Source organism: Pseudoalteromonas sp. SWYJZ12 (assembly GCF_015864395.1).
GTDB classification, from domain to species: Bacteria; Pseudomonadota; Gammaproteobacteria; order Enterobacterales; family Alteromonadaceae; genus Pseudoalteromonas; species Pseudoalteromonas arctica.
Genome location: NZ_JADYXH010000001.1, coordinates 1 through 57,671 on the forward strand (window position 1 = coordinate 1; position 57,671 = coordinate 57,671).

49 protein-coding genes (1 of these 49 running past the window's edge) are annotated in these 57,671 nt (G+C 39.6%); 25 read left to right on the top strand and 24 right to left on the bottom strand.

Features of this window, described 5'->3' with window-relative positions; genetic code table 11:
* Window positions 1–588: 588 nt before the first annotated feature.
* The 7 genes from I6F42_RS00005 to I6F42_RS00035 form a co-directional block, all read right to left on the bottom strand.
* Window positions 589–3,516 (bottom strand): TonB-dependent receptor, encoded by a 2,928-nt coding sequence (locus I6F42_RS00005; RefSeq protein ID WP_197149766.1) that lies wholly within the window; start codon window positions 3,514–3,516, stop codon window positions 589–591.
* 392 nt (window positions 3,517–3,908) lie between these two features.
* A complete protein-coding gene (locus I6F42_RS00010) occupies window positions 3,909–4,622 on the bottom strand; it encodes a metallophosphoesterase (protein WP_182195116.1) in 714 nt (237 codons plus the stop codon).
* 214 nt (window positions 4,623–4,836) lie between these two features.
* Window positions 4,837–5,085: a YfhL family 4Fe-4S dicluster ferredoxin gene (locus tag I6F42_RS00015; RefSeq protein ID WP_165728747.1), complete on the bottom strand. Its 249-nt coding sequence runs from the start codon at window positions 5,083–5,085 to the stop codon at window positions 4,837–4,839.
* 336 nt (window positions 5,086–5,421) lie between these two features.
* Complete coding sequence (locus I6F42_RS00020; RefSeq protein ID WP_010554959.1) at window positions 5,422–6,510, bottom strand: cell division protein FtsZ; 1,089 nt, start codon at window positions 6,508–6,510, stop codon at window positions 5,422–5,424.
* Window positions 6,511–6,584: 74 nt separating this feature from the next.
* Window positions 6,585–7,559, bottom strand: a complete 975-nt coding sequence (locus tag I6F42_RS00025; RefSeq protein ID WP_231616276.1) for a YafY family protein — start codon at window positions 7,557–7,559, stop codon at window positions 6,585–6,587.
* Window positions 7,560–7,898: 339 nt separating this feature from the next.
* Window positions 7,899–9,035: a PD-(D/E)XK nuclease family protein gene (locus I6F42_RS00030; RefSeq protein WP_024604373.1), complete on the bottom strand. Its 1,137-nt coding sequence runs from the start codon at window positions 9,033–9,035 to the stop codon at window positions 7,899–7,901.
* A 633-nt stretch (window positions 9,036–9,668) separates the two neighbouring features.
* Window positions 9,669–9,842, bottom strand: coding sequence for a hypothetical protein (locus I6F42_RS00035; protein WP_158000957.1), 174 nt, complete (start codon window positions 9,840–9,842; stop codon window positions 9,669–9,671).
* Between the two features lie 485 nt (window positions 9,843–10,327).
* Between I6F42_RS00035 and I6F42_RS00040 the strand changes: the two genes are divergently transcribed.
* The 3 genes from I6F42_RS00040 to I6F42_RS00050 all read left to right on the top strand — a co-directional run bounded on the left by I6F42_RS00040 (window position 10,328) and on the right by I6F42_RS00050 (window position 13,166).
* A complete protein-coding gene (locus I6F42_RS00040; protein WP_024604372.1) occupies window positions 10,328–10,618 on the top strand; it encodes a helix-turn-helix transcriptional regulator in 291 nt (96 codons plus the stop codon).
* Window positions 10,608–11,900 (top strand): type II toxin-antitoxin system HipA family toxin, encoded by a 1,293-nt coding sequence (locus tag I6F42_RS00045; protein ID WP_197149767.1) that lies wholly within the window; start codon window positions 10,608–10,610, stop codon window positions 11,898–11,900. The genes I6F42_RS00040 and I6F42_RS00045 overlap by 11 nt, the downstream gene beginning before the upstream one ends.
* Window positions 11,901–12,272: 372 nt before the next feature.
* Complete coding sequence (locus tag I6F42_RS00050; RefSeq protein ID WP_197149768.1) at window positions 12,273–13,166, top strand: LysR family transcriptional regulator; 894 nt, start codon at window positions 12,273–12,275, stop codon at window positions 13,164–13,166.
* A 44-nt stretch (window positions 13,167–13,210) separates the two neighbouring features.
* Here the strand turns inward: I6F42_RS00050 and I6F42_RS00055 are convergent, their stop codons facing one another.
* Entirely contained in the window at window positions 13,211–14,083 is an 873-nt protein-coding gene (locus I6F42_RS00055; protein WP_010554966.1) for a DMT family transporter, read from the bottom strand.
* A 626-nt stretch (window positions 14,084–14,709) separates the two neighbouring features.
* Between I6F42_RS00055 and I6F42_RS00060 the strand changes: the two genes are divergently transcribed.
* Window positions 14,710–15,090, top strand: a complete 381-nt coding sequence (locus I6F42_RS00060) for a GreA/GreB family elongation factor (protein WP_024604280.1) — start codon at window positions 14,710–14,712, stop codon at window positions 15,088–15,090.
* 232 nt (window positions 15,091–15,322) lie between these two features.
* On the opposite strand, the gene yegQ is transcribed toward I6F42_RS00060, so the two are convergent.
* Window positions 15,323–16,708, bottom strand: a complete 1,386-nt coding sequence (yegQ, locus tag I6F42_RS00065; protein ID WP_010554968.1) for a tRNA 5-hydroxyuridine modification protein YegQ — start codon at window positions 16,706–16,708, stop codon at window positions 15,323–15,325.
* A 279-nt stretch (window positions 16,709–16,987) separates the two neighbouring features.
* Between yegQ and ndk the strand changes: the two genes are divergently transcribed.
* The 9 genes from ndk (at window position 16,988) to der (ending at window position 27,724) form a co-directional block, all read left to right on the top strand.
* Complete coding sequence (ndk, locus tag I6F42_RS00070; protein ID WP_007377442.1) at window positions 16,988–17,419, top strand: nucleoside-diphosphate kinase; 432 nt, start codon at window positions 16,988–16,990, stop codon at window positions 17,417–17,419.
* A gap of 167 nt (window positions 17,420–17,586) precedes the next feature.
* The gene (locus tag I6F42_RS00075; RefSeq protein WP_007583420.1) at window positions 17,587–18,717 is read left to right on the top strand and encodes a bifunctional tRNA (adenosine(37)-C2)-methyltransferase TrmG/ribosomal RNA large subunit methyltransferase RlmN; all 1,131 of its coding nucleotides are present in this window, start codon (window positions 17,587–17,589) and stop codon (window positions 18,715–18,717) included.
* 126 nt (window positions 18,718–18,843) lie between these two features.
* Complete coding sequence (pilW, locus tag I6F42_RS00080; RefSeq protein WP_197149769.1) at window positions 18,844–20,685, top strand: type IV pilus biogenesis/stability protein PilW; 1,842 nt, start codon at window positions 18,844–18,846, stop codon at window positions 20,683–20,685.
* Window positions 20,682–21,551: a RodZ domain-containing protein gene (locus tag I6F42_RS00085; protein ID WP_007583424.1), complete on the top strand. Its 870-nt coding sequence runs from the start codon at window positions 20,682–20,684 to the stop codon at window positions 21,549–21,551. The genes pilW and I6F42_RS00085 overlap by 4 nt, the downstream gene beginning before the upstream one ends.
* 5 nt (window positions 21,552–21,556) lie before the next feature.
* Window positions 21,557–22,675 carry a flavodoxin-dependent (E)-4-hydroxy-3-methylbut-2-enyl-diphosphate synthase gene (gene ispG, locus I6F42_RS00090; RefSeq protein ID WP_197149772.1) on the top strand — a complete coding sequence of 373 codons (1,119 nt, stop codon included), beginning with the start codon at window positions 21,557–21,559 and terminating at the stop codon, window positions 22,673–22,675.
* A gap of 398 nt (window positions 22,676–23,073) precedes the next feature.
* Window positions 23,074–24,354, top strand: coding sequence for a histidine--tRNA ligase (gene hisS, locus I6F42_RS00095; RefSeq protein WP_197149775.1), 1,281 nt, complete (start codon window positions 23,074–23,076; stop codon window positions 24,352–24,354).
* A gap of 19 nt (window positions 24,355–24,373) precedes the next feature.
* The gene (locus I6F42_RS00100; protein ID WP_007583431.1) at window positions 24,374–24,994 is read left to right on the top strand and encodes a tetratricopeptide repeat protein; all 621 of its coding nucleotides are present in this window, start codon (window positions 24,374–24,376) and stop codon (window positions 24,992–24,994) included.
* Between the two features lie 10 nt (window positions 24,995–25,004).
* Window positions 25,005–26,183: an outer membrane protein assembly factor BamB gene (gene bamB / locus I6F42_RS00105; RefSeq protein WP_007583433.1), complete on the top strand. Its 1,179-nt coding sequence runs from the start codon at window positions 25,005–25,007 to the stop codon at window positions 26,181–26,183.
* Window positions 26,184–26,257: 74 nt separating this feature from the next.
* Complete coding sequence (gene der / locus I6F42_RS00110; RefSeq protein ID WP_024592997.1) at window positions 26,258–27,724, top strand: ribosome biogenesis GTPase Der; 1,467 nt, start codon at window positions 26,258–26,260, stop codon at window positions 27,722–27,724.
* 277 nt (window positions 27,725–28,001) lie between these two features.
* Here der and I6F42_RS00115 read toward each other — a convergent pair whose 3' ends face one another.
* The 4 genes from I6F42_RS00115 to I6F42_RS00130 form a co-directional block, all read right to left on the bottom strand.
* On the bottom strand, window positions 28,002–28,760 hold the full coding sequence (locus I6F42_RS00115) for a hypothetical protein (protein WP_197149779.1): 759 nt from the start codon (window positions 28,758–28,760) through the stop codon (window positions 28,002–28,004).
* Entirely contained in the window at window positions 28,747–29,505 is a 759-nt protein-coding gene (locus tag I6F42_RS00120; protein WP_010554974.1) for a hypothetical protein, read from the bottom strand. Before I6F42_RS00120 ends, I6F42_RS00115 begins: the two co-directional genes overlap by 14 nt.
* A 100-nt stretch (window positions 29,506–29,605) precedes the next feature.
* Window positions 29,606–30,109, bottom strand: a complete 504-nt coding sequence (locus I6F42_RS00125; RefSeq protein ID WP_197149782.1) for a zf-TFIIB domain-containing protein — start codon at window positions 30,107–30,109, stop codon at window positions 29,606–29,608.
* A 41-nt stretch (window positions 30,110–30,150) separates the two neighbouring features.
* Window positions 30,151–30,738, bottom strand: coding sequence for a DUF4202 domain-containing protein (locus I6F42_RS00130; protein WP_197149785.1), 588 nt, complete (start codon window positions 30,736–30,738; stop codon window positions 30,151–30,153).
* 227 nt (window positions 30,739–30,965) lie between these two features.
* Here I6F42_RS00130 and I6F42_RS00135 point away from each other — a divergent pair, with 227 nt between their 5' ends.
* Together I6F42_RS00135 and I6F42_RS00140 are read left to right on the top strand one after the other, a co-directional pair.
* The gene (locus I6F42_RS00135; protein WP_197149788.1) at window positions 30,966–32,693 is read left to right on the top strand and encodes a DUF885 family protein; all 1,728 of its coding nucleotides are present in this window, start codon (window positions 30,966–30,968) and stop codon (window positions 32,691–32,693) included.
* A gap of 132 nt (window positions 32,694–32,825) precedes the next feature.
* Window positions 32,826–34,136, top strand: coding sequence for a DASH family cryptochrome (locus I6F42_RS00140; protein WP_197149791.1), 1,311 nt, complete (start codon window positions 32,826–32,828; stop codon window positions 34,134–34,136).
* A gap of 29 nt (window positions 34,137–34,165) precedes the next feature.
* Here I6F42_RS00140 and I6F42_RS00145 read toward each other — a convergent pair whose 3' ends face one another.
* Entirely contained in the window at window positions 34,166–35,248 is a 1,083-nt protein-coding gene (locus I6F42_RS00145; protein ID WP_197149793.1) for a YeiH family protein, read from the bottom strand.
* Window positions 35,249–35,369: 121 nt separating this feature from the next.
* Between I6F42_RS00145 and I6F42_RS00150 the strand changes: the two genes are divergently transcribed.
* The gene (locus I6F42_RS00150; RefSeq protein WP_197149795.1) at window positions 35,370–36,248 is read left to right on the top strand and encodes a LysR family transcriptional regulator; all 879 of its coding nucleotides are present in this window, start codon (window positions 35,370–35,372) and stop codon (window positions 36,246–36,248) included.
* Between the two features lie 65 nt (window positions 36,249–36,313).
* Here the strand turns inward: I6F42_RS00150 and I6F42_RS00155 are convergent, their stop codons facing one another.
* From I6F42_RS00155 to I6F42_RS00170, 4 genes are all read right to left on the bottom strand, one after another.
* Window positions 36,314–36,700 (bottom strand): hypothetical protein, encoded by a 387-nt coding sequence (locus I6F42_RS00155; protein WP_197149798.1) that lies wholly within the window; start codon window positions 36,698–36,700, stop codon window positions 36,314–36,316.
* 214 nt (window positions 36,701–36,914) lie between these two features.
* Complete coding sequence (locus tag I6F42_RS00160; RefSeq protein WP_197149800.1) at window positions 36,915–37,373, bottom strand: thioredoxin family protein; 459 nt, start codon at window positions 37,371–37,373, stop codon at window positions 36,915–36,917.
* Between the two features lie 95 nt (window positions 37,374–37,468).
* Window positions 37,469–39,436, bottom strand: a complete 1,968-nt coding sequence (locus tag I6F42_RS00165) for a hypothetical protein (protein WP_197149803.1) — start codon at window positions 39,434–39,436, stop codon at window positions 37,469–37,471.
* Between the two features lie 209 nt (window positions 39,437–39,645).
* Entirely contained in the window at window positions 39,646–40,572 is a 927-nt protein-coding gene (locus I6F42_RS00170) for a LysR family transcriptional regulator (protein WP_197149807.1), read from the bottom strand.
* 174 nt (window positions 40,573–40,746) lie between these two features.
* On the opposite strand from I6F42_RS00170, the gene I6F42_RS00175 reads away from it, so the two are divergent.
* The 3 genes from I6F42_RS00175 (at window position 40,747) to I6F42_RS00185 (ending at window position 43,824) form a co-directional block, all read left to right on the top strand.
* Complete coding sequence (locus tag I6F42_RS00175; protein ID WP_197149809.1) at window positions 40,747–41,424, top strand: glutathione S-transferase family protein; 678 nt, start codon at window positions 40,747–40,749, stop codon at window positions 41,422–41,424.
* Window positions 41,425–41,794: 370 nt separating this feature from the next.
* On the top strand, window positions 41,795–42,922 hold the full coding sequence (locus I6F42_RS00180) for a zinc-binding dehydrogenase (protein ID WP_197149812.1): 1,128 nt from the start codon (window positions 41,795–41,797) through the stop codon (window positions 42,920–42,922).
* Between the two features lie 416 nt (window positions 42,923–43,338).
* The gene (locus I6F42_RS00185) at window positions 43,339–43,824 is read left to right on the top strand and encodes a hypothetical protein (protein ID WP_010554987.1); all 486 of its coding nucleotides are present in this window, start codon (window positions 43,339–43,341) and stop codon (window positions 43,822–43,824) included.
* Window positions 43,825–44,131: 307 nt separating this feature from the next.
* On the opposite strand, the gene I6F42_RS00190 is transcribed toward I6F42_RS00185, so the two are convergent.
* A complete protein-coding gene (locus I6F42_RS00190) occupies window positions 44,132–45,337 on the bottom strand; it encodes an anhydro-N-acetylmuramic acid kinase (protein WP_197149824.1) in 1,206 nt (401 codons plus the stop codon).
* 149 nt (window positions 45,338–45,486) lie between these two features.
* On the opposite strand from I6F42_RS00190, the gene I6F42_RS00195 reads away from it, so the two are divergent.
* The 4 genes from I6F42_RS00195 to I6F42_RS00210 all read left to right on the top strand — a co-directional run bounded on the left by I6F42_RS00195 (window position 45,487) and on the right by I6F42_RS00210 (window position 49,709).
* Window positions 45,487–45,987 carry a GNAT family N-acetyltransferase gene (locus I6F42_RS00195; RefSeq protein ID WP_197149826.1) on the top strand — a complete coding sequence of 167 codons (501 nt, stop codon included), beginning with the start codon at window positions 45,487–45,489 and terminating at the stop codon, window positions 45,985–45,987.
* Between the two features lie 181 nt (window positions 45,988–46,168).
* Complete coding sequence (locus I6F42_RS00200; protein WP_169060441.1) at window positions 46,169–47,197, top strand: NADP-dependent oxidoreductase; 1,029 nt, start codon at window positions 46,169–46,171, stop codon at window positions 47,195–47,197.
* 50 nt (window positions 47,198–47,247) lie between these two features.
* Window positions 47,248–47,865 carry a glutathione S-transferase family protein gene (locus I6F42_RS00205; RefSeq protein ID WP_010554991.1) on the top strand — a complete coding sequence of 206 codons (618 nt, stop codon included), beginning with the start codon at window positions 47,248–47,250 and terminating at the stop codon, window positions 47,863–47,865.
* Window positions 47,866–48,089: 224 nt separating this feature from the next.
* Entirely contained in the window at window positions 48,090–49,709 is a 1,620-nt protein-coding gene (locus I6F42_RS00210; RefSeq protein ID WP_197149831.1) for a methyl-accepting chemotaxis protein, read from the top strand.
* Window positions 49,710–49,780: 71 nt separating this feature from the next.
* Here I6F42_RS00210 and I6F42_RS00215 read toward each other — a convergent pair whose 3' ends face one another.
* Complete coding sequence (locus I6F42_RS00215; RefSeq protein ID WP_010554993.1) at window positions 49,781–50,089, bottom strand: YkgJ family cysteine cluster protein; 309 nt, start codon at window positions 50,087–50,089, stop codon at window positions 49,781–49,783.
* A 45-nt stretch (window positions 50,090–50,134) separates the two neighbouring features.
* Window positions 50,135–52,063 carry an ATP-dependent DNA helicase RecQ gene (locus tag I6F42_RS00220; RefSeq protein WP_197149833.1) on the bottom strand — a complete coding sequence of 643 codons (1,929 nt, stop codon included), beginning with the start codon at window positions 52,061–52,063 and terminating at the stop codon, window positions 50,135–50,137.
* Between the two features lie 247 nt (window positions 52,064–52,310).
* Between I6F42_RS00220 and I6F42_RS00225 the strand changes: the two genes are divergently transcribed.
* Entirely contained in the window at window positions 52,311–53,615 is a 1,305-nt protein-coding gene (locus tag I6F42_RS00225; RefSeq protein WP_197149838.1) for an NAD(P)/FAD-dependent oxidoreductase, read from the top strand.
* A gap of 98 nt (window positions 53,616–53,713) precedes the next feature.
* Window positions 53,714–55,213, top strand: a complete 1,500-nt coding sequence (locus tag I6F42_RS00230) for a DUF2235 domain-containing protein (RefSeq protein WP_197149842.1) — start codon at window positions 53,714–53,716, stop codon at window positions 55,211–55,213.
* 335 nt (window positions 55,214–55,548) lie between these two features.
* On the opposite strand, the gene I6F42_RS00235 is transcribed toward I6F42_RS00230, so the two are convergent.
* The 3 genes from I6F42_RS00235 to I6F42_RS00245 all read right to left on the bottom strand — a co-directional run.
* Window positions 55,549–56,643: a Fic family protein gene (locus tag I6F42_RS00235; RefSeq protein WP_197149845.1), complete on the bottom strand. Its 1,095-nt coding sequence runs from the start codon at window positions 56,641–56,643 to the stop codon at window positions 55,549–55,551.
* Window positions 56,644–57,058: 415 nt separating this feature from the next.
* The gene (locus tag I6F42_RS20125; RefSeq protein WP_024608473.1) at window positions 57,059–57,370 is read right to left on the bottom strand and encodes a hypothetical protein; all 312 of its coding nucleotides are present in this window, start codon (window positions 57,368–57,370) and stop codon (window positions 57,059–57,061) included.
* Window positions 57,354–57,671 carry the 3' portion of a helix-turn-helix domain-containing protein gene (locus I6F42_RS00245; RefSeq protein ID WP_029753647.1) on the bottom strand. 9 nt of this gene lie beyond the right edge of the window, so the window shows 318 of its 327 coding nt (coding positions 10–327); its start codon lies beyond the right edge, outside the window — the gene reads right to left on this strand; the stop codon is at window positions 57,354–57,356. Before I6F42_RS00245 ends, I6F42_RS20125 begins: the two co-directional genes overlap by 17 nt.

A 57,671-nucleotide genomic window follows, 5' to 3' on the forward strand; every position in this document is an offset into this window, starting at 1 on the left:
TTTTAATATCTTTCGATATTGAATTGACTGTGCCGAATAATTACCAAATAACTATTCTGTTGGTCACTCAGTTTTCAATTGAGACTCTAATTTGTTTGCCTCGCTACCTAAGTAGTTTGGCTGTTAGAACTCAATCTGTACGAGTGCCCACACAGATGATTGCTTTATATTTTTAAAGAACGTTTTGAGTCGCTTTAGCGTCTCAAGGGATGCGAATAATACACCCTTTATTTTTCGAGTCAACACTTAGTTTTAAACTTTCTTTTAGAAGATTTAAAACCGAAGTTTTATTTAACTCTCTGAGTAGTTCGCTTCTCGCTATGCGTTGGCGTTTCCCGTCTCAGTGGGGTCGCATTATAGGGAGATTCGAGCGGGGGTCAATGTTTTATTTCAGCTTTTTGACAATTAAATGAATTTAGTATGAAAGCTATACAAATAAAGGGCTGCGGGGCTTTTTTTGCCTATTAAACCACCAATATATGAGCAGTTAAACTATGTGCATACATAAAACTACAATATTAGGTGCGTTAGGCTAAGCCAACTACAGTTTTTAGTTGGCGTTTAATAAAGTCTTACGTATACCGTTAATTAAAAACTATAATTAAAGCCTGCGTAATAGCGTCGCCCTGAATAGCTTGTATTAAGTAACCGTGCATCTGTATCATCACCTAAACGCGTTACCGATTCCGACTTAGTTAAATTAATAACAGCAGCTGTTAAGCTTAGCCCTTCATACAAATTAACCGATGCATTAACATCAACCTGTTCGTACGGATCTTGATATACATTTAAACCACTATTAAGGCCTAATACTCTCTCCCCTCGTTTGTTATATGAAGCGCGCACATTAAAAGCGTCACCTTCATAATAAACAGAGGTGTTGTACTGATACTTTGCACTGCCTATTAATGCCGATTGACCAAACTCTTTACCATTTACGGTTACATCTGCTTTGTTAGTTTTGTTATAAGTGTAGTTTGCGTAAAAACCAAAACCATTATCAAACGCATGCTGAATAAATACTTCCGCGCCTTTAGATATTGCATCGGTACCATTACCTACAGTGCTATACGGAGCTATATTAATGGTTCCTGCATCTACTATATTATTTTTACCGGCAAAGTTTTGCTCTACATCAATTACCAGTGGCACAACAAAGTTATCTACTTTCTTATGAAAAAGTGCCAATCCAACCGCAGAACCCTTTGCATAATAATACTCAATAGATAAATCAGCTTGCACCGATTCAAATGGCTTCAAGTTTTTATTACCACCACTGCCGCTAAAACCTGGCTGTTCATTAAATGCAGCTCTATCATTTGCCCATTCATCCGATACGAACGTAATACGCTGCTGCGCACCTAAATCGCTGTAATCAGGACGAGACATTACTTTTGCTATTGCCCCACGAATAACTAAATCGTCAGTTGCATCCCACGCTATATTAAAGCTTGGTAGTATTTGAGTGTCTTCGTTTTGCTGAGTGACTAATTGATAGTCTTCTACAAAGCGTGCGTCACCAGTTACTGGCTCGCCTGTTTCGTCATTTGTGTGATCTAATTGGTAGGTATATAAGTCAGTAGATGAAGTAAGTGTTTTTGTTTGCACAACACGCACGCCCAAATTACCTCTTACTTCACTAAACTCAAAATCGCCTTGAATATAAAAAGCAGATATTTTCTCTTCAATGTCGTAAACAAAGTTATCTTCAATGCGTGTATAAGGTACATAGCTAGCAGTGACCATATCGCGATATTTATCCCAGTCGATACTTGGCATTTGGTTTATATCAAAACCACCAACAATATTACTCTCACTAGTAAATACATTTTGAGCTAATGGCATTCCACCATTCCATTGGTAGCTGTCGAAACGCGTAATACCTTGCTCGCTTGCTTCGCCCGCAGCAATATCAAAATTAGGATCTAAAAAGAAGGTATTGCCAGTTTCACGATGAAGCGTGGAGTTACGATATTTGACACCGGTTCTAATTGTTTTTAAAAAGCCCCAATCAACATAAAGATCCACATCAGCTTGGTAATAATCTTCTTCTAACTCACTGCGTACAAAACTTGAGTTTGAAGAGCCCGCATCACGACCGCCTCCAATTCCACTTTGCAAGTTAGCTAGTGTATTAGGGTCAATATTAAGTGATACATTATTTTGGTTGAGTGACCAGCCTGCCATTTGAGCAGCATTTTGAATAGCAGTGGCGTTTTCGCCCGCGTTTGAACTTTTATATGCAGCTTCCCAGCTTTCTTCCGGCCCCCCTTCTGATTTTGTATTACCCACAACAAAACGCGCTTTAAAATTATCGCCTTCATAAGTTAAATTAAAATCAAAGGTATCGGAGGTGGATTCTTCACGTACATAACTGCCGCGCATCCACGGAAACTGCATATCACTTTCAATACCGCTTGCCATCGCATCGTATTGCATACCAGTAACAATACTTCCCGACTCATCAAGATTTACATCAGTTAAAAAATCAGAATTTAAAGACCACTCAGGTATATCAATCACAGATTCAGTCCTGTCTTGGCCGAGTGTAAAGCCAAAGTAATTAAATCCAAGCTCTAAACGATTTGTTGGTCGCCACTGTGTACTAACTTGAATTCCTTCGCGCTCACGTTTTTCGTTAAGAACTGAGCCTCGCACAACTTGTGGAAACCAAACACCATCGTAACTGTTGCCGTTTGCATCATTAATAGTATCCCAACCATTATTGTTATTAACTGCGTTAGCGTTTATATCTGTAGGTTGTCCACCGCCAGTGTAGCGCCATACATTTGCATCAGTTCCTCCCGAAAGTGTCCTGTTTGTTCGTTCCTGATAGGTATAGCCAACTAATACACCAAAGTTTTCGTTGTCGTTTTTCCATGAATATAAACCCGTAAACTGCGGTTCGTACTCTTTTGTAACATCAGCGTAAGTACTCTCTACATTAAATACACCTGAGTTTGCATCCATACTCAAAGGCTTTCGACTATGCATTAATACAGTACCACCAACCCCTCCTTCATCTAAGCGTGCCTCTGGCGATTTATAAACCTCTACACTTTCAATCATCGAAGACGGTAACAAAGCATAATCAAACGAACGCGAAGGCTCTCCCGGAGAAGACGCAATAAAATTACCATTAAGCTGTGTAAAAGTTAGCGCCGACGACAAACCACGAATACTGACTGATGAACCTTCTCCGCCGTCACGCTCAATTACCACACCAGGTACACGCTGAAGAGAGTCCGCAACGTTTTTATCAGGGAACTTCCCAATGTCTTCCGCTGTAATTGCATCAACCACTGAGCCAGACATGCGTTTTACATCTAAGTTTTCGGCCATACTTGAACGGATGCCACGTACCTCTATTACTTCCATATCTTTTGTGTGCTGCGAGTTTTCGTTTTCTTGCGCTGCAAAAGCACACGTAGAACCCAAAGCAGAAAAAATTGATACATAAAGTGATGACTTACAAAACGTTGAAAAAGGGAAAGGGTATATACTTGCTACTATCATGTGAGAGGCTGTTCCATTTAAATCTGCTCATAAAACTAAAGCGAGAAGTTAGTCCTTTTACGCAAATTATTCACGTAATGGCAAAAATTGTTCCCAATTCTACACAGCCAAACTTAACCGTTTGTTAACCAACAATATTAAATTAAATAAACGTCTCTTTTAACTGTATTTATACCTATTAAATGAAAGTTAAAACCCAGCCCACACATCAAAGCCGCTCTCAATTAATAAACTAAGAGCGGCTTTGTTGTATTTAATAGCTTAATAAAATAATTACGGTGCATAAATCATAGAGTGTATAGAAAAAACAAAGGGGATAATTAGGTGTGGTAGTCAGCAGCTTACATTTTAAAAAGCAAAGCTGCCGAATAATATTTAAAAAGTAGAAAACCCTAAAGATCAGATGACTTTTCAAATGTAGCAATAACCTCTGAAAGCTCGAGTAATGTCGGCTTTCCACCATAATAATTGGTATCTATATGATAACTATTACCCACCCAAAAAGGTGCTTTAGTTGAGTTATGTCCATGTATTGAAAAGTCGACTCCATGACTTTTAACTACCTTATTTTGTTTAACTACTTCGCGATCCCACAATAAAGATTGCACAATCACCGATTTATCATCAGGGTAATTTTCCCAATCCCACGATTGGGCAAATGTATGAGACAACCCAATTTTATAACCACGATATTCAAGTACTATTGAAAGAGGCTTAGTTAGTAACTCATCGCACATAACATTGAGCTTTTCACTCGATACCGACTTGTGCCAATTGCCACCATTGTCAGTCCATAATTTAAAAGCCGCTTCATCATTACTTAATAATGATTCCAACATTAAATGCTCATGATTACCTAATATCATACATGCCCTAATGGCTTGTAAGTATGTAAATAAGTCATATGTTTTATCCCCGCGATCAACAAAATCGCCTAGGCAAAACAAAGTATCTCTTTCAGGGTTAAAATTTACGTTATTAAGTGCGCTTTTTAAGGCCGGTAAATCACCATCAAGATCGCCAATTACAAATACTCGGCACTCATCATTAATAAATATTGCTTGTTTTGAAGATACAGCCTGAATAGCGTTAATACCTATATGCAAAATAGACTCCTATAGAATGCAATCTAAAACTTAGATTAATACTTGAGTTTATAAAGCCTTAAGGTAACACAATATAATTGATAATTAATGAAGGTAATAAAATTTGATTGAAACTAAAAATGCATGACAGCGGACTTTAACTACAAGCTAAATAAGTAATGTAGATAGTTTTTAGCCAATAGTAAAAAGCGGCTTAGCAAAATACCTAAACAAGTTATAAGTTAGTTAACAGCACAAATTTATCAGCCAGCTCATCTAAACTTTCACGCTTATTAGGATCGGGCTTTATACAGTCAATAGGGCAAACACTTACACAAGTAGGTTTATCATAATGCCCTACACACTCAGTACATTTACTAGCATCTATCTGGTATATTTTAGCGCCCATATAAATAGCCTCATTAGGGCATTCTGGGTCACACATATCGCAGTTAATGCATTTACTATTTATGAGTAGAGCCACTTTTTAGCCTTTTCAATTAATATCATTATAAAACAAAAAGATAGAGTTAAACTAAATGTTTTTTGACTACTTTTGATACAAGTCCAGTTCAATAATAAACCTTTATTTTTCTTTAAATCGTAGCACACATTCGTAACACACCATTTTATTTTTAGGTGTAAATTGCAGCCACGAATTATGCCTATTTTTCTCTGTGGCTTTGTTGATCTTAATCAATATAAATATCCGCAAAGCCTTTATTTATATAGGTTATGACAAAGCTAATAAATTTCTATCTAAATCGTCCTGTAGTTGTGCTTACACATAGCTATATACCGCTATCTTTGCTTGCAAACCCTATAAAGCGCTTTTACTAGGTGGTGCAGATTGATTTCTTATAAAAGCAGGGATATCAAAAATATCAGATGGCTTTGGTTTACTAGTCGCGATGTCAGGACTTGAATCACTTTGAGTTTTATCAACGACCATTTTTGAACTCGCGCCCGTAGCAATAACTAATAGCTCATAATTGGTTGCTAAGTTTTCAATTTTTGAAACACCACAAATAACCAAAGCATTAGGACTTACCTGCTGGCGCACAGTATCTGTAATTAGATTATAACTTCCTAAAGAAATCTCATCTTTGCAATTTACTTGTATAATTACCCCCGTACTTGATGACATATCGACCTGGTTAACTAACGGGTTATTAAGTGCCCCATTGAGCGCAGTAGTAAGCTCACTTTCTTCATTGCATTTACCAACACCTAATACCGCATCGCCTTGGCAGTCCATAATTTTGGCAAAATCATTTAAATCAACGTTGATCAAACCTTGAAAACAAAGCATGTCTATTAATGATTTTATCAGTGAATGAAGTATTTGGTTGCTATGCTTAAAGGCGTCAAATAAACCAATATCATTACCTAGCACTTCAATCAGTTGATCGTTTGGGAGAGTAATAACAGCATTAGCATGCTCTTTAAGCTCATTTAAACCTGCTTGCGCTATATTACTCCTAAATTGCCCTTCACTACTAAATGGCAATGTAGCAACAAATATAATGGGTTTACCTTGCTCACTAGCAAGTTGAGCAATATACGGACTTGCGCCAGTCCCAGTACCACCACCCAATCCTGTTGCACAGAGTATTATATCGCAGCCATTAATTAACGTTAAAAGCTGATCTTTACTCTCTTCCGCAGCCTGTAAACCAACTTTAGGGTCGGCGCCGGCACCATAACCATGAGTTAGCTCAGCACCTATAAGCACAGCTTCATCACTTTGCGTATGCTTAAGCACCACTTTGTCGGTATTAACACTGTACAAGTGCGCCTGTTCAGACTCGCGTTGCTCAAAAATACTGTTAAGCGTATTACAGCCGCACCCACCAATACCAAATACACCGATTGATAAACCATCATTTTGCTGAATTAATTGGAACATAACTACTCCTTAACTTTTAAAGGAGCATAACAAATAGGTGCGTCAACTTTTGACGCACCTAAGTTTGAAATCAATTAAAGATAGTTTGTAGTGGCCGCTTTAAGCTTAGAAATAATTCTTTGTCTCAGCTTTTCCGGCTTAATCACTTCAAGCCAATGTGCACATTTAAGCAACTCATCGGTTAATTGCTCGGTATCAATAGTTTGGTAGGTAAGTAATACGTTTTTTTCATCAATACTTTGCTTGTCAGTCAGCTCACCAAGCTCAATAAATCCTTGATTAACAGCAGAGTGTTTGGGAGCTTTTACAATAAGCTCAATACACTCTTGGTTCATGCCTTTATTAATAGCACTGCGCAACGTTTTTAGTTGTTCAGCACTCGGTTCTCTACGATTTTTTTGTAGTACATGTACATTACGAATGCGATAAACCGGCATTTGATAGCATTTATCGTGAAGCGACCCAACCATAAACTGCGCCATTAAAACGCCGCCTTGTTCAACTAAGTTGTAAAAACTCAACTCAGCAAACTTCAACCAATGTGCTTCATCGTAAAGTACCCTATAAAGCTCAGCACTCACAGCACGCTTATGCATAATCGCATGCTCAATTTGCTCAACTAACTGAGTATCAACATTCACTTTTAACGACGGTTTTGGCAGGGTTGAAAGCCACTCAGGCATATGGCCATTAAAACGTTTGAGCGCCTGCTCTGCTTTAATGTGAACTGAGCGTTTAACATCACTGGGGACTGATTGCGGTAATAACTGCTCCAGCAGCAAGTAATGTTCAGCCACTTCAAAGCTCATTATCTTTAAGTTACCACCCCGCCACTGCGAATTAATAGACCATCCATACGGTTTACTCCGCGTATCTTTTTCAAGCCCAAAGCAACCTTGCTCGTAGAGTGATTGCAAGTCACGCTGGAGCATGCGGGTTGATAATTCAACACCTCGCTGTGATAAATCATCTTGTAGCTGTTTGACTGAAATACTTAAAGGGCTGATAGGTATATATTCTAAAAGAGTTAGGTATCGAAAAGGTTTCATTTTTATTAGTCTTACCAGCTAGGACAAAATTATCTAATTTTCATAATGTGTTATTAATATCAATCAATTCAAATATCTAATTAAATTAATACATATCAAATAAACCTCTAATATAAATTTAAAATACTAGTACTTTAGTACATCTCAGATGTCGATTTTAGCTATTATTAAGGGAAATAATATGGGTATTATAATAAAGAAGAGGAAGATCTTCGGCTTTTAGTAATAAAATTTCCCGCATGTCATTTATTTAGAAAGCTAGGTTATTTTAGCTTAATGAATAACCTGCTTCTTTACCTTTTGCTAACTTTACATGTTGCAAAATGGGGTTGTTAAATCCTACTTAGTAACACTTGATTTTGTCACTGTAAGCTCTTCTACTAATTTTATAAATTCGGGTCTCTCAATAAGGTTTTTCTGTAATTCGCTAAACACCCCAAGCACTATATTTACTTGTTCTTGGTGAGTATTGGTACTCTCAAACAGAGGGAGCATTGGCTTTAAAATAATAATTGGGTGCCATTTATTGTGTTTTGCGTTTGGCTCTACAGCCGTATCTATATACTCCCAATCATTAACAAACGATTTAAGTCCCTCTTTAAATTTTTTATAATTCTCTGAATGTTTAATCGTTTCTTGGCCTGTTCGATTAAAGTCAAAAACTAAACATAATTTTAGTTCATTGTTTGTAAAGTTTTTAACCCCGTGATCCGCACCATCGAGTAACACACCACAAAATATTCCAGGAAGCCATTGCCTGCCTTTATCTTTAATCGTAGGGCAAAATTCTAGCCCAACTCTTGACTCAGTTCCTTGGCGCTTAAATACAGGCTCCATTCCTATGCTTTGTAGCGGCCATACTAGTTTTTGAGCCTCTTTGAAGATAGAGTCAACTTGTTCACTAAACTTCACGGCCTCTAAATAATTAGCAATTGAGAAGCGATTCATTGGCGTTTTTGGCCCTAATCCCTCTGATTTTAGTAATGATAAGAAATCTTCGATTGCCCAACTCGCGTGCTCATCATTTATTTTATCAGCCAAAACTATTAAGCATTTATAAATTTCCTCCCAACATAATGCGGCATCAGGCTTTTGAGCGTGCTGAAAAGAAGTAGCGGTTATTAATATTATTTTGTGGTTGTCATAAGTTTTGAGTGCATATTCTCGATAGTTTTGAAGTTGATTTAAATGCAATGGAGAATTAACCTTGTGCTCAAATACAAGCGTGCAATCATGCCAACTAATGACTAGATCAGGGAATTTATTATTAAAATTTTCCTGCGTTGAAATAAAAACATCACCATCGGGCACATTAATTGGTGGTTGCAGTTTGTTATTTATACACTCCAGTACTGCTTGTAAAACTTCTCGGTTACTTCTTAACAGCCAAGCAAACGCTTCTGTTAAAAAGTTTTCTAGTGGATCATTATTTTCTCTAGGGCGGTATTTTCTTAAATTGACTAAAAGGCTTTCCATAATTACTACCTGTAAAATTGCTCCGCTAACTAACTTAGCAAGTTAGCCTCATTTTCGTATTAAACTAGATTAGAGTTTATTTAACTAATTTGCATGTCGACCAGCAAAGTTAGAGGAAAAGACCCACATAGATGCTTAAAAATCTGTAAGTGCATAATAATTTAAAAGTAATAACGCAATTTAGCATAGAATGCGTCACTTTCAATATTATCAATTAACCTATCAGCTCTAATTACCCTAAGTTTCTGGGGGTCTGAGTATTTAATTTCCATTGAGTGAATATAAGCATTGAAATGTTTTGGGTCAGTAGCATGCAAAATTTCTTTTTTTTCATAATCTAAAAAGTACACAAAGCATCCTAATTTGAATGCGGTGCTAATTCTTGAGCTCCAAAAACGCCCATCGCTACCTCCTTTATGGAGATCTGTAATTAACACCTCCGTGCTCGCGAGTATGTGTTTGACATTACATGATCAGCTACATCTCTAGGGGTATATACCGAATCAAAGCGCGTCATAATACATTTTGTAACTTTTAAGCCTGACTTTTTAGTTATTTTGGTATTTGTTACAGCGATTAAATGAACATTTTGGGTATCATGTTTTAACAATGCGATTTTATTGTCTGATTTTACTAAATCAAAATGCCAAGCTTTTCTAATAGAACTCGCTTTTCATTAGTTGAAATACTGAGGTAGTGAGCCGAATTAACCTCTTTTAAGTTGAGGTTATAATCACTATCAGCTACGTTGCTATTAGGCTCATTTAACGCTAATACCGTTTCAAAAATATCATCATAAGAGTTCATAGCAAGAGCCTAATTTAAGCCTATATTTACTGCAACAGACTTTAAGATATTATAATATGATTTTTGGCATTATAAAAATGACGACACTAAAAAAGCGCGCAGGAATTGGGCGCTTTGCTTTTAAGACAAATACACAAGCTAAGAAAGTAAATTAAGTAAAAAAAATACAAAACTTTTGGGTATAACCGTCGCCAGTTAAAGTGACCTATAAGTCACTTTAAGGCCTTAAATGCAGCTTAATGATCCCTAAAAGGCACTTTATTATGAAAAGTAAAAAACACTAAAATGCGTTTTAATTTTTTACGCTTTTAATTTGATTTACACTCTATTGTATAGGGAGCCTGAATGAGATTAGCCAGTATCTACTTTGCTTGGCATTAACACATCTCAAACGCTTTACTCGCAACAAAATAGACACTATAGTACCCATTAACCCTATTTAAAATAGACTTTGGATACACAAGTGTCTTTTTGGAGGCTCTATTATTAATTATTTATTATTAAGCGAAGGTGATGTGCAGCTAGCTTTTGCTGAGCACCTAAAAGAACGTCGCAAAAAAGCAAAAATGTCACGCGAGGCGTTAGCTAAAAAAAGCACAGTACCTGCTTCTACAATAAAAAAGTTTGAGGTTACAGGGCTTATTTCGTTTAGGCAGCTATTGCTTTTATGGCAATCTCTCGACGATTTGACTCGTTTATATGAATTAACAAAAGCGCCAACTCAAGGTAATAATGCGCCAACGTCTATTGCTCAGGTATTAAACAATGGCCTTTAAACCCATAGAAAAGCTAGAAGTAAAACGTACACTGTCAGACTCAACAGAGTTAATGGTGGGTGTACTTGCTCAAAATAGACAAGGTGTTTACTTTCAATTCGCTCAAAGCTATTTAGACACATATGGTAATCTTTCGCCATTCTCACTCGCCTTCAATAGAGATGTTCAGTTAGCACCCAAAAGCCCACATAATGGATTGCATGGGGTCTTTTCTGATTGTTTACCTGATGGGTGGGGGCTACTACTACAGGACCGTGTATTCAGACAAAATAATATAATGCCTAACTTTGTTACCGCAATGGACCGCTTATCTTTTGTTGGCCATTCGGCTATGGGAGCATTATCGTTTACACCTGAAACTCATTATGATGGCACAAATAACGATGAAGCTGGTCTTGCTACATTGGGTCAACAAGCCCAAGCAATATTTGACGGACAAACAGAAGAAGTACTTTCTGCGTTAGTGGCTGCTGGTAGCTCCGGCGGTGCACGCCCTAAAGCCCAAATTTATTTTCCTGACAATAATATACAAGAATGTAGAACAAAACCTAAAACAGGTGATGATGCTTGGTTAATCAAATTCACATCCAAAAACCTCGCTTTAGGACATGAGGAAGGGTTATGTGAAGCTGTGTATTTGAATTTAGCTGAACAAGCGGGATTAAACCCTCCTCAGAGGTTACTGGTACCCGCCCCAGAAGGGACCGGTGCAAAGCAATGGCTTGCCTTAAAACGATTCGATAGGTTTAAATTAATGGGTGATAAAATGGGCTGCAAACATATGCATAGTGCATGTGGCTTGCTAGATGCTGATTTTCGCACACCTACATTAGATTATGAGGATTTAATTAAAGCGAGCCGTGTTTTATGCAAATCACCTGCTGCAGGGCAATTACAATTTCGTCGGGCTATGTTTAATTTATTTAGCTGTAACCAAGATGACCACAGTAAAAACTGGGCTTTTTTACAAGGTGATTCTGGTGAGTGGGATTTAGCGCCTTTTTATGATGTAACTTTTAGTCCTCACCCTTTTAATGAGCATGCTACTTCGTTTGCTGGATTTGGAAAAAACCCGCCACTAAAAGCGATTCAAAAGCTGGCCTCTGCAGCAGGTTATGCAAACTGGAAACAAGTACAAGTTATAATATCTGAAATAGCAGAGATTATTTTAAACTTTAAAGACACAGCTAAAGCATTAGACGTAAATAAACAAACGATTAGTTTAATAGAGCAACAGCTTGATAACACGTACGCCATGAATAAGCATTTAACGGGTCGTTAATTGTATTAAGCTTAATAGTATTGAGCTATTTATAAAGCCTCGCTGCTTACTTTACTTGTGCCGAGGTTTTAATTTTTAAAAGTATCGTTTTATTTATACCTCTAAAAAGGCAGCGGCAACTTTATTTCTAATTAACATTTCTAAATCTATTTCAATGACTCTAACAAGCACAACTTCAAACTACTTTTAATTCATTTAGCTGATCAGATTGAGTTACATTATTTACCAGTGCTCTTATTGAGAGTTATTAAATTAAAATCACATAAAATTTGGTTGCCTAATTTCAGTTCTTCCCTCCCCCCTTAATCTCTAATGAAATTTTAAAGCGTCGCTGTTAATATTGTCTACATCCTAAACAATAAAGTAGTTCTGATGGCAGCTAGTTATTCTCTCGATGATTTACGTTACTTTTGCACCATAGTAAAATTAGGTAGCTTTAAAAAAGCATCAACAAGCCTTGATATGTCACTATCAACTTTAAGCCGTAGAATACGTTTATTAGAGCAAGCACTTCAATTAACGTTACTAAATCGAGATGCCCATCGAGTTACACTTACGCATACTGGCGAGTTATATTACGATCGCTATCGTAAACTGTTCGATGAAGTAGAGTGTATAGAGCAAGCACTTTGTGATGAGAAAGACCAACCTAAAGGGAAAATTAGGATCTGTGCCCCCATTTACATGGGTAAACACTTTTTAAGTGCTATTTTTTGTCATTTTTTACTGCAATACCCCGATATTCAACTAGATTTACGCTTTTCAAATAACCTTATTGATCTTGAAAAAGAAGGGATTGATATAGCGTTTAGAGTAAGAAACCCTGCCATTGATAATTGGGTTATTAGAGAACTAAAGCTTACCCATAATATATTATGTGCTCACCTAAATCATGATTATCAATCCATCACTCATCCTGAGCAATTAGAAAAGCAACCAAAAGTTACGTGCGTTGGGTTGGTACCGTGGCAATTAAAAAATCAGCAAACGGGCGAAGAATACTGTTTTAATCCAAACACACATGTTCGATTAGAAGTTGATGAAATTCAAATGATGAAACAAGCAGTTGAGTCTGGTGTGGGTATTAGCTACATCCCTGATTATATAGCATTACCACTTATTAAAGCCGGAAAGCTTAAACACATTCTTCCTGATTGGCAAAGCAAAGGGCAGCCATTTTCTATGCTTTATCGCGACAGAAAACAAATCCCTTATCGAGTGCGATTACTTATAGAGCATACACTGCAACACTTCACTAAAATGTAGCAGTGTAGGCTTTTCACAGCAAAGTAATTAAGCTAATTCATCTTTTAAAAACTAAGCCTTAGTACAATTACACCTAAAAATGCCGTTGTTAATCCTATAACTTCTTGCCGTGTAAAAGACTCTTTTAGAATGATGCGTGAGTACAACAAAATAATTAAAATATTCATACCTGAAATCGCTGAAACTAACCCTGTATTACCAATAGCAAAAGCCGATATTATTGCAACCATGCCAGCTACATTTGTTAAACCAATCAGTAACCCGCACGAAAATGTTTTACCGGCAGACCAATACGCTTGAGAAGAGCCTTGCTCTGCTAGCATTTTTTTACGCTTTACTAACCAACTAACGGCAAAAAGAAAGCTACCAAAACCAAACATAGACGTTAAAGTTGCAAACGTATCCGCCTCAAGAAGCGTTGATTGCTTACCCATTAAATCATTAAACGCAAAGGACAGTGCCGCGAGTAATCCCCATTGCGCACCTTGTAAATTACTTAATGAGATATCGCTGGAATAGCGAATAATATAAAGACCGCCAAAAATAATAAAAAAGCCGATTAATTGAATAACAGTTAAGGTTTCTTGCCATAATAAAAAGGCAAATAAAAGCACAAATAAAGGCGTTAACCCCGACAGGATGCTAATTAAAGACGCTTTCCCAACCGAAAACCCTTTGTGCAAAAACCCATTAGCCGCAAAAGATCCAAAACCTAAAGCGAGTCCAACAGTAATGTCAGCCCAGCCGTACCATGTGTGTTCAAATATTACAGTACCTAGCGCGCTAATTATGAACCCTACAAAAAAAACACCGAATAATAATAGATTACGATTAATCTTTTTTTGCGACGTCCATTGGTACATTATTCCTCGCGCACCAAAAAAAACAGTGGCGAGTAATGCAAAAATTATCCACATATAAATGAGACCCTTTATAATTTACTTTGATAAACCCGAATAAAAAGTGGTTATTTAACATTGTTGAATGGAGTAACTATTACATAAAGGTTCAGCTGTAAAACACGTAGCCACTACAAGAGCGTTACCCGATACCTAGCTTCTACTCTATAAAATAAGCAGCTTAGGCTTCACATAATAAAATACTAGCCACACAATTACACTTTAATAAACAACAACACCAGTATATTTAATCTATAAATATTATAAACAGGCATAAGTGGCACTATAGATCTCATAAATAGCACTTAACAATTTAGTCGATTAACTTCAATCACATAGTGAGCAACTAACACACAGAAATAACAACACTTCAGTGAAAAATAACGAATTTATAAAAACATAAAAAACAGTTTTAAACTGTCATTATATCGACAATATATTTTTAACCTAAAACTCAATTGACTTTATTTTTAAACTCAATATGATTGATTTAAACAAAGAGGATAATATGTTTATTTTAATCACATACCTGCTAAAAACAAATACCACCTTCGGAATTTAAGCCGAGTGTAACCCTTACACTCGGCAGTTACACTGTACCTTAATATATTTAAATTCGATTTAGTTTTTGTGGGGATTAGTCCGTGCTTTCTTTTCTGTTCGAGCGTAAAAAATCTTTCCTGTCTAAAAATGACTTCACAGACGCAGCGGTACTATTACAACCGCTGAAGCTTGCGTATTTACTACAAGAAGTCGAGTATTCACAGCGGCCTTGGTCAAAATTCAATCCACATGTACAAATTAATAGCACGGTGGTCATTAAAAATATAACCACCGGTTTTAAGCGCCGCATAACTTTAGTGCCTCCAAGCCAACGAAGGCACTTTATTAGTGACGTATCATTTCACTCTCCTCTTGGGGTCGCTCTTTTAGGGCATAAAATAAATCATATTATTGAATATAAAGAAGCTGGGGAATCCCACCTTTGGGAAATAATAGCCATTAATATTAAGGAGGAAATATAGAGTAAATTATTTCAATTTTTATCTATTAATTTTATATATTTAATTGGAGTTATTTGTAATGAGTAAAGAAAAACCTAAAAAACATGCAAGCAAAACATTAAAACAAAAACGTAAAGAGCGAAGAGATAAGCTAAAGCAACTTGAAAAATAATTAATATTATTTTAAATAAAGTCGCAAACTCGGGGTTTTTATAACCCCGAGTTTTTTGAAAAAAACTATATTCAGCTGTAGCTAAACAGCTTGTTTAAATGGATTACGAGTATCTTGGTGTTCCTCAAGATTACGCATTAAAATAGCATGCGCTAAGTTAATGTCTTCATCTAGCAGTATTTTTACAATGTGACCGGAGCCTTTAGCACCGCTAATACTTTCGCCCTTTTTGTTTTCCATATATTCAAGCTTAAAAGTAAAGTTACCTTGTGGTGTCATAAGCTCTAAAGAGTGGCCTGTACAAAATTTATTTTTAACGTCTATTTCAACTAATCCATTTTCGCAGCGCCCAAGTACTTCACCCACAAATTGCTGTTTAGTTGATACAGAATGACCGTACTCATAGTTTTGATAATCTTGATGAGCGTGGCGTTTTAAAAAGCCTTCGGTATAACCACGATGCGCTAAATTCTCAAGCGTTTTAAATAAGTTAGTATCAAATGGTTTACCCGCAGCTGCGTCGTCTATTGCTTTGCGATAAACTTGTGCTGTGCGCGCTACATAATAAAATGACTTAGTACGCCCTTCTATTTTTAAACTATGTACCCCCATTTTTGTTAACTGCTCTACGTATTGCACTGCGCGTAAATCTTTTGAGTTCATAATATACGTGCCGTGTTCATCCTCAAACGCAGGCATATACTCACCAGGGCGACCTTGTTCCTCTAGCATAAATACATCGTTACTTGGCGCGCCTTCACCCAGTGTAGGAATAACCTGTTTGGGGTCAATTTTATGCACCATTTCGCCAGTTTCGTTCTCAACACCAGGCTTTACATCGTAATCCCAGCGACATGCATTAGTACATGTGCCTTGATTTGGATCGCGCTTATTTATGTAACCAGAGAGCAAACAACGCCCCGAATACGCCATACACAGTGCGCCATGTACAAATACTTCAAGTTCGGTGTCTGGGCAGAGTGTGCGTATTTCGGTTATTTCTTCGAGCGACAACTCCCGTGATAAAATAACGCGTTCAATCCCCTGTTTTGCCCAAAATTGTACACTCGCGTAATTAACCGCATTTGCTTGTACCGATAAGTGGATCGGCATGGCAGGCCACTTTTCACGAACAAGCATAATCAAACCAGGGTCTGACATAATCAGCGCATCGGGCTGCATCGCAATAACAGGTTCTATATCACGTAAATACGATTTAACTTTAGCGTTGTGCGGTGCAATATTAGACACCACATAAAACTTTTTATTTTGCGCATGCGCTTCACTAATTCCTACTTGCAAAGTATCAAGGTCAAACTCATTATTGCGCACACGCAAACTATAGCGAGGCTGCCCTGCATAAACCGCATCTGCGCCATAAGCAAAAGCGTAGCGCATGTTTTTTAAACTGCCTGCGGGGCATAGTAATTCAGGAATAAAAGGCATTGAAGAAATAACGGGTGACATGTGCGCTCCATACATCAAACTGGGTTCAAGCCAGTTGCATAAGTAGTTAACCTAAACTCTGAAAAATAAATCTATCCCAAGCAGAATTCAGATTAGTCATTAACAAATAAGTAAACAGAAGCGCGGCAGTATAAATGCGGTCAATAATTTGCGTTTGATCGAGATCACAAAACGGCAACCAAACTGGTTTTTAATAAAATTAGGATTTTTCACTTAAAACGCGTATAATTCGCGCCCGTTAATATTCACACTTTTACTTAAAATTATTGGAGCATAAAGATGGCTTTAGAACGTACTTTTTCAATCGTAAAACCTGATGCAGTTGCTAAAAACCACATTGGCGCTATCTACAACCGTTTCGAATCTGCTGGCCTTAAAATCGTTGCAGCTAAAATGGTTCACCTTTCACAAGAGAAAGCTGAAGGTTTCTACGCTGAACATAGCGAACGTCCTTTCTTCGGTGCTTTAGTATCTTTCATGACATCTGGTCCAGTAATGGTTACAGTTCTTGAAGGCGAAAACGCTGTTCTTAAAAACCGTGAAATCATGGGTGCTACTAACCCTGCTGAAGCACTAGCTGGTACTTTACGTGCAGACTACGCTGATAGCATCGACGAAAATGCTGTTCACGGTTCTGACGCTGTTGAATCTGCTGCTCGCGAAATCGCGTACTTCTTCGCTGACGAAGAGCTTTGTTCACGTACTCGTTAATTCGAATTCGTTAACATATTGAAAAGGGCTTTCGGGCCCTTTTTTAGTCATTACGTAAAGTATTAATCAGAAACTCATGATGTTTTACTTAATGATTAAAGTGAGTGAATTGTGTACAATTCGTCCTCGTAAATTTTATCTCCACCGTCACCGATTGAGGTTGTTTCATGACCGAGCAAAAAAAGATTAACTTATTAGATTTAAACCGAGAAGCAATGCGCGAGCTATTTGCATCGTTCGGTGAAAAGCCGTTTCGTAGTGACCAGGTGATGAAATGGATTTATCATTTTGGCGTAGATAACTTCGACGATATGAGCAACGTAAACAAAAAGCTTAAAGAAAAACTTAAAGCTGAGTGCGAAATTGTAGCGCCAGAAATCACTGTGCGCCAACAAGCAAGCGACGGTACTATTAAGTACGCACTTATTCTGGAAGGCGGCCAAGAAGTAGAAGCCGTTTGGATCCCTGAAAAAGAGCGCGCTACGTTATGTGTATCATCACAAGTGGGTTGTGCTCTTGAGTGTACTTTTTGTTCTACCGCTCAACAAGGCTTTAACCGTAACTTAAAAGTATCTGAAATTATTGGTCAAGTTTGGCGTGTAGCTAAAGATATAGGCCTTGATGGTCATAGCGAAAAGCGCCCAGTAACTAACGTTGTAATGATGGGTATGGGCGAGCCTTTACTTAATCTTAAAAACGTAGTGCCAGCAATGGAACTAATGATGGACGATTGGGGCTTTGGTTTATCTAAGCGCCGCGTAACATTAAGTACTTCAGGCGTTGTACCTGCACTTGATTTACTAAAAGAGAAAATTGACGTAGCACTGGCTATATCACTTCACGCACCAGATAACGCACTGCGTGACATTTTAGTGCCAGTTAATAAAAAGTACCCTATTGAAGAATTTTTAGCCTCGTGTCGTCGTTATATCGATGGCTCGAAAGCAAATAAAGATGTAACGGTTGAATACGTGATGCTTAACGGTATTAACGACAGCACCGATCAGGCGCATGCATTAGTGCAAACGTTAAAAGGCACACCTTGTAAGGTAAACCTTATTCCGTTTAACCCATTCCCGGGTAATGAATACACGCGTTCAAGCAATAGCCGTATTGACCGTTTTTCAAAAGTATTACAAGCAGCAGGCGTTACCTGTATTGTTCGTCGTACTCGCGGGGACGATATTGACGCCGCTTGCGGACAGTTAGTCGGTGACGTAGTTGACCGTACTAAACGTTTAGCTAAAAAGAAAATGCGTGACGATAACGCAATTAGCGTTAATATCCACCAAGCATAATCTGTAACTGCCCTATGTGAATAAGTCATATAGGGCAGTTAAGTTGTTTATTTTTAAATAAATGATGCAAGAATAAAGGTTTTAGGTAAGATAGGCGCCATGGACTAAAAATAAAGAGATAAGGTAATGCGATCTATACTTGCTATAACACTATCAACACTTGCCTTAAGTGGCTGTGTTAGCGAAAGTAGTTATAACGGCAGTAATAAACCCGTCGTCGAAAATAAAATTAATAATACTGGCGCAGCACGAACACGAATTGCTTTAGCCCTACAGTATTTAAAAACGGGTAATAACTCTCAAGCCAAATACAATTTAGAACGTGCAGCTGCATTTGCTCCTGACCTACCTGAAGTACATTACTCTCTTGCTTATTACTATCAACAAGTAGGCGAAAACCCGCTAGCTGATAAAGCCTACCAAAAAGCACTCGAAATAAAGCCTGACGATCCTAATACCCTTAATAACTACGGCGTGTTTTTATGTGGTATTGATGAATACGATCGTGCAACTGATCAATTTTTAAAAGCCATTGAAGTACCAAGTTATATTCGCGTTGCCGAAAGTTACGAAAATTTAGCCTTGTGTGCTATTGAATTTGATGATTTTGAAAATGCAGAAAGTTACTTTCAACAGGCACTTAATCACAGCTCTCAGCGTACATCTACGTTAATTAGTTTAGCAGCGCTGTATTACGCAAAAAGTGACTTATACAAAGCCAGTGAACTTTTAAAACGCTACGAAAGCACAGGTCGAGTATCCTCTCGCGCATTAATGCTTAGCTACCTTGTAAAAAACAGAATGGGCAGAATAGAAGAGGCTGAAAAAATTTCCAGCACTATTTTACAAACTTACTCTAGCAGTAACGAAGCCTATGCATTAAAAGAGAAAAGAACACGTTTTAATGAGTTTGAAATACTGCGAGAAAAATACCGTAAAGCGCAGTTAAAAGAACTAAAAAATGACGAAAGCGGCGCGCACGTTAGTTCAAAAAAACCAAAAATAAAAGTAATCAGAAAGAAACGTGCACCACAAGACGGTTCAACAAGCTTGGTAACAAACGACGAGCAAAAAACAGATAAAAAGATCGCAATAGCAAATAACCAAGATGTAAATCCAGTTATAGTAAGAGAAAAGCAAGCTAAGGCAGTACAAAACACGGTCAGTAAGCAAGCCGATGAAGCAACCGTAATAGCAAAACAAATAACAACTCAAAAAGAAGAAGTTCCTAAAGTCGTAGCGCCAAGCAAACCTACCGATACATCGGCTGTTATGCTTGCACTTACTACTGAGCACGACTCTGCAGATTCCGCAGTAGCTGCACCTAAAAAAGCTAAGCCCGTTTACGAACCTCAAAAAGAAGCTATAGCAGCAAAGCAACCAACTAAAGCTGATGGCGAAGTTACAATAATTTCGTTTGGCGCACCTAAAACAGGCCAGTTTAATTCGCAGCAAACTAGTAACTATAGTAATTCAGTTCCTGCAGTTACCGCTCAAAAAAATAGTAGTGACGTGGTATTCTACGAAGCGACTAAAAATACAACTGTATTTGAAAATAGCAGCTATCAAAATGATGCAGATATTGAATTTAAAAGTTACGAAGCAGTACAAAAAACAGAGCTCCCAATGCTTAACCCTAAAGTATCGCCTTTACGCGTGCCATTTCACGTAATTGCTGTTGGCGAAAACCTATTTAGCATTTCGGTGCGATACAATGTTAAACTACAAAAGCTCCTGCAATGGAATGGTCTAAAAGAGTCGGATCGGGTAATGAATGGAAGTAAAATATACCTAAACGATCCAAATATTTATTACGAAATTAAAGCTGGTGATTCCCTTTACGATATAGCTACCCAGCGGCATGTATTAATTGATGAATTAATGCGATGGAATAAATTAAGTCCTGATATAGCACTAAAACCAGGGCACAAACTTTTACTAGTGGATCCAGACTCATACACATTATGAATGAAGAAAATACGCAAACACAGAGCGAACAGCCAACTGTAGGCCAAATATTAAAAAATCACAGAGAACAAGCGAACGTTAGCATAGCGACTATTGCTGCACCGTTAAAGCTGTCTGAACTTCAAATTAAACGCCTTGAAAATGATGAATTTACATTACTCGGCCCTATTACTTTTGTTAAAGGCTATATAAAAAACTATTGCCGTGAATTAAAAGTAGATAGCGCACCTATATTAGCAATGATGCCAGCCCCACCAGAGCCGGCTAAACCCGCTAATATGCAGAGTTTTTCACGCCGTACAGAAAAAGAAGCAAACGACAGTCGTTTAATGTTTTTTAGCTATTTAATTTTAGCGATTGTTATTGGCTCATCTGCTTTATGGTTTTGGCAAAACGCGACACCTATTGAAGAGCAAACGAGTAATATAAACGTTGCCAACTCAAAAATGAGCGAGCGCCAAGCCGCTCAACCCAGTATTTCAGAGCAACAGCAACAAGCCGAAATTGACGATGAATCATTATTAGAATCACAAAGCACGTCTAGTGAAACATCAACAAGCCCAGAAATAGTTAAAGAAACGGCTCCTATTGCTTCTAACAGCGCAAGTCAAGACGATGCTAGCAGTACAATTGTCATGAACTTTAATGGCGAAAGTTGGGTTGAAATTTACGACGGCGAAGGCGAAAAAATAGCATTCGGCGTTAAAAAAGCAGGCTACATTATGACCGTAAGCGGTACGCCTCCTTTTTCAGTTGTGCTTGGTAAGCATGACGCTGTAGACATTACTTTAAACGGTGAACCTGTAGATGTTTCTGCATTTCCTCAAAACCGTTTAGCCAAATTTACATTACCACTAGCAGAGTAGTCGCTATGTTTTCAGAATCTCCAATTAAACGCAGAAAATCCACCCGAATCAATGTAGGTAACGTCCCTATTGGTGATGGTGCCCCTATTGCAGTGCAATCAATGACTAACACCGACACCATGGATGTTGATTCAACTGTTGCACAAATACAGGCAATACAAGATGCAGGTGCCGACATAGTCCGTGTATCAGTACCAACAATGGATGCAGCCGAAGCGTTTAAAAGTATAAAAGAGCAAGTAACGATTCCGCTAGTTGCCGATATTCACTTTGATTACCGTATAGCCTTAAAAGTGGCAAAATACGGCGTTGATTGCCTGCGTATAAATCCAGGTAATATAGGTAGTGAAGAGCGTATTAGAGCTGTAGTAGACTCAGCACGCGAGCACAACATTCCTATTCGTATTGGTGTAAATGGCGGTTCACTAGAGCGCGACTTACAAGAAAAATACGGCGAACCAACACCAGAAGCCTTATTAGAATCAGCAATGCGCCATGTAGATATATTGCGCCGCCTTGATTTTGACCAATTTAAAATATCAGTAAAAGCGTCTGACGTATTTTTAGCGGTAGGTGCATATCGCTTACTCGCTAAAGAAATAGACCAACCACTGCATTTAGGTATTACCGAAGCGGGCGGCATGCGCTCAGGCTCTGTTAAATCTGCAGTAGGTTTAGGTATGCTTCTTGCCGAAGGTATTGGCGATACCCTGCGTGTATCACTTGCTGCCGATCCTGTTCAAGAAATTAAAGTCGGCTTTGATATCTTAAATTCATTGCGCATTCGTTCGCGTGGAATTAACTTTATTGCCTGCCCTAGCTGCTCACGCCAAGAGTTTGATGTAGTAAGCACCATGAACCAACTTGAAGAGCGCTTAGAGGATATTATCGAACCTATGTCAGTTTCGGTAATTGGTTGCGTTGTAAATGGACCAGGTGAAGCGCTTGTGAGTGATATAGGGCTTGCCGGTGCAAATCGTCGTTCAGGTTTGTATATAAATGGCGAACGCCAAAAAGCGCGCATTGATAACAATAATATTGTTGACCAGCTTGAAGGTTATGTACGCGACTTTATAGAAAAAAAGCAGAGCCAAACACCGATTGACATAAAAATAGTCGAATAAATACCGTTTAAGGTGGCAAACCCCGTGGTTTGCCGTTTACCTTTATAGCTAGTGGATACCCAAACGACCCCAAGATACAGAATTCAGCGTTTCACAGGCTCTTAATATCAAGGCGTTACTTTGCAAGAATGGCAATCCCTTTTAAAAAGTAACAACGATGAGAGTAAGTGTCTGTGAACCGCCCAACGGGTTGGTTTAAAAGCGATTTATACTGCGTTATTGATTTTAACAATAGAACCACTATTACTTTCAATCAATGCCTTGCCTAAATCGCTTTTAATTCCAACTGAAACTCGCATCATGGGGTCATTTGGGTATATAATGACGGGTCAATTTTTAGCATTCTTGTTGTGTAAGCATTTTTCATTACACAAAAAAACAGCATTTAGGATTTATCAGTGGCAAAACAAATTCAGGCAGTTCGCGGTATGAACGATTGTCTGCCGGGCGATACACAAGTTTGGCAGAAAGTAGAAAACATTTTACGCGAGACAGTAGCATCGTTCGGTTATCAAGAAATTCGTTTTCCTATTGTAGAATCAACCGACTTATTTAAACGCTCTATTGGTGAAGTTACCGATATAGTAGAAAAAGAAATGTACACCTTTGCCGATCGCAATGGCGACTTATTAACACTTCGCCCAGAAGGCACCGCAGTGTGCGTACGTGCTAGCAACCAAAATGGCTTACTATACAATCAAGAACAACGCCTTTGGTACATGGGTCCAATGTTTCGTCACGAGCGTCCGCAAAAAGGTCGTTACCGTCAGTTTCACCAATTTGGTTTAGAAACATTTGGTATTGCTACAGCAGATATAGACGCAGAAGTTATTTTATTAACAGCGCAACTATGGGAAGCCTTTGGTATTACTGACCACGTTCGTTTAGAGCTAAATTCTCTAGGATCTAACGAAGCGCGTGCAGATTACCGTGATGCGTTAGTAGCCTACCTTGAGCAACACATTGATGTGCTTGATGAAGACTCAAAACGTCGTATGTATTCAAACCCACTACGCGTACTTGATAGCAAAAATCCAGAAGTACAAGCAATTTTAACTGATGCACCTAAATTGTCTGAAAATTTAGATGCTGAATCAAAAGAACATTTTGAAAATTTATGTGAACGTTTAGACGCTGCTGGCGTCTCATATACGGTTAATGAAAAGTTAGTACGTGGTTTAGACTACTACAACCGCACTGTATTTGAATGGGTAACCGACAGTTTAGGTGCACAAGGCACTGTATGTGCTGGCGGACGTTACGATGGCTTAGTTGAACAACTTGGCGGCAAAGCAACGCCAGCAGTTGGTTTTGCAATGGGCCTAGAGCGCTTAGTGTTATTACTACAAGCACTTGAGTGTGTGGGTGACATTCGTCGTAATGCTGATGTATATTTAGCAGCAATGGGCGACAAAGCAAGCATTCAAGCTCCTGCAATTGCAGCGCAACTACGTAAAGACGTACCGGGTTTACGCGTTATGGTGCATGCGGGCGGCGGCAACTTTAAAAAACAATTAAAACGTGCTGATAAAAGCGATGCACTTGTTGCAGTGATTATTGGTGAAGATGAATTAGAAAAAGGCGTTGTGACCATCAAGTATTTACGCGAGCGTAAAGAACAAGTCACATTAGAATTAGAACAAGCTAAAGCGCTTTTAGCTGAGCTTATTAACGGCTAAGCGAACATTAGAGGTAAGAATGGATATTTATTCAACAGAAGAACAACAAGCAGAAGCCATTAAACGCTTTTTCCGTGAAAACGGCATCTCACTTGCGCTAGGTATACTTGTTGGCCTAGGTGGCTTATATGGCTGGAAAGCATATAACCAAAACCAAATTACTACCGCTGAAAAAGCATCAGATTCATATACAGCGCTTGTTGAAAGCGACGACGTATTATCTTCAGCTGATGCGTTTATTAGCGAAAATAAAGACACAAACTACGCAACACTTGCTGCATTCGTTGCTGCAAAAGACGCAGTAGAAGCGAAAAAACTAGACGTAGCAAGCGAAAAGCTAAGCTGGGTTGTGTCTAATACGCCAAATACAGAATTAAAAGCAATTGCGATTACACGTTTAGCACGTGTTCAAATTGCGCAAACTAAATATGACGATGCATTAACAACATTAAATGCACCATTACCTGAAGCGTTCAATGCAAACGTGGCCGAGCTTAAAGGCGATATTTACACTGAGCAAGGTAATAAAGATCAAGCACGTACTGCATACCAAGCAGCAATAGATGCGGGTGGATTAACAAGTAACCCACTATTACAAATTAAGTTAGATGACCTAGCAGTAACTAGCCCAGCGGCATAAGGTTTTAGGCATGAAAAAATTTACAACAGCAGCCCTTGCCCTATGTATGGCAACATTGATGGGTTGTTCATCAAGTGATGATGAAGATGAACTAGTACTTCCTGAAATTGTAAACCAATTTGAAACTGACGTTGTTTGGCAAGAATCTGTAGGTGATGGCGTAGAGCATTATTTTTCTCGTTTAACACCCGCAGTTTACAAAGATACTGTGTATGTTGCTAGCCGCGAAGGCCAAGTAGAAGCGCTTTCGCTTGATAATGGCGATACAAAATGGGAAACCGATGTACGCCAAGATTTATCGTTTTGGCCTTGGGCTGACAACGGTAATGCAAAATTATCAGGTGGTATTTTGCAAGCCTATGGTAAAATTTATATTGGTTCTGAACACGGCTTTATTATTGCTCTTGATCGCGAAACTGGTGAAGAAGTTTGGCGTAAAAACGTACCAGGCGAATCTCTGTCTAAACCAACAGCAGGCGATGGCTTAATATTTGTAAATTTAGGCTCTGGTAAATTGTTAGCCCTTCACCCAGATACAGGCGAAGAGCGTTGGAGCTTTGAACAAGAAGTTCCACCACTAACATTACGCGGACAAAGCTCACCAACCGTTGCTAACGGTGGTGTATTAGTTGGCCTTGAAACAGGCAAACTGAGCGTATTAATTTCAGACAGTGGTTACTCAGCATGGAGCGCAGAAATTGCGGTTGCTAAAGGCGCATCAGAATTTGAACGCCTAGTTGACGTAGACACTCAACCACTTATTAGCGGTCCATACGCTTACGCTATAGCTTACAACGGCAACTTAGCCGCTGTAGATATTCGCTCTGGCAATGTTGTATGGAAACGCGAGTACAGCAGCTACCGCGAAATTGCGATGGATGCACAAACAATTTATTTAGTAGATAGCGATGGTGTTATTTACGCATTAGATAAAAATTCAGGTATTGAACGTTGGAGCCAACCCGCTCTACGCGGTTGGTACCTAACAGGCCCTGCAGTTGCAGGTAGCCACTTAGCTTTAGGCGACCAAGAAGGTAACCTACATTGGCTAAATAAAGAAACTGGCGAGCTAGTATCTCGTGAAGACTTTGACAGCTCGGGCTTTTTTGTTGAGCCAGTTGTTGCCGACGATAAGCTAATTTTATACACCCGTGATGGTGAAGTTAGTATGGTAAAAATACCAAACTAAGTTACTAATAGTCATATGGTTTTTTTAAGGCTTCGCACTGCGAAGCCTTTTGTTGTTTTTTAAAGAGGTAGTTTATGCTTCCCGTGATCGCTCTAGTTGGGCGACCCAATGTGGGCAAATCCACATTATTTAACCGTTTAACACGTACTCGTGATGCACTCGTAGCCGATTTTCCAGGTTTAACACGAGATAGAAAATATGGCCAAGCTAGTTACGATGGCTATGAATTTATCGTGGTAGACACGGGCGGTATTGATGGCTCAGAAGAAGGCATCGAAATCGAAATGGCAGATCAATCTCTGCTAGCTATTGAAGAAGCTGACATTGTTCTGTTTTTAGTAGATGCTCGTGTAGGTATGACCGTAGCTGACCAAGCAATTGCTAATCACTTGCGTAAACAAGATAAAAAGTGTTTTGTTGTTGCCAATAAAACAGATGGTATTGATGCAGATTCAAACTGTGCTGAATTTTACCAATTATCATTAGGTGAAATTCATCACATTGCTGCATCGCATGGCCGTGGTATTACGTTATTACTTGAGCAAACACTTCAGCCGCTTATTGCTGAATTAGCTGCACAAGACGAAGACGTAACAGGCGATGACGAAGAGCTTATTAATCTTTACGAAGAAGATGAAGACAGCGATACCGATCACCAGGCATTTGCAGACAAACCTGTAAAGCTTGCGATTATTGGTCGTCCTAACGTTGGTAAGTCAACGCTTACAAACCGTATACTGGGTGAAGATCGCGTAATTGTATACGACATGCCAGGTACAACACGTGACTCTATCTACATTCCGATGACTCGAAATGAAAAAGAGTATGTGTTAATTGACACCGCTGGTGTTCGTAAGCGTAAAAAAGTAAGCGACGTAGTTGAAAAGTTCTCTGTCATTAAAACGCTTCAAGCAATCGAAGATTGTAACGTTGTGTTATTGATTGTTGATGCTCGCGATGGTATTTCTGATCAAGATTTAAGCTTATTAGGCTTTGCTCTTAACTCAGGTCGTTCATTGGTAATTGCAGTGAACAAATGGGATGGTTTAGACGATTACGTTAAAGATCGTATTAAATCAGAGCTCGATCGCCGTTTAGGCTTTATTGACTTTGCTCGCCTACACTTTATATCTGCACTACACGGTACAGGTGTTGGTCATTTATTCGAGTCTGTTGACGAAGCGTATGAATCAGCGACTAAACGTATAAGTACTGCAATGTTACGTCGTATTATGGACATGGCTCAAGCCGATCACCAGCCGCCACTTGTTCGTGGTCGTCGTGTTAAGCTCAAATATGCGCATGCCGGTGGTTATAACCCACCACGTATTGTTATTCACGGTAACCAAGTTAAAGATTTACCAGATAGTTATAAACGCTACCTGATGAACTATTACCGTAAAGCGCTTAAAATTATGGGCACACCTATCAAAATCGAATTTAGAGAAGGTGAAAACCCATTTGCTGGTCGTGTTAATAAAGTAACACTGTCGCAAAAGCGTAAAATACGTGCATTTGCTAAAGAAAACCGTAATAAATAAACTTTTCAAGAGTTAGTTTATTACAATAAAAACGGCGTACTTTTTAGTACGCCGTTTTTTATGCTTTATACCAATTAGCTTAATTAAGTGATCTATTTTGAGGCTTGAAAACGTGTTGATAGCTTGGCAAAAATCTCGCTATCTAGTTGTTCTCGGCAATTGCTCCTGCATTGCTCTACCTTCTGCATCCATGGAGTCGTAAATGAGAATTTTTTAACGCAGGGAGCGACATATTTAGCTCCGCAAAATGATTAAGTATTATTGCAGATAAGTACGCTTATAATCCTTCATATTCAGCCTTCCTTGGTTTTAAAATTTGCTTTCTACAGTCAACCATATCCCAACAATCCGTTTCAGGTACGCCGTAATACCAGGCTCTAAAAATCGGTTGATACTTTTCAATCACCCGTTGTTGCATACGTTTTGAAAAATGAGGTAAGTACATAGTTTTGATCACCGTAATGTGCCTTTTAATCGTCTTTCCTAAATTAAAGCGCGCTTGGCGATACCTTATGTCTGCTTTTTTATATTCCCTGCTATCAGGTGTAAAGTTTTGCATGTCTTGTTTAGGGCCAGTCGCCCAGCCAGCTACTTTATTCATTTGTTCAGCAAACGGCTTAACGGTAAACGTAATATGAATAGGGTCATCAGCATCGGTGGGCCCAAAACCTCGCGGAAATCCGCCTTGGTGATAATTAGGATGGGTAACCGTAAACTCAATCGATGCATAGGCGTTGGGCTGTAATAAATCCAAACGCTCCCGTGGGAAGGTAATTGGCTCATTAGCATAGGCAGCTTTAAAATACTTATAACCAAAATCAATACCACAGCTACTATGACCACACGACTCTGAATAGGCCGACTTTATCAAAAAAGGCAATTCTGGCACTGAGCCATCTTCTGTTTCAATCGTCACAACAATGGGCCCACGATAGCCATGTGCTTTATCAAATAAAAAATCACAGCCTGATGTCAAAACACACGCCAGTAGCACACAGTAAAATTGCAGTGCAGTTTTACGCTTATAATCCTTCATATTCAGCTTCCCTTGGTTTTAAAATTTGCTTTCTACAGTCAACCATATCCCAACAATCCGTTTCAGGTACGCCGTAATACCAGGCTCTAAAAATCGGTTGATATTTTTCAATAACCCGTTGTTGCATACGTTTTGAAAAATGAGGTAAGTAAAAAGTTTTGATCACCGTAATGTGCCTTTTAATCGTCTTTCCTAAATTAAAGCGCTCTTGCCAAAGCTGCATTTTTCCATTGAAATGCTCATTACTATCTGGTGCCGCGTTCTGCATCATCACTTTGCCTTGCTCGGCCCACCCAGCTACTTTATTCATTTGTTCAGTAAACGGCTTAACGGTAAACGTGACATGAATAGGGTCATCAGCATCGGTGGGCGCAAAGCCTCGCGGAAATCCGCGGTGGTGATAATTAGGATGAGTAACAGTAAACTCAATCGATGCATAGGCGTTGGGCTGTAATAAATCCAAACGCTCCCGTGGGAAGGTAATTGGCTCATTAGCATAGGCCGTTTTAAAATATTTATAACCAAAGTCAATACCACAACTACTATGACCACACGACTCTGAATAGGCCGACTTTATCAAAAAAGGAAATTCTGGCACTGAGCCATCCTCAGTTTCAATCGTCACAATAATGGGCCCACGATAACCATGTGCCTTATCAAATAGCGTAGTGCAACTTGTTGTCAAAAAACACGCCAGTAGCACACAGTAAAATTGCAGTGCAGTTTTACGCTTATAATCCTTCATACTCAGCTTCCCTTGGTTTTAAAATTTGTTCTTGGCAAGTCATGCTTTTATTAGCAGCACTTGCGAGCTTAAAATTAATGTAGCATTCAAGACTACTTTATTATTCAAAGTTAAGTAATGCTAATTGCACCAGCCGTTCAACTGTCGTGTCTTGAACATTTTTAGGCGCTTTGGGGTAATACTTTGATTTTGGCGGCTTAATAGTTATAAACCCATGATTGGTTGCCATTTCATGTGCTAACAACTTACGCTCTCGGGGCGTTAGGTGGTTTTCGTGTATTTTTGCCAGCTCGCCACTATCAAGCCATATTCCTGCACAGCCTGGGCATTCATCTATTTCGACGGCCTTTACTGGCGAAAAATACCTGCGCATCATTACAATGCTTTTGCATTTTGGGCAATTTACTCGCGATGAGACATCACCCTCACCTTCGGTATAATTACTCAAATACTTAAGTAATACCTGACCATGCTTTAACGCTGGCGAGCTAAACTTAAAAATTTGGCTGTTATCAAAAAATACGCCACCTTGCACTGAAGTGTAAACAGTAATACCGCCAATTAATAACGGCTCAAGAGAGGCATTTGTACGTGGGCATAACATTCTAAAAATCCTTTTTATTTTAATACCTAGCTTACACTACTTTACTCAAGCGCTTTATGAATAAGCCCAACAAGTGGATCTGGTAATGTAATATTACCTGTAAGTACAAACTCATGGGCTTCATCTGACATTTTTTGCCATGTGCGGCGAATAATACCAATCCATTTTTCTTCATTGTAATCTGGCTTGCTATTAGCAAACCCTAGCATGTAGTGTTCAATAAATACCAAACTTGCTACATCTTCAACGAGTTGGCTATCTGGATTGCGTTTAATATCTTTTTTAGCAACTGCATTGTACACTCGATTTTGCTCAGCCTCACCGTAACCAGCTTGCTGCATAAGTGTAACAACACTGCTAGCATGAAATATATAAAGTGCGCTGCGCCATTGATGATAACCCTGCTTGTTCATTTCAAAGTCGCTACGTGGCGACTTCCAACGCTGAATATGCTGTGCACGCACTGCAACTTGCATGAGTGCATCGGCATCTGGTTTAAAACGAGTTAGCATTTCGCTCATACGCAAGCCGTATAAGCTTTCTTTTGGAAAGCTTTGCCCATTGTGCTGCTCAGTATTAGGGTCTTGGTTATTAGCTTCATCAATCAGCGTTATTACTTTATTAAACATGACGGTCATTTTTTATAATTAGTTTTAATCATTCTAAACGCTGATAAAACAATAAACTAGTGGCCCACTCACTTCAGCGGTGAAATTTGTTCAATCAAAAAGTAAAACCAATAGATACAGGTATAAAATTAAGCGCATTAATAAAGTTAACTTGTTATTATCTTAGAAACAAAAATAACATATGTGCGTAAACTAATAAAAATTAACGCGCTAAAAATGAGAATAATATGTTTAAAAAAACAATTTTAGCTATTTGCTTAGCTGTAGCATCACTGCCGAGCGCAGCCGATAGCAATGCAGATTTAAAAACCATTATTGATAACCATTGGCAAAATGCAAAAGCCGAAAAAATATTTTTTCGTACCGACCCTGATGGTTGGAAACCCAGTGGTACATTACCAAATTGGACCGAGCAAGCCATTGCAAAGCGCCAAGCATATAATAACAGCGTATTAAAAAGCTTAAATAAAATAGACTCTAAAACGCTGAGCAGCTCGCAACTAATGAACTACCGCTTATTTAAATATGAGCGAGAAACAGAGCAGCAAAGCTACCTTTTTCAAGATAAGTATTTTCAGGTTAACTTTTTAAGTGGCTGGCATACCTACTTTGCCGAAGCACCAGCTAATATGGCATTTTTAACAACCGATGATTACAACGCATTTTTAGTAAGCCTTGCCGACTACCCTCGCTTTAATCAAGAAAACATTAACTTGATGAAGGAAGGGATTGAACTAGGGTATACGCACTACTGCAAAACATTTGAAAATTACAGCCAGAGCATTAACGCTCATATAGTTAAGCAACCTGAAAACAGTGCCTTATACGAGCCCTTTACACGTATACCAAATACGTTTACAGCAGAGCAAAAGGCCACATACCAAAACAAAGCAAAAGCCTTAATTAGCTCAAAAGTAGTCCCGGCTTATCAGCACTTTTATGACTTTTTTGAAAACGATTACATGCCTAACTGTAGAGCAGAGCCAGGTATTTCAAGCGTTAAAGGCGGGCTTGAGTATTACAAATATGCAGTTAATTACTACACCACAACCAATGCCACACCAAAGCAAATTCATGAGCTTGGCTTAAAAGAAGTGGCGCGTATAAAAACGCAAATGCAAAACATCATTGATAAAGTAGGTTTTGATGGCACGTATGCTGAGTTTTTAGAATTTTTAGCGACCGATGAGCAATTTTACGCAACAGACGCGCAAGACCTGCTTGAAAAAACAGCCTTTATTACGCAAAAAATGTATGGCAAGTTACCCACCTACTTTGGCCATTTACCGCGTAACACATTTACTATAAAAGGCTCAGCGAGTCGCGGCGCGTTTTATATGCCACCTGCTGATAACCGCTCCCCTGGCACTTACTTTTTAGCCTCAACACCTAAACTACAGCCTTTGTATAATTTAGAAGCTCTTAGCCTTCACGAGGCAATACCAGGGCATCATTTACAAAACGCCATTGCAATGGAGTTAGACGTACCCCAGTTTAGACGCACACTTAGCCACTCAGCATTTGGCGAAGGTTGGGCACTTTACACCGAACGTTTAGGAAAAGAAGCCGGCTTTTATCAAGACCCATACAGCGACTTTGGTCGTTTAGGTTACGAAATGTGGCGTGCAGTGAGGCTTGTTGTTGATACCGGTATTCATGCATTTGGCTGGAGCCGTCAAAAGGCAATTGACTACTTGGCAAATCACACTGCTTTGCCACAAAGCGCGGTGGAGGATCAAATAGATCGTTATATATCATGGCCAGGCCAAGCGCTCTCTTACAAAATGGGCGAAATAAAAATACGCGAACTGCGTGCAAAAGCCGAAAAAGAACTCGGGGCTAAGTTTGATATACGCAGCTTTCACGACACCGTAATCGGCCAAGGGTCACTCCCTATGTCGGTACTTGAAAATGTAATAAACGATTGGATAGCAGAGCAAAAATCAGCGAGTTAAAACAATACTTTTACAAACTAAGGGGCGGTAAGTTTATCGCCCCCTTTTTAAAACTCTATTAAACACCTCAAAACTAATCCCTACCCGCTTTTGCTTCGTAAACTTAATGATTACAAAAACTAGAGCAAACCTATGAGCAAACGCATTTTATATTGGCTACAAAACGATTTACGAATAGACGACAATCCTATTTTAAGCGAACTTGCTACTGAGCAATGTGCTCTCGATATTGTATTTGTAATAAACCCACACTGGTTTAAAAATAATAATTACCAACAAAAGCCATATGGTGTGCATAAACAACAGTTTTTAATCCAAAGCTTGTATGAACTCCAACAAGCGCTAATTGAACGCGGGCAAACATTGCACGTACTTGAGGGTGAACCGGTTAGTGTTTTAAAGCAGCGCATAGCTGAGCAACACATTGACGAAGTGGTGTGCAGTGAACTCGTTGGAACCTATGAACAGCGCCAACTCGCGCGACTAAAAGCACATTGCCCACATGCCATATTTAAAACAACTCAACAAGACACTCTATTTCAACAAAGCGACCTCCCTTTTGATTTAGACGAGCTGCCTAAAAGCTTTACCCCATTTAGAAAAGCGATGAACATACCTATAACAACCTCAACTCTGCCTAAAGGTTTACTTCCCCAGCCTATAACATTATGTGCTGCAAACCCAATTGAGCTTAATAAGCATACTAATAATAACAACGCAGTAATGCATGGCGGGCTTAAAAGTGCGCAAACACATTTAAAGCAATACTTTTCAGGCTTGCTGCCAAGTACTTATAAAATAACTCGAAACGAGCTTGATGGCTTTAATAACACAACAAAATTTAGTAGCTGGCTTGCTTTTGGATGTGTAAGTGCGCGGCAAGTTTATAAAGCCGTTGAGGCGTACGAACATAATCAAATAACAAACGAGTCAACCTACTGGATTAAGTTTGAATTACTATGGCGAGAATATTTTAAATGGCATGCACTTAAGGCAGGTAAAAGCCTGTTTAGCTTTAAAGGCCAAAAGCAAACAAAACCCCTTACTACATTTATGCCAAACCGCTTTGCTGCCTGGTGTAATGGCTCAACACCCTACCCATTAGTCAATGCCATTATGAACGAGCTTAATGCGACCGGTTATATATCAAATAGATCAAGGCAAATTGCCGCAAGCTGCTTAGTTAACGAACTTGGTCTTGATTGGCGCTATGGCGCAGCTTATTTTGAACAACAATTGATTGATTACGATGTAGCCGCTAACTGGGGTAATTGGCAATATATAGCAGGTGTAGGCGTAGATCCGCGTGGTGGTAGGCACTTTAATATTGAAAAACAAACGTTACAATTTGACTCGCACGCTTTTTACACTAATAAATGGCAAGGCAATGAAAATACCAGCAAACAGCTGGATACTTTAAACGAAGTTGATTGGCCGATTTAAGCCGCCAATCAACTTTTACCAAGTAACGTTTAAAACAGCTCAGCAATGCCTATATTAATTACGTAACCGCCTAACGTTAAAAACAAAAACAAGCACAGCGCCAGTAACAGTGGCTTAATACCCGCTTGGCGAATTGCCCCAACATGTGTGCGTAAACCTAAAGCCACCATCGCAATGGTGAGTAATATATTATCAAACCAAACAACTGCGCTTATAGCCACTTGAGGAATAATAGAGAGTGAATGTACACCACTTGCCACAATAAATAACACTGCAAACCAAGGGATGCTAATACCTGATTTATTATCCTCATTACTTATAGTATTACCTGCCTTTGCTCTTTTTTTACTTTGCCAAAACGACAAAGCGACTAAAAATGGCGCAAGCATCATCACGCGTAGCATTTTTTCTATAACGGCGGTATCAGCAGCATTGGCGCTTACAGCTGTACCCGCTGCTACCACTTGCGCTACTTCATGAATGGTTGAACCTACAAAAATACCGTACGCGTGCTCACTCAGCCCCATATACTCAAACATGATTGGGTAGGCAAACATACTCAACGTACCAAATACCACCACCGTTGCTACAGCTACCGATACTTTATGCGCCTGCGCTTTTATTACAGGCTCGGTTGCCATTACAGCTGCTGCGCCACAAATAGAGCTACCTGCACCAATTAATATTACTGTTTGCTCATCAAGTTTAAATATACGTTTACCAAGCTGCATTGCTAATATAAACGTACCGCTGAGCATAACAATGTCGGTTAGTAAGCCACTCCAGCCAACGCCTGCTACCTGTGTAAAGGTAATTCTAAAACCAAATAAAATAATACCCGCTTTGAGTAAAATACTTTTAGCGTAATCAACACCCACATCGGTATGAGTCGCAATACGCGAAAACACACTGTTACCTACAATAATGCCTAGCACAATACCAATAGTTAAGGAGCTAAACTGGGCACTTTGCATTACCGGCAACTTACTCATGGCAACAGCAACACCCGCTAAAACAATAACCAATAGCATTCCTAGCCACCAACGCGAGTTGGTATACTGCTTAGTATTAATACTAAAAAGCTGTGGCATATCTTTAATTGCACTAAGCATAGTCATCCCTTAATAAAGTCATCGTGATTAGTTGACTTCATTTTAAGAAAGCGCAAAATATAACTCCAATACATTAAAATCATGATTCGATAACTTAAGGTTATGTGATTTGAGAGGCACAATGAACTTGCATGCACTTCGGGTGTTTTATACGGTTGCTAAATTAGGCAGTTTTTCAGCAGCAGCTGAGGCGCTTTTTATAAGCCAACCAGCTGTGTCTAAAGCTTTAAAAGAGCTTGAGTATCAGCTAAATATACAACTTATAGAGCGTGCATCTAAAGGCAAAAAACTTACCTTAAGCGAGGGCGGCCAAGCCTTGTATGATCATGCTCGTAGTATTTTTGCCATTGAAAAAGCCGCCATTGAAGATATTAAATCACGCACAGGGCTTAAGCGCGGCACACTCGTTATAGGCACCAGTACAACCATTGCCAGCTATTGGCTACCGCCCTATTTAGCCAATTTTTGCGCGCAGTACCCCCATATAAAAGTAGAAGTACAAGTTGCCAATACCGCGCAAATTGAGCATGCCCTACTTGAATGCACTATCGATTTAGCACTGGTTGAAGGCACACCCACCGAGCCGCATATTATAAGTAAGCACTGGCAAAACGATTTAATGAGTGTAGTTATACCCAGTAACTTTAAGCCCACGAAAGACTTAAAAGCATGGTTAAACAAACAATTTTGGCTACTGCGCGAGCCGGGCTCGGGCACTTTAGAAATGTCGGTTAAGTTATTAGCCCAACATGGCGTAATAGCAGAGTGCAGTATGCAATTGGGCAGCAACGAGGCAATAGCAAGGGCAGTAGCACAAGGAATGGGCGTGGCTTTATTGCCTAATGTAGTCACTGAGGATTTAGTGCAGCTTGGTAAATTAACGCGCCTGAGTCAAAAAAATAACGAGCAACTCTCTCGGCCACTGTATCAACTACATTATAAAGACAGACCGTCTTCACATGCCGCACAAGCATTCGAAAAAAGCCTATTTAGTGAATAATGTTTGATCTGAGCTGTAAGCCGAGTAAGAAAACGGTTGTGTAACATTAATCGCTTGTTGTGGTGTTACCTTAATTTATTATATATAAGCCAACTAGTTAAACCCATTGAAAGTACTAATAAATGAAGAACCAATGTTACACGATCAAATTCACTAAAAAGACTAAATAAAAAAACTGGAAGTATACTTAAGATTAAAACTACAGGTAATTTAAATAAATTTAACTTTTGGAGTAATAAGCTAATAGGTAATCCGTAAATGAACATTAAAGGATAGAAATAAAATAAACTTCCCATCCCTATTGATACACCAAAACCAACACCTGAAATTAATGAACTCACAGAAGTATAATTTTCTATACCCGCATAAAAATAACAAAAACCAAGGACTGGTAATACAATTAAAGGACTAATAATCGCAGAAATCAAATTTTTACGTAGATCCTTAGACATATTAAGAAACACCATAACGAGCTTGTAGGTTAATTAGTTTTTTATTTGTTTTAATTGATATGCAAACCATAGCTGAATTCCTATTTTGGCTCAGCCAAAGGGGGAAAATTTTGGCCTTACACATTAAAGTATCAGGAGACTACTCATAGCGGCCAACAGCTAACTTATAAACCTATTTGCTAAATCGTTAACCCCAAATACGAACAAGCTCTATTTACAAACCCTGCGTTAAATCTTGTGCCAATGTACCCGTTGGCTTTTCAATTACGCGAACTAACTCTTTGCCATTTTGTTTAACAATAAACGTAGGTGTGTATTGTAAATCGTTAGCTTCTGCAATGCCTGCATCGTCTTGCTTGTTGTAACCTACGGCCACGTATTCAATGCTTGCAAGTTGTACTTTCGATGCATCAAGTAACTTAATGAGCTTTGGCACTTCGCGCTCACTGTCGTGGCACCACGTTCCAAATAATACAATTAGCTCTTTGCCTTCTAGCTTTTGCATTAGGGCAATGTCTTGTGCTGTTGGCGTAAACGCTTTGTATTGTTCGTTAAACTTGTCGTAGTCGCTTAGCAGTGCTTGCGTACTTATCTCGCCCGAAAATGGCGCTGTAGCAGCGCAGCTTACAAGCGGCATGCTTAAAGCACACAGTAAAATTAATTTTTTAAACATAAGGTTGCTCTTAATTTAGGTATTAATTTAGGTATTAATTTAGGTATTAAACGACTATACCCAATATTGAGTGTGGAGTGAACAACTCAAGACCGTTACTTTTTATCCATAAAAAAGTTAACTTGCGATAAGTTAGTTAAATATTCTCGCCTTACGTCTTTATTCTCAGCTAGCTTGTCTAAATCACCAATCAAGGTAACTAGTTTATTATGAGAATGGCTGCTTGTTTTTTTAAACTCATCTTGTTTTTCGTCGCTCTCAACACGCTCTTTTTTATTCATGTTGTAGCTGTTTTCGTTTTCTTCAAGCCAAATATCATCAATTAAGCGAATGTCACTTTTACTAACTGTTTGCTCTTGCATCGCCATTTGCAGCTCGTATTGATTAGTTTGCGGATTAAACTCAAACATTTTTGTATCAACATCAACCTCGTGAGACTGATCAAGCCCCACAAGCTCTTTATTTTTAACCGCAGTACCTACGTTATAACTCTCTTCTTTGTCGTAATAATCAGGGCGACTGTATTGATAATCAAAGTGGCTACTTACATTTTTACTTTGCGTTACACTGCTAAGCTCCCCTAATTGGGCTTGTTCAGTCGCTTGGCTTAGCTCAATGGTACTTTTAGGTTGATAGTCGCCGTTATCAAACGCATAAGAAAACGTAGCATCAAAATCAGCGAGCTTAGAAATACCCGTGCCTAATGTATTTGGCGCTTTATTACCAAGCCCTTGGTAACGGACATCGTTTGTAATCATGTTATCAACCAAATCGGCAACCATGGCGCGCCCGTCATTAAAGTGCTGATCTGCAAGTGACTCCAAATTGCTATAACGCTCAGCAGCCGACGACATGCTCGCAAAAGCCCCTTTAAACAAAGCAAAACCTTGCTGCATTGCCTCGTCGCCTTTGCGCCCAAATGCCGACTCTTTATCGTCTTCGGTACTGTTTACTCGGCTATCTTCTAGGCTTTGATCGAGCGACGCTAAATACTGCTGCATTTGCTGCGTGTCTTTAGCGCCAATGGTTGACATATCGAGTGCAAAATCAATGTCGTTTTGCCCACCTACTGCTTTAAACACAAGTGCTTGCTGGTTTAATGCTTCATCAATGGAGTAACTTAAATCAAGCGTATTCTGGGCAGTATCAAGCGCATCATTTTGCGTTGTTGAAAACGACACATTAAAACCGGCTAACTGTTCACTATTAAAGCCAGCTAAAAAATCTAAGCTCATGTCTGTTTGATTTGGGACTATAAGAGGGTTAAATGAGTTTTCGCTCACTTTAAAAAACTCATCGGCCATTTCACCAACACCCGCCATAACCTGCGTTAAAGCCGTATGTTCAGCCTCAGATAAATTGCCATTAACTTCGTAACTTATGCCAAAGCCATCTATCGCTTCACCTGTTTTTTCATCGTACCCTTGCGATGAGTTAAAGGTAATGTTTATAACATCGCCTTCTTTAGTTTTTACCGAGAGCTCAAACAGGTAGTTATCGTCATCCTCGTATTTTGCGCGATTAAGGCTTTCCATATAAGGATTAAGTGAGCGCTCAACACGTTGCTGGCTTGAGGCTAAAAACGTTTTTTGCTCATGTCCAAGCTGACCTAAACTCGATAAAATATCGCTGGTATTAGCATAAGCACCCTGAATATTTTTAACTGACGTATTTAATCGCTCAATTAATTGGGTACTGTTTTCGTTTTTTAATAACCCCTCATGCTGAGAACTTATTACGGTGCGCAGGGCGAGATCTTCATCGGAGAGTTTATAGTTAAGCATGCTAGGCGTGCTTGAAATTGTAAATAACGAGGTAAGTTGCTGCTTTAACACGTCCCCTGCTTTTTGATTACTGGCTAGTGCTTCGTCAATAGTTTCGTTATTTAGCTGGCTTAATAATTCATCGGATATTTTGGGGGCGTTAGTTTGTAAATCATTAATAGCTTGAAGGTCGCTACCGGTTAGTTGTGAAGGACTCACAGAGGTTTGGTTAGCGTTATTAACTGATTGGGCAAGTAAAGTGCTTAAATTAGACTGGCTGCCAAGTATATTATTAACCATGATTTTCCTTAATCGCTAAACCCTATTAAGTAATTTATCGGGCGCTTAGTTAAAAGCTTTAGCCTAAAGGCGTATTTTTTACCTATTATTTATACAAACAACTCATTAATAAGTTAAATAAGCATAAATCTAGATCGGGTAAAAATAAACCGGTAAGCGTAGGTCGGATTAGCGCAGCGCCATCCGACAATTCGACTAACTCTTAAGGGCTATTTTGTTCGCTTAACACTTCCATCTGTTTCTTTAATTCTTTTTACTAAAAAGTCGACCGCCGCTTTTACCTTTGGTACTAAATAACGCTGCTTTTGATACAACAAATAAACCGCCATAGTCGCATTTTGGCTTATCGCTAATTCATGCTCAAACTTAAGCTCTTGCAACTGGCCAGACTCAAGGTGTGAGTCGAGCGCCCATCGAGTTGACATTAAAATGCCCTCGCCATTACACGCTTTTTTAGCGAGCCACGAGCCGTTATTTGAAATAGCGACCGCAGGCCCAGAAACGTCGTGCCATTGCTCATCCACTTTACATAACCACGGAGTTGGCCCCGCTGGCGTTTTAAAATAAAGGCCACTGTGGCCCTTTAATTCCATAACATTAGTAGGCACACCGTATTTTTGTAAATAGCAGGGTGACGCAACAGGAATAAAGCCGTTATCCATCAGTTTTATTGCCAACACGCGTTCATTTGGCGCATAACCACCGCGAATCGCAATATCAACATCGTCACGCCCGAGTGTCGACAGCTCATCACTTAAGCTAACATCTAATATAATTTCGGGGTATAGCGTGCTAAATTCATCAAGCAGAGGCAGTAATATTTTGTCACCAAAACTCACCATTGAGCTTATACATAATCGCCCCATTGGTGTTGTTTGATAACTGCGTACAGTTTCGTGGCTTTGCTCTAGCTGATTTAATATCTGCTGAACATCGTTATAGTAAATTTGCCCAACTTCGGTCAATTTAACTATGCGGGTAGAACGCTTTAAAAGCGTAGCCCCTAGGCTTTTTTCTAAATCAGCAACTCGCCGCGACAACGACGAGGGCGGCACATCAAAAGCTTTGGCAGCTTTGGTAAAACTGCCCGTTTCAACCACCTTAATAAAATACCGTATGGCTTTTAGTTGATCCAAGTCGCCTCTCCATTAAATAAAATGCTTTATTGTCTTAAAGACAAAAGTGATTCGCATTTTCCCCTATATATAAGCAAATTAAAACAAGTAATAATGTACTCAACCTAAAGACAGGGACTTAAATTGCATTTTTTGGCAATTAAACACCTTCACTTAATGATGGAAAGCTGACTTATGATTACTTTACACGGTTTTGCTGCTAGCAACTATTACAACCTAGTTAAACATGTACTTTTACACAAACAACTGCCATTTAAAGAACACCTTGTTTACGGCGGTAGTGAAGATTTACTAGCAATAAGCCCTGCAGGCAAAGTGCCTGCAATCACAACAGCTAACGGCCTTAATATTTCAGAGTCGAGTGTTATTTGCGACTTTATTGAAGAGTCGTACCCACAAACCCCGCTATACCCTGAAGATGCAGGTGAGCGCGCAGTTGTACGTCAAATTATGAAAATGGCAGAGCTTTATTTTGAACTGCCAAGCAGACGGTTTATCCCTTATGTATTTTCAGGCGCTGAAGTACCTGAAACAACTAAAGCCGAAGTACGCCAAGTATTAACGCGTGGCGTAACCGCTTTGAGTAGCGTGTGTAAGTTTTCACCTTGGATTGCAGGCGAGCAATTTACAATGGCAGACATTTACGTTTATTACGTAAACACCATTGTTAGCGCCTTTGGCTCAAGCCAGCTTGATTGGGATGTACTTGCACAAGTACCCGGCATGAAAGAGTGGAACGAATCAATGAGCCAATTAGCCATTGCCCAAAGCATAGAGGCCGATCGCCAATCAAATATGGCTGAATTTATGCAAAAAGTGAAAGCGCAAATTCAAGCAGCAAACGCAAAATAACGCGTAGCTATAAAAGTATCTATTCTAAATTTTAATTACTAGGGCGTGTTGATCTTTGGTGGGTGAATTTACAGCAGTATGTTTGGTTTTTAGGCAAGGCAGAGCCTATGTAGTGTGGTTATTCCCCATAAATAGGCGATAACGCAGCATAAATGCCAAACATGCGCTGCCCGAAGGGTTCTTTCTAGGGACGATAAACTCTTTTTACTCGGTTTTTACTTAGCCCACTAGGTTACAAACCTCGCGCCGCGATTTAATCTTCCTTGGATTGAACAAATTTCAATCCGCAAAGGTCAACACGCCCTAATACAGATCGCCAATACAATAACGTGATTGGCTTAACAAATTTAATTCTTTGCAGGAGACACCTATGACAGATAAAAATATCCAACTTACTTCAACTATCAGCGAAGACAATAAACTAACACTTGCCTTAAAAAACATCGAGATGCCAAAGCCAAATGCCGATGAAGTAGTTATTCGCATTGAAGCTGCACCATTAAATCCATCAGACTTAGGCGTTTTATTCAGCGCAGCTGATATGTCTACCGCAAAGCAATCGGGTACTGATGAAAATCCAGTAATTACTGCCGATGTTCCAGCTCAATTTATGCCATCACTTAAAACCCGTGTTGGAAAAGCAACGCCCGTAGGAAATGAAGGCGCAGGCACCGTAGTAGCCGCGGGCTCATCACCAGCTGCACAAGCATTAATGGGTAAAACCGTTGCAGTAATTGGCGGCGGTACGTATCGTCAATTTATATGTGCCAATGTACAAAGTTGCCTAGAGCTAAAAGAAGGGACCACTGCTAAAGAAGGTGCATCATCTTTTGTTAACCCACTTACCGCACTTGCAATGGTAGAAACCATGCGCGCTGAAGGCCATAAAGCTATTATTCACGCCGCAGCGGCTTCTAACCTTGGCCAAATGCTAAACCGTATTTGTATTGCCGATGGCGTTGATTTAATTAATATTGTTCGCAAACCAGAACAAGAAAAATTACTGCGCGATATGGGTGCAAAATATATTGTTAACTCAAGCAACGACACTTTTCTTGCTGACCTAACAGCTGCAATAATCGAAACCGGTGCAACTATAGCGTTCGACCCTATTGGTGGCGGCCAACTAACAAGTGACATACTTAACTGTATGGAAGTTGCAGCTGCGCGCGATATGAAAGAGCACACAATTTATGGCTCTGATACATTTAAACAAGTGTACATTTATGGCGCACTAGACCGCGGCCCTATTACATTAAACCGTAACTTTGGCTTTGCTTGGGCTGTAAACGGGTTCTTGTTATTTAATGCTTTAGGTAAATTAGGCACAGATACAGTAATGAAAATGCGCAAACGCGTTGCTGATGAAATCACCACTACATTTGCGAGCAACTACACGCACGAAGTGTCATTAGCTGAGGTATTACATTTACAGTCAATTGCGGCTTATTCAAAACAAGCAACAGGCGAAAAGTACTTAATTAAACCTCAAGCTTAATTGAATATTCTTCGTTAAAAATTAAAAACCACAGTGCTAAGCGCTGTGGTTTTACAATTTAAAAGCAGATGCTAATTAGGTATCTGCTTTTTTATCGTAATAAAAACTTAAAAATATAATGAATGCGCAATAGGCTCGCTAATTGTTATTGAATTTATAATTTTTAATACACTCATTCAAGCCATCAATGAAATTTTGGTGTAAATGAATATCTAAATTACTTAACGCATTTAAGAACGTATCTTTAGAAATATCACCTGGGATCACCTTCTAGCATTATAGAACTTCAACAAAGATCATCTTTGATCAAACCACTCAATAATTGTACTAATTAATGCAATTAGTCATAAATCTGTAACTTTGATCCGCGATAATCTCTATCCGATAAATGAATAGACTCAAGAAGACTAAGTAAGATGAGTACACCCTTAGTGCAACTAACATTTGCACTGCAATCATTTGATGATTCTATGTCTGCGGCGATGAGCCACGCTATGGAATATGAAAAGCTATCGCTAAAAGCCAATGCTGCGCATAACATTACGCTGCAGTGTGTGTTGCCTGATGGCGCAAATGAGAGCGATGTTATTTCACTAAGTGCAACGCAGCCCAGTGCGCGTGGGGCGCAGTATTTTACTGAAAAAACGCTGAGCAATGCAGACCTTGAATCTGGTACTGTAAACCTAACTTTAAGTAACATTACACAAAGCCAGTGTTTTGTAGTGCAAATGATGCTGCATGGAAAAAACACGACTTTAAAAGAAAGCCAACAACTCGATGTATACATTAAAGCATTTGAGCAAGGCTATATTCCTGAGCAAATAAAAACTGAACATACCAAGTCACAGGGCGTTCGTAGCTACTTTGCGAGTATGGGTTCTACGTTTTTATCGCTGTTTTAATGCTGGCTGCACTTAAATTACGCGGCACTACTTATCAGTTATTAGGGCGTGTTGAACTTTGGTGGGTGAATTTACAGCAGTATGTTTGGGTTTTAGGCAAGGCAGAGCCTATGTAGTGTGGTTATTCCCCATAAATAGGCGATAACGCAGCATAAATACCAAACATGCACTGCCCTTTGGGTTCTTTCTAGGGACGATTAACTCTTTGTTGCTCGGTTTTTACTTAGCCCACTAGGTTACAAACCTCGCGCCGCGATTTAATCGCCCCTAGATTGAACAAATTTCAATCCACAAAGACCAACACGCCCTAGTCTGCAAAACTTACTTTACCCATAGTAACTCCCGCAATACCTTGTGCGGTGTTACTTAGGTGTTGCTGCTCTCCGGCTAGGCATTCGTTTGCTAAAATAGCAAATAACACGGCCTCTTTTGCGTCGGGGTTTATACCTAAATCGTCGGTATTTTTAAAAGCCTTAATACGTGGGCAAAGCGCTGTAAGTTGCGCCATTAGTAATGGGTTGTGAATACCCCCACCACTTGCATACACCACACAATTTTGTTCGCGCTCCGCACACTCGTTTAATGCGTTTGCTATAACGGTTGCAGTAAAGGTATTTAAGGTGGCCATTACATCTTCATGGCTTAAATGGTGAGTATTTGTAACCTGCTGTGCGGCGTTTAAATACGCTAAGTTAAATACCTCTGGCCCTGTGGTTTTAGGCATTGGGAGTTTAAAAAATGCGTTATTACATAATGCATTTAATAATGGTGTATTTACCTTGCCTGCTTTTGCTATTTTTGCGCCATCGTCATAATGCATATCTTTAAAATGTTGCTGTACGTAGGCATCCATAATGGTATTACCGGGGCCAATGTCGGAGCTAAACACTCCGTTTGCATCACCATTTTTGGGTAAAAACGTTAAGTTAGCTATGCCGCCCATATTTAGCAAAACCCGACTCTCAACAGCGCTCGAAAAATACAAATAATCGCCATACACAGCAAGCGGTGCGCCCTCGCCCCCTGCGGCTATGTGTTTTTGCCTAAAATCACCAATGGTTGTAATACCCGTAGTAACGGCTATTTGGTCGCTATCGCCAATTTGTAAGGTGCCATTAGTAAAGCTTTTGTGGTTATGCTGCGACTGCGGGCAGTGGTAAATGGTTTGCCCGTGGCTCGCTATTACATCAATACTTGCCGGGTTTATTTGCCAAGTATGTAAGCACTGGTTAACCATATCGCCATGGAGTTTACCTACCCACGGGTGCAGTAAAGTAACAAGCTCTAAATCACATTCTCGCTTAGCAAATACCTGCTTTATTTTAGTTTTATAATCGTCGTTGTAGTCAACAGTGGTAAAATTTAAAACCTCAATGTGTGTATTTAAGCCTGCGCCCGTTACTTTACACAGTGCAACATCAAGCCCGTCCAACGAAGTACCGCTCATTAAACCAATAATTAAACGGCTTGGTTTTTGGGCGCTGTTATAAAGAGCTTTAATGTGAGGGTGCATAATGGCATCTAAAATAGGTGTAATATTTTGCTTATATTAGAGGACTTTAAAACAAAGTAATAGCCGTAAACCGTTTAATTTAGGTTCTGATTGTTTAACGTTAAAATGATTGTTAAGTTAGTGTGCATACTAAAAATTTATGAAAAAATATGATCACCCTCAGAGAGTTTAAAGCCCAAGACGCGCCTTTTATTATTAGCACCCTAAATGATGAACAGGTAACGCGTTATTTATCGTCAAAAATTCCGTTTCCGTATACGCAAGCCGATGCTGATTGGTGGATAAACCAAGGCTCAAAAAACGGCGTAATTGATGCAACGGCTAAGGCCATTGAGGTTAATGGGCAATTTGCCGGCTGTATTGGCATAACTCCCGGCGAATTTGAATACAGCCACAGTGGCGAAATTGGTTATTGGCTAAATAAAGCCTATTGGGGGCAAGGTATTATTACTCGCGCTATTGAACTTATATGCAATGAAGCGTTTGCAAACTCACACATAAACAGAATTTTTGGCGCTGTGTTTGCTGGTAATACCGGCTCTATGAAAGCACTTATTAAAAGTGGCTTTGAGCAAGAGGCTGTGCTTAAACAGGCCATTTATAAAAACGGGGTGTTTTACAATAGCCATATTTTTAGCAAGCTAAAATAAACCATTTAGAATAAATACTCTGCAAAGCTTGAATTATCAACCACCCGCCCAAAACTCCTTTATTAAGGTACGCATTGTACATATTCATACTGCTTAGCCGCGCATTATTGTTTAGCTGAACACGATTTTTAAAGCGTAAACATTCGGTAAGTAGTTTATTTATATTAATAGGAGATCTTTTATGTCTACGACTAGTCGCCAACTTACTCTTGAATCACGCCCTAATGGCGCTCCAACAGATGAAAACTTTAAATTAAAAACGGTAGAGCTTCCTGCATTAAAAGACGGCGAAGTTTTACTACGCACTATTTACCTATCGCTAGACCCGTATATGCGTGGTCGTATGAGCGATGCTAAGTCGTACGCTGACCCTGTTAATATTGGCGATGTAATGGTTGGCGCAACTGTGTGCCAAGTAGAAGAGTCTAAAAACGATAAGTTTAACGAAGGCGAATGGGTACTTGCCTACACAGGTTGGCAAGACTACGCCATTACCGACGGCGAAGGCTTAATGCAGTTAGGTAAAGAGCCTGCAAACCCTTCATACGCATTAGGTATTATGGGTATGCCTGGCTTTACTGCTTACATGGGTTTACTTGATATTGGCCAGCCTAAAGAAGGCGAAACCGTAGTTGTTGCAGCAGCAACAGGCCCAGTAGGTGCAACGGTTGGTCAAATAGCTAAAATTAAAGGCTGTAAAGTAGTGGGTGTTGCTGGTGGTAGCGAAAAATGTGCACACGCCGTTGAAAAACTAGGGTTTGATGCCTGTATTGATCACAAAGCTGATGACTTTGCAGAGCAGTTAGAAAAAGCCTGTGATAAAGGCATTGATGTTTACTACGAAAATGTGGGCGGTAAAGTATTCGACGCCGTACTACCATTACTAAATACCGCAGCGCGCGTACCATTGTGTGGTTTAGTATCGCAATATAACGCTACTAGCTTGCCAGAAGGCCCAGACCGTTTAGGTATGCTAATGGGTCAATTGCTTACTAAGCGTATTAAAATGCAAGGCTTTATCATTTTTGATGATTACGGCGACCGTTACGACGAGTTTGCACAAGACATGCAAAAATGGCTACAAGACGGAAAAATTCAATACCGTGAGCACATGGTAGAAGGCATCGAAAATACAGTAGGCGCGTTCAACGATATGATATGCGGTAAAAACTTTGGTAAAACTGTGGTTAAAATTAATAACCCACTTTAATTTTAAACGGCTTGTAAGGCTAAGCCCTTACAAGCCACAAAAGGACTGACATGATCAAACTACACCATTTAAATAAATCACGTTCTAAACGCGTAATTTGGCTTTTAGAAGAGCTAAATGTTGACTACGAAATTGTGGCTTATCAGCGTAATAAAGACACCTTCCTAGCTCCTGACGAACTAAAGCATATTCATCAACTTGGTAAGTCACCGGTAATTGAAGATGGCGGTTTAATTATTGCTGAATCAGGCGCTATTACCGACTACCTTATTACCAAATACGGTAACGGTAAATTTGCTCCAAAAGTAGATACCGCTGAATATGTTGACTATCAGCAATGGCTGCACTTTGCAGAAAGCTCAGCAATTTTACCGCTTTTACTTAAAATGTTTGTACTAAAAGACGGCGCTAAAACGCAGTTTTTAGAAGGCTATGCCGACGCTGAAACAGCTAAAGTAATTAGCTACTTTAACGACCGCCTTGAAGGTAAACGTTATTTAGTGGGCGATACCCTAACGGGCGCTGACTTTATGATGTCGTTTATTGTTGAAATAGTTAAAAACTCAGGTCAATTAGCGCACTTTAAAAACCTCGTTAAATACGACGAGCAATTACAAAGCCATGAGAAGTTTCATACAGCTAATGAGCTAGAAGCAAAGTACGACTAAACTTTTGTATAATATTTTTATATAACACTAAGGGGCATTTAGCCCCTTTTTTAATGCCTGAAAAACACTCCTCATTAAAGTTACGCTTGTAAACTAAATTAACAAACAATCCCTTATTGCTAATAAAACTTTAATTAATAAGGCATAATGCTGCTATTGTTTTAGAATAATCACTAATAATACAAGCTGCTCTTGCGCGTATTGACTCACACTTGGGATCAACCATGACCATAAACATGCGTTTAACGACCGGCTTTGGCGTAATTTTATCAATGATGCTTATTTTAACCATTATTGGCATTTCGCGCGTTAGCCTCATTAATAATAACATTACCCACATGACCGACGTAAATTCGGTAAAGCAACGTTACGCAATTAACTTTAGAGGCAGCGTACACGACAGAGCAATAGCCGTGCGCGATGTAGTGCTAATTACCGATCAAAGCAGTTTAAGCACCGTGTTAAAGAGCATAAAAGAGCTAAACGCATTTTACCAAACGTCAAGCCGGTCTATGGCCGAGCTAATGGGTGATATGAATAATGAAGAGCGCGCTCTAATTAATAAAATAAATCAAATAGAGCAGCGCACTCAACCTTTCATTCAAGGTGTAATAAACGCTAAAAATGCAGGAAACCTAAACGAAGCTGAGCGCATTTTATTAACCGATGCGCGCCCTGCGTTTACCCAGTGGCTAAATGTTATAAACCAATTTATAAACCTGCAAGAGCAAGCAAATCAAACCACCACTATTGATACTCTCGATATTGCCAGCTCGTTTAAAATTTGGATGATTTCGCTCACCGCACTTGCCTTTTTAATAGGCATAAGCGTTGCGTATGTTATTAGCCAACTGATCAGAAATTCAGTAGGTGGCGAACCACAAGAAGCCGCTGAAGTAATTGCCCTTATTGCGCAAGGCGATTTAAGAGGCGATGTACAGTCGTGTTGCCCAAATAGCATGATGGCTTCTGTAGGGGTTATGCAATCTAAATTAAAAACCATTGTAGATAGCATTATTAACTCATCTGAAGAGCTTTCTACGCACTCTGCAAGCGTAGCATCTGGCTCGCAGCAAGCACTTAGTGCCGCTGACGCACAAGTAACTTATACAAACTCCGCAGTAAGTAGCCTAGAAGAAATGAGCCGCAGTATCCATGCTGTAGCCGACTCAGTTAGGCAAACAGAAGATAACTCAAAAATAACCGCGCAATTATCGCAGCAAGGTAGTATTGCAGTGCAAAAAGTAGCGGCCGAAATTGAGCAAATTTCAGTAACCGTAAAAGCCACAGTTACCCAAGTAAACGTGCTGCAAGAACATGTAAAACACATTGGCGATATTTTAAGTGTGATCCGCAGTATTTCTGATCAAACAAACTTGCTTGCACTAAATGCAGCAATAGAAGCTGCAAGAGCAGGCGAAACAGGCCGAGGGTTTGCTGTTGTTGCTGACGAAGTAAGGCAACTTGCCCAGCGTACTGGTGATGCAACTGGCGATATCGAAAAGATGATTTTGCAAGTACAAGAAAACACGCAAGCGTCGGTAACAGCTATGGAAACCACAGTACCACAAGTAGAAAATGGCCTAACGCTTACTCACGAAGCAAACGAGTTACTGCATCAAATACAGCAACAAGCTAACGATTCATTAAGTAACGTGCTTGAAATTGTTGAATCAACATCAAACCAAGTAGCCACCGTGGCGCAAATTAGTACCGGCGTTGAAGAAATTGCCAGTATGTCCAAAGAAACCAGCATGTCGCTTAACAGTAACGCACAAGAAGCCGTTGCATTAGCTGACCTTTCAAACACACTTAAAAAGTATATTAGCTACTTTAAAGTTTAATTTTTATAGTAAGTAATAAACAAAGGGGCTTTTAAGCCCCTTTGTTGTTTATGTACTTTAATAATAGCGGACTATATACCTGCTAAATCGCGCTCGGTAATACACTCACCCGACGCCATTTCAAACTCGCGGCAAACTAATGGGCGGTTTTCGTAAATAGAGCACATAAGCGTATTGCGGTCGAGTGCTTGGCACCAGCCGTCGTCAGCGCGTTTCATTACTTCGCTGCCCCATTTATCGTATTCTATATAGTTAAAAGGCACGCCGGTGTCGGTTACTATGCGCACTTCTAATTGGCAACAACAGGCTTGGCAGTTAGCACACGTAACGGGCTCTGGGGTAGTAGAAATATTTTCAACGGGGATAACAATATGAGGCATAGTGGCTTACTTTTTTGAATAAGCCACTAGGATACAGTAACTAATTTAACGCGCTAGTAGTTTTGCTTTAATACCGCTGTAACGCATTTGCTCGCACAGCGCAAAACCACTCAGCTGGCGCACTTTATTACGTGCAAATAACGGCACACTCATCCCTGCTAAAAAGCGGCATTGGGTTTCAATACCCACATTATGATTACCTTTGCCTGCCATATGCGCTAAAAAATCATCTACCTTTTGATAAATAAGTTGCTCGTCAATATATGCAGGCTCTATAGAGTATTCAAGCTTAACCGCATGACCTCTACACACACTACAATGCCCACATTGCTCAGGTGCATTTTGATCGTCAAAATAGCGCGCCAAGTTATAGCTTAAGCAGCTTTGTAGTTCAAAAAAGCGTACCAGTGCAGCAATACGTTTAATTTCGGCTTGTTCTTTGTCGGTAAAGTAGTCGTGAAGTTGCTGGGCAAGTTCAGGGTTATTTATAATCTCTTCATGCACTTTATATACTTGGGTAATACGTTTGGTTTCAAGCGTTATTAGGTTTTTTTCGGCTAGGTAATCAAGGGCAGCTACTACACGTTTTCGATCAACCTGTGCAGCTTGTGTAAGGGAGTCAAAATTTAGCGTGCCCCATATTTTTTTAAAATCGGTATGGCTAAATATTTGTGTTAAAAACGCTTGGCGTTGCTCATCAAAATGGCCAAGCAATTCGTTTTTATCAACCAAAAATTTGTATTTAAAATCGGCGTAGTAAGCATATTGCGGCGTTATTGCGCCTTGCATTTCAAGCTGTACTAACAAGGTTTTAAGGGCCAATTGTCTAATATTACTTTCACTCGATAAGCTGTATTCTTGCATTTCCCATTGCTGGTGGCTTTGGCGAATATCGTTAATTACGTATTCAATACCGCTAAGCTCAGGGGTGTCGCCATATACAAAGTTTTCTACCGTATTGAGCCCGTCTAAATTAGCAAGGGTGTAGCAGTTTGATGGATTGCCATCGCGCCCTGCTCGGCCAATTTCTTGGCTGTAGTTTTCTATCGATTTTGGTAAGTCGTAATGTATAACAAAGCGAATATCAGATTTATCAACGCCCATACCAAAGGCTATAGTTGCCACAACAACGTTAATTTTACCGCCCATAAAGTCATCTTGAATTTGCCAGCGTAGCGTATCTTCAAGCCCAGCATGGTAAGCAACGGCATGCACACCTTGCGCACTTAGCACATTAGCGACTTGCTCAGCGCTTTGCTGTAGCGTTACATACACAATACCTGGGCCATTTTGCGCGCGCACAATGTTGGTAAGCTCGGTGTTTTTATCGGCGGTTTTAACGCTCAACACGCTTAAATCTAAATTAGCGCGGTAAAAACCCGTTTGCACAATGCACTCAGGCGCAATAGCAAATCGCTCTGCCATATCGCGTTTTACTTTTTTAGTGGCCGTTGCAGTAAGTAACAACACTAAAGGAATATTAAGCTCTTCGCGGTAACGCGGTAGTTTAAGGTAATCGGGTCTAAAGTTATGACCCCACTCAGATATACAGTGCGCTTCGTCTACCACTAACATCGAAAGCGCCACTTGGCTTATAAACTCTCTAAAACGCTCGTTTTTAAAACGCTCAACCGACACCATTAATACTTTAATTTTACCATTTCGCACATCATTCATTACGGTGCTGCTTTGCATTTGATCTTGGCTCGAATCAAGGCTTGCCGCGTAAATACCTTTGCTATTTAAAAAGCTAATTTGATCTTTCATCAATGCAAGTAAAGGCGAAACCACTAAGGTTAAATTTGGTAAATGCAACGCAGTTAATTGATAGCACAACGATTTACCCGAGCCGGTCGGAAATATAGCCAACGACGATTGACCATTTAAAAGCTGCTCTATAGTTTGTTGTTGCCCTGTTCTAAATTGGCTAAAACCAAAATGCTGCTCAAGTGATTGAATTAGTGGCGTGGTCATAAATGTCCTTTTGATGTTTTTAAACAGCTATTTAACTGCACAGCTAGGCGATAAGAAAGTGAGTATAACTTATATACCTTTGATCATCATTTTTTGCTGACATATCCTTTATTTAGGCGCAAACTAGGCACCCATAAAATGAGTAGTAACTACTTGTTGCCAAAATAATTTATTGATACCCAAGTCACCTTAAAAAACTAATAAAAAATACAGATCACTTGGGTATATTATTTTTAAGGGCAACGTTATGAGTATTACAATACCTAAAATCGTCGTTATTGGCGGTGGTGCTGGCGGATTAGAACTTGCAACCCAACTGGGGCATAAGCTAGGGAAAAAAAAACAAGCAGATATACTGTTAATAGACAAAAACCGTACCCACATATGGAAGCCGTTACTGCACGAAGTAGCGACAGGCTCTATTGACCCTGATTTAGATGGCGTTGTGTATTCAGCCCATGCCGCAAAACATCATTATCGTTTTCAACTTGGTACTTTTTGCAATATAGACCAAAGCAATAAAACAATTACCCTCTCCCCACTTAACGACGAGTTAGGCCACACTATTTTACCTGGCCGTACAGTTCGTTACGATCACCTTGTTATTGCCATTGGCAGCGTAAGTAACGACTTTAATACCCCAGGTATAAAAGAGCATTGCTACTTTTTAGATTCAAGCCAACAAGCAGAGCGCTTTCAGCACTCATTATTAGATAGCTTTACGCGCCTTCACCAAGACGACAACCAACAGCAATCACTTAATATTGCAATTGTTGGCGGCGGTGCTACCGGTGTTGAACTCTCAGCTGAGCTTTACCATGTGTCTGAGCTATTAAAGCTTTATGGTTTAACAAATATGTCGTCTAAGCGTTTACACATTCATTTAATTGAAGCTGGCCCGCGTATTTTACCTGCATTACCTGAGCGTATTGCCGTAAGTGCCAAACGCGAGCTATTAAAGCTTGGCGTAAACGTGCGCGTGCAAACTCAGGTAAAAGAAGGCACCGCACAAGGCTTTATCACCAAAGATGAAGAACACATTGATGCCGATATAATGGTGTGGGCGGCAGGCGTAAAAGCACCTGATTTTATTAAAGACTTAGGTGTTTTTGAGCTTACTCGTAGCAATCAAATTCAAGTAAATGAGTTTTTACAAAGCACCGTTGACGAAAGCATTTTTGTATTAGGCGATTGCTGCGCATTTACCCAAGCCGACGGCAAGCAAGTACCACCTCGTGCACAATCGGCGCATCAAATGGCGTTATGCGTCGAAAAAAACCTAATCGCAACATTAAAGCAGCAACCACTACGCGGCTTTAAATACAGCGACCATGGCTCGTTGGTTAACTTATCAAGCTACAGCACTGTAGGTAACTTAATGGGTAACCTAACCAGCAATACCTTTTTTATTGAAGGTAAAATTGCCCGCTTTATGTATATATCTTTATATCGTATGCACCAACGCGCCATACATGGCAGCGCAAAAACCTTTGCATTATGGATAAGCGAAAAAGTGTTGCGTGTAGTGCGTCCTAAAATGAAATTGCACTAATCTATATATACTAAATTAAAGACAGTGAGCGTTATCACTGTCTTTAATTTTTAACATTGTCTGTGTAGGGTATTTAAAACAACTAAGGGAATTGGGTTATGACGGGTAAAACGCTAATTTTTAACTTTGACGGCACAGGAAACGAGCCCCGTGACGCAGAACAATTTAGCTCAGATCATTTTAAAGAAGACTCTAATATTACCAACATTCTAAAACTGCATTTACTGCTTGGCGGTAAATTAGAAGACTCCCCCATTACTCCTTTTGCTAACCAACTCAGTTTTTATTATCAGGGTATTGGCACTAAAGGCAGCCGCCTTAAACGCATTTTAAACCAAACCCTTGCACCTCGTGGTGACGACGTAGCCAGTATTTTAAATCAAGCGTTAAGCGACTTTAAAGCTCACTACCTAATGGGCGATACCATACTGCTAACGGGCTTTAGCCGAGGCGCTGCGCTTGCCAGACGTTTTGCTAAATGTTTAAAGCCCTTAATAAGCAACAACGTGTATGTATGTGTGTTTGATACCGTCGCCTCTATTGGCTTGTCAAAAGTAAGTAAAGCTACACGCGGCGCAGAACACGTTATTTTTGAAAACCACACCATTGCCAACAATATTACTCACGCGCTGCACTGCGTAGCCCTTGACGAAAAACGCCGCGCCTTTGAACCCACACTCATGAACCATCAAAACAATATTACCGAGCTATGGTTTGCAGGTGCGCATTCAGACATTGGCGGCGGTTACTACCGCGATGGCCTAGCCGATATTAGCTTGCGCTACGCACTTGAGTGGTTAATAGAACAACCGCTTAATATATCGTTACTCACTAGCCACGACATAGATTACGAAACCCTACTCCCCGATAGCAACTTAGTAGCACAAGATGACGTAACCGTAACGCCCGATCCACTCGCATTAAGTCACCAACAAAATTACTTTTGGTTTAACCCGTTTTTTAAATTAGTAGATAGGCAGTGTTATGTATTAATTGATGACGAAGCCAGCAACCTTGAGCCCTTAGTGCACTACAGCGTAGCCGAACGTATTAATAAGCTAACCAGCTACCGCCCAGAATCGCTTAAAAAACTGCATTACAAAATTAGCTACAACGACAACACCACACTTAGCTTTATTGGTTTAAGCCAACATATAGAACTGGCTAATCAAAACATGAGTGTGCTGAGCATTAACCAAAGCCAAGATGTAATGGTATTTGCCTCTGAGCAATACAACGCAACAGGCCTCATGCTAGAGCAAGGCGCTACGTACCGCTTTACCCCATACCCAAATCAATATTGGTTTGACGATGGCATAAAGTGCACGCCATTAGGCTGGAACCGCGACAACGTACAACTTGGCGTAAAAGAAATCCCCATGGCTGTGCTTGAACCATTTAGACGATTCCCTCGCGCACAATGGTTTTCACTCATTGGTGCTATTAATAAAAACGACGACCACCTTTTTGAAATAGCCAACGGCGCCGACATTAAAATAGATAAATCAGGCGAGTTTTGCCCATTCGCAAACGACCTAAGCCGCTTTTACGGCGCTAATGCCGGTAAAATAAAAGTGAAAGTAACGCGGTTGGGATAGTCTTTTAAACCGTAGGTGCGATTTTACATCGCGCTTTGGCTTTATAAAAACACCATGCGAGGTATAAAACCTCACCTACAACAATTAAACCACTGCACTGAACAAACCCGTAGGTGCGATTTTACATCGCGCTTTGCTCTTATAAAAACACCCGCGAGGTATAAAATCTCACCTACAATAATTAAACCACTGCACTGAACAGAACCGTAGGTGCGATTTTACATCGCGCTTTGGCTTTATAAAAACATTAAGCGAGGTATAAAACCTCACCTGTAACAATTTAAAACGCCTATTCGCCTCACGTAATGAGGCGAATAATGTGAGTAATTGCCTCATTAGGCAATTTTGTAACGTGTACTACGCCCACCTGCGGCGGTTTTTGTTAAAAATCCAAGCGTTTGCAAGTCCGATAAATGGCGTGTTGCGGTTGCACGGCTAACCTTAGCCACCTTTTGATACTGACTCGCACTAATACCCTGTTCAAATTGGCCATCAAGTAACTTATTAAGCACTTTTACTTGCTGCTCACCTAACTTTGTTTGATCTTTACTTGCCCAGTAATTGGTTTTAAAAATTGTTTGCTCAATATTATTTAGCGTATGGTGTATCGCATTATTAAGCGTACGTAAAAACCATTTAACCCATTGGGTAATACAAAGATCTCCACGTTGAGTGGCTTCAAGCACCTCGTAGTAGCTTTTTCTGTCTTCTAAAATAGCCACCGACATAGCGTAAAACCGAATTGACTCAGCATGTTCTTGCGCTAATGCCAGGTCGGTTATAAGGCGTGTAATACGCCCATTACCATCCTCAAGTGGATGTATTGTTACAAACCATAAGTGTGCGATAGCAGCACGAATAAAAGGGTCTATTTGAGGATCGTTTTGCGTTTTTTTAAACCAGTTAAAAAATAGCGAAAGCTCTTTATTTACTCGCTCTTTAGGAGGCGCCGTAAAATGTAATACCGGTTTATCTAAGCGCCCCGACACCACTTGCATTGGCTCGTCACCACGCAATTGCCCGCCCTCAATTTTAGTAAATAAGCTTTGCTCACCTGCAAACAATAAGCGATGCCAATTAAGCACTCGCTCTAAATTAAGCGGTGAGTGTGTGTTATTTATTGCATCAAGCATAATCTCTGCAAGATTATCGCTTTGCACTGTTGTTGGGTAAGGTTGCTCATTAATGTTGAGCTTTTTAGCAAGCGAAGAGCGAACCGAAAATGCATTAAGCTTTTCACCCTCAATCGCACTGGAGTGAATAATATTTGCAAGTAAGGTATCAAGGGCTTGCTGCTTTTGTTGAGCACTTTGCGCGCCCATACGCCCTACTAATAAACCTTGATTATATGAAAGATCCCTTAGTAAAGGAGCAAGCGCTGCAGCATCCCACGTAAAGTTTGGCCAATTTTGCTGTTGCCATATCCACATAGTCTTTAGTCCTAAAGGTAATTAGCTTCAGTCTATGTTATTTATTTGCCTCATGCAATGAGGCGAATAAAAGAGTTAATTGCCTCATTACTTTTAAGCGTTAAACAGAACAATAATTCATTTTTCAATGGTGAAAACAATCCATTTATAAGCGAGGTATAAACCTCACCTACATCATTGCAAACACCACTCTCAACAAAAGCGTAGGTGCGATTTTATATCGCGCTTTGGCTTTTAAATAAGGACAAGTTAAACACCTGTAGGCGCCCAGCTTGCTCGCGCGAAAAGCGTAGCTTTTAAATTGTAAGCCGGAATTTATCTCGCGCTTTTAATTTAAATTTGCAAATATCGCGTTGATGCTGACAACCAAAATATGAATTACTTACTCAAAATACGTGTATTTATTTTCTGAAATTTAAATAAATGCATCCATATTTGGTAGTTGTATTATTTGCTCACTCAGCTTATTTGCAGCTTTATTAATTATTTTTATGCACAAATCAATGTGTGCTAATTCAGCAGTAGACAAGTTATTTTTAACAGCAGAAACTTTAGCCGTATCAATTGCAGCTAATACAGAGTCAACGGTTTGACTCATAAGTAGTTGCATCCGTGGTAGTGAAATAGCAAATTCATTTTCAGAGCCTATATCAAGGGCTATCGCACCTATCTTCTGCGTATGCCCAATAAATACATCTAAGCTATTTTTTTTAATACCACTGCTCATCGCTCACCTCATCCTTGTTATTGTGGTGCGACTCGTCATCACTGACAAGGCTAAACGACAACCCCAAGTATTCCATCACTTTGAGTACATTAAAAAACTGCACATTCACATCACCTTTTTCTATTTTTATCAGCGTAGGCTTTGAAATATTAAGTGCTTGCGATACATCAACCAGCGTAAGCTTCATGCCAGTTCGCTTTGAAGTAATTGCTTTAGCGAGCCGCACCGACGAAAACGGCTTTGATAGATCAGGCATTTCAGTGCGTTTAACAACTCTTCCAAGTGTTTTTTTTGCTGGTAA

Coding starts and splice junctions, on each gene's coding strand:
- I6F42_RS00180 (WP_197149812.1), top strand. CDS start 41,795: ATGACAGATAAAAATATCCAACTTACTTCAACTATCAGCGAAGACAAT.
- I6F42_RS00200 (WP_169060441.1), top strand. CDS start 46,169: ATGTCTACGACTAGTCGCCAACTTACTCTTGAATCACGCCCTAATGGC.
- ndk (WP_007377442.1), top strand. CDS start 16,988: ATGGCTTTAGAACGTACTTTTTCAATCGTAAAACCTGATGCAGTTGCT.
- I6F42_RS00185 (WP_010554987.1), top strand. CDS start 43,339: ATGAGTACACCCTTAGTGCAACTAACATTTGCACTGCAATCATTTGAT.
- I6F42_RS00075 (WP_007583420.1), top strand. CDS start 17,587: ATGACCGAGCAAAAAAAGATTAACTTATTAGATTTAAACCGAGAAGCA.
- I6F42_RS00115 (WP_197149779.1), bottom strand. CDS start 28,760: ATGAAGGATTATAAGCGTAAAACTGCACTGCAATTTTACTGTGTGCTA.
- I6F42_RS00175 (WP_197149809.1), top strand. CDS start 40,747: ATGATTACTTTACACGGTTTTGCTGCTAGCAACTATTACAACCTAGTT.
- I6F42_RS00210 (WP_197149831.1), top strand. CDS start 48,090: ATGACCATAAACATGCGTTTAACGACCGGCTTTGGCGTAATTTTATCA.
- I6F42_RS00160 (WP_197149800.1), bottom strand. CDS start 37,373: ATGTTTAAAAAATTAATTTTACTGTGTGCTTTAAGCATGCCGCTTGTA.
- I6F42_RS00165 (WP_197149803.1), bottom strand. CDS start 39,436: ATGGTTAATAATATACTTGGCAGCCAGTCTAATTTAAGCACTTTACTT.
- der (WP_024592997.1), top strand. CDS start 26,258: ATGCTTCCCGTGATCGCTCTAGTTGGGCGACCCAATGTGGGCAAATCC.
- I6F42_RS00120 (WP_010554974.1), bottom strand. CDS start 29,505: ATGAAGGATTATAAGCGTAAAACTGCACTGCAATTTTACTGTGTGCTA.
- I6F42_RS00100 (WP_007583431.1), top strand. CDS start 24,374: ATGGATATTTATTCAACAGAAGAACAACAAGCAGAAGCCATTAAACGC.
- I6F42_RS00205 (WP_010554991.1), top strand. CDS start 47,248: ATGATCAAACTACACCATTTAAATAAATCACGTTCTAAACGCGTAATT.
- I6F42_RS00220 (WP_197149833.1), bottom strand. CDS start 52,063: ATGACCACGCCACTAATTCAATCACTTGAGCAGCATTTTGGTTTTAGC.
- I6F42_RS00190 (WP_197149824.1), bottom strand. CDS start 45,337: ATGCACCCTCACATTAAAGCTCTTTATAACAGCGCCCAAAAACCAAGC.
- I6F42_RS00145 (WP_197149793.1), bottom strand. CDS start 35,248: ATGCTTAGTGCAATTAAAGATATGCCACAGCTTTTTAGTATTAATACT.
- I6F42_RS00020 (WP_010554959.1), bottom strand. CDS start 6,510: ATGTTCCAATTAATTCAGCAAAATGATGGTTTATCAATCGGTGTATTT.
- I6F42_RS00045 (WP_197149767.1), top strand. CDS start 10,608: ATGGCCTTTAAACCCATAGAAAAGCTAGAAGTAAAACGTACACTGTCA.
- I6F42_RS00140 (WP_197149791.1), top strand. CDS start 32,826: ATGAGCAAACGCATTTTATATTGGCTACAAAACGATTTACGAATAGAC.
- I6F42_RS00050 (WP_197149768.1), top strand. CDS start 12,273: ATGGCAGCTAGTTATTCTCTCGATGATTTACGTTACTTTTGCACCATA.
- I6F42_RS00030 (WP_024604373.1), bottom strand. CDS start 9,035: ATGGAAAGCCTTTTAGTCAATTTAAGAAAATACCGCCCTAGAGAAAAT.
- I6F42_RS00135 (WP_197149788.1), top strand. CDS start 30,966: ATGTTTAAAAAAACAATTTTAGCTATTTGCTTAGCTGTAGCATCACTG.
- I6F42_RS00225 (WP_197149838.1), top strand. CDS start 52,311: ATGAGTATTACAATACCTAAAATCGTCGTTATTGGCGGTGGTGCTGGC.
- yegQ (WP_010554968.1), bottom strand. CDS start 16,708: ATGTCACCCGTTATTTCTTCAATGCCTTTTATTCCTGAATTACTATGC.
- I6F42_RS00025 (WP_231616276.1), bottom strand. CDS start 7,559: ATGAAACCTTTTCGATACCTAACTCTTTTAGAATATATACCTATCAGC.
- I6F42_RS00035 (WP_158000957.1), bottom strand. CDS start 9,842: ATGAACTCTTATGATGATATTTTTGAAACGGTATTAGCGTTAAATGAG.
- pilW (WP_197149769.1), top strand. CDS start 18,844: ATGCGATCTATACTTGCTATAACACTATCAACACTTGCCTTAAGTGGC.
- I6F42_RS00125 (WP_197149782.1), bottom strand. CDS start 30,109: ATGTTATGCCCACGTACAAATGCCTCTCTTGAGCCGTTATTAATTGGC.
- I6F42_RS00130 (WP_197149785.1), bottom strand. CDS start 30,738: ATGTTTAATAAAGTAATAACGCTGATTGATGAAGCTAATAACCAAGAC.
- I6F42_RS20125 (WP_024608473.1), bottom strand. CDS start 57,370: ATGAGCAGTGGTATTAAAAAAAATAGCTTAGATGTATTTATTGGGCAT.
- I6F42_RS00195 (WP_197149826.1), top strand. CDS start 45,487: ATGATCACCCTCAGAGAGTTTAAAGCCCAAGACGCGCCTTTTATTATT.
- I6F42_RS00005 (WP_197149766.1), bottom strand. CDS start 3,516: ATGATAGTAGCAAGTATATACCCTTTCCCTTTTTCAACGTTTTGTAAG.
- ispG (WP_197149772.1), top strand. CDS start 21,557: ATGTTTTCAGAATCTCCAATTAAACGCAGAAAATCCACCCGAATCAAT.
- I6F42_RS00230 (WP_197149842.1), top strand. CDS start 53,714: ATGACGGGTAAAACGCTAATTTTTAACTTTGACGGCACAGGAAACGAG.
- I6F42_RS00055 (WP_010554966.1), bottom strand. CDS start 14,083: ATGTGGATAATTTTTGCATTACTCGCCACTGTTTTTTTTGGTGCGCGA.
- I6F42_RS00215 (WP_010554993.1), bottom strand. CDS start 50,089: ATGCCTCATATTGTTATCCCCGTTGAAAATATTTCTACTACCCCAGAG.
- I6F42_RS00085 (WP_007583424.1), top strand. CDS start 20,682: ATGAATGAAGAAAATACGCAAACACAGAGCGAACAGCCAACTGTAGGC.
- I6F42_RS00235 (WP_197149845.1), bottom strand. CDS start 56,643: ATGTGGATATGGCAACAGCAAAATTGGCCAAACTTTACGTGGGATGCT.
- I6F42_RS00155 (WP_197149798.1), bottom strand. CDS start 36,700: ATGTCTAAGGATCTACGTAAAAATTTGATTTCTGCGATTATTAGTCCT.
- bamB (WP_007583433.1), top strand. CDS start 25,005: ATGAAAAAATTTACAACAGCAGCCCTTGCCCTATGTATGGCAACATTG.
- I6F42_RS00150 (WP_197149795.1), top strand. CDS start 35,370: ATGAACTTGCATGCACTTCGGGTGTTTTATACGGTTGCTAAATTAGGC.